We start from the raw sequence: 57,671 nt of genomic DNA on the forward strand, positions 1-57,671 counted from the left end.
GCGATATCGAAGACCGCCTGCGCCGGCAGAACCGTCGCCTGGACCGTCAGGGCGCGATGAGCTCGGCGATGTTGAACATGTCCGCCAGCGTGGCCGGTATCGCTTCGCAGAACCGCATCGGTGCCGGCGTCGGTTTCCAGAACGGCGAGTCGGCGTTGTCGGTGGGCTATCAGCGTGCGATCAGCCCGCGCGCCACCGTCACCGTGGGCGGCGCACTCAGCGGCGACGACCGGTCGGTTGGGTTGGGCGCCGGTTTCGGCTGGTAGCCGCAGCACGACCACGCGGTTGCATGCATTCCCGCCGCCCATTGCCGGGCGGCGCGCTTTCTTCGTCATGCCCTTTCGCACTCACCTCGAAGGAATCCCATCGTGATCCAGAGCTCTTCTACGCAGGTCCTTGTGCTTGCCTGCTGTGTCCTGGCTGCGTCGTGCAGTACAGCGTTCGCCGCCAACGCCAACGCCGACGCCAACGCCGATGCGGCAGCGGCAGCGGCCAGTGCCCAACGCCAACAGGCCATGGCCAATGCGCCGGTCGACAGAATCATCGTCCGCTACCGCAGCGGGCAGGTCGGCACCGCGCGCGATATCGGCCGCACTGCCTCGGCGACAGTCGGTGCGGCCGCTTCGCGCGCATCCGTCCGTCTTGCGCCTGCCGCACGCACCGGTGCCACCGCAGCGCCAACCTATCTGCGCACGCTTGCCGCGGGAGGCGAATTGATCAAATTGCCGGCCCAGCTCAGTTGCGCCGATGCCGACCGTCTTGTGCAGGAATTGAGCGCAGACCCGGACGTCGAATCGGCGCAGGTGGATCTGCGCATGTATCCGCTGCAAACCAGCGGCGCATTGCCGAACGATCCGCTGCTGCAAACCAATCAATGGCATCTCATCGACCCGGTGGGTGGCATCGACGTCGCGCAAGCCTGGAAAACAACGCAGGGCGAAGGCGTCGTAGTGGCGGTACTGGATACCGGCATCCTGCCCGATCACCCGGATCTGGCCGGCAATCTGCTCACCGGCTACGACTTCATCACCGATCCGTTCTTCTCGCGTCGCGCCACGGCCGAGCGTGTGCCCGGCGCACTGGACCTCGGCGATTGGATTGCCGAAGACGGCGACTGCGGGCTGTCTCGGTGGCCAGCGACAGCAGCTGGCACGGCACGCACGTGGCCGGCACGGTTGCCGAAGCCACCAACAACGGCATTGGCGGGGCAGGCGTCGCCTACAGGGCGAAAGTGCTGCCGGTGCGCGTGCTCGGGCACTGCGGCGGGCAACTCTCCGACATCTCCGATGCCATCGTCTGGGCGTCCGGCGGTCACGTCGATGGCGTACCGGACAACCGCGATCCGGCCGAAGTGATCAACCTGAGCCTGGGCGGTGGCGGCGCATGCGGTTCGGCGATGCAGGCCGCGATCAATGGTGCAGTGGCGCGCGGCACCACCGTGGTGGTGGTGGCGGGTAATTCAACTGCCGATGTATCGACGACTGCTCCCGCCAACTGCGCCAATGTGATTGCCGTTGCCGCCACGCGCGCCACCGGTGCGCTTGCCGATTACAGCAATTTCGGCCGTCAGATCGATCTGGCCGGCCCGGGTGGCAGTTCGATGTTCTTCGCCACCAACGACGGCCCGATTCGCAGCTTCGTTTGGCAAACCCTCTACACCGGCAAAACCACGCCGACCTCCGGGCAGTTCACCTATGGCGGCAGCGACTTCGCAGGCACCTCGATGGCATCGCCGCATGTGGCCGGCACCGCCGCATTGGTGCAGAGCGCATTGATCGCCGACGGCAAACCGCCGTTGTCGCCGGCCGCAATGGAAAATTTGCTCAAGCGCACTGCGCGCGCATTCCCGGTGTCGATTCCGGTGGCAACGCCGGCCGGCGCCGGCATCGTGGATGCCGGAGCCGCGGTTGCCCGCGCGTTACGTCGCTGCGATCGGGGCGATGTGGGGTGCCAGGTGGATGCGCAGCCACTGCGTAATGGCGTGGTCCAGAGCGGCATCTCCAATCTGTCGGGCGATGCGGGCGTGTTCACGTTCCAAGCGCAGGCGGGTGCGGTGCTGAGTTTCATCAGCTTCGGCGGCAGCGGCCAGGCGGAGTTGTACGTGGCATTCGGACGCGAGCCCACTGCCACCGACAACGACGGCGCGTCCACGCGTCGCGGCACCAGCCAGACGGTGCGCTTCACCGCGCCGCGTGCGGGCACCTACATCCTCAAGCTGGACGGCAGCGGTTTCGACGCGGTGAACCTGCTGGCGCGCCAATGATCCGACACGCAGTCGTCGGTTCGGCAGGATTGTCATTTCCTTGGCGGTGAACGCCTGAAACACGGCTGCTCCGCGCGCCGATGGACGGCGCATGCGGGCTGCGGGGCAAGTTGGCCGCAGATCTGACCCGCCACCTCCTGCATTTTGCGCAACCAAGCCCGCTGGCGTCCTGCCAGCGGGCTTTTTTGTCCTTTCCAGTTCCGCCTATTCAGCTCTGAAATGTCTCGAAGGACATGATCTAGGTCGCTGTTTTCCAAAGATTTATCAAAAATCTAATAAAAGCAAGCATAAGTGTGATCAATCGCGCAGTTCTCTTCGCTTTCTGTCAAAAACTTGACGACTGAAATGACGACTGTTAACACTCCGCTCAGTTCTATGGTTGGGTAGCGTTCACTTTTTGACTATTTAGGAAGCAGGCGCAAGCCGCCCGCCGCAAGGCCCATAGCGCGAACAACTGCGGTGAATTGCAGGCTGGAACGCCTTCCGCCGCTGGGCGTTCGCCAAAAAACCAGTCCAACAACTCAGGAGTCGTGCGTCGATGAATCGGATTTATCGCAAGGTCTGGAACAAATCGCTTGGTGTGTGGGCCGTAGCCTCGGAATTGGCCAGCGGCGACAGCCCCGGAGCGGTTGCCTCAGCCGCGTTCATCGATCGCCGTCAGAGCCTGGCACTCGCGGCCGCCATCGCCCTGGCGCTAGGTGGCGCCGGATTGGCAACGCCGCTTCCTGCCAATGCGCAATCGGTCGAAGTGGGCCGCGGCGCAGCGGCGCCGGCCAGCAGGGCCACCGCCATCGGCGCCAATAGCCACGCCAGCGCCACCGGTGCCGTGGCCACCGGCGCCGACAGCAGCGCCAGTGGCGTCAACAGCAGCGCGATCGGTCGCCAGACCAATGCGATCGGCGTAAACGCCGTGGCCATCGGCTACAACAGTTTCGTGCGCCAAAGCGGCGAAAACGGCGTGGCGCTCGGCGCCAATGCGGGGGTGACCGGCGCAAATTCGGTGGCGCTGGGCGCAGGCTCGCGCACCCACGAAGACGACGTGGTGTCGGTGGGCAGCGGCAATGGCCGCGGTGGCCCGGCCACGCGCCGCATCACCAACGTCACTGCCGGCGTCAATGCCACCGATGCGGTCAACGTGGCGCAGTTGCGCGACGTGGCCGATGTGGCCGAAGACACGGCCACATTCTTCAAGGCGACCCCAGGCGAAGACAGCGTCGGCGCCTATGTCGAAGGCGACAGCGCGCTGGCCGCCGGCGATGCCGCCAATGCCGTGGGCACGGCGACCACCGCGCTGGGAACCGGCGCCAATGCGATGTCCGCCAATGCCACCGCGGTCGGCGCCAATGCGCTGGCCTCGGGCCAGAACAGCGCAGCATTCGGCCACAACGCACAGGCCAATGGTCCGGCGAGCGTGGCCGTGGGCGGCGCTGCAGTGGACGAAGACGGCGAGCCGTTGGTCACCAACGGCGGCGTGCCGGTCACCACCGGCGCCACCAGTGCCGGCGTCGGCGGAACCGCAGTCGGCGCCAGCGCCAATGCCGATGGCTTTGCGGCCTCGTCGTTCGGCGTGGGTGCATACGCCGCAGGCGCGCAGGCATCTGCGTTCGGTGCGGTCGCCAATGCGGGGGGCGATTACGCCACTGCGGTTGGCACCCAGACCAGCGCCAGCGGCACCAGCAGCACTGCAGTCGGCGGCCCGGTGGACCTCATCCCCGGTCTGGGCTTCTTCGTGCAGACCCAGGCCAGTGGCGAAGCCTCCACTGCACTTGGCGCCGGCGCGATTGCGTCGGGCACGTACACCACTGCGGTCGGCACGCTGAGCGAAGCCTCCGGCACCGAAGCCACCGCGGTGGGTTGCTTCGCCTATGCGCCCGGCGAAGGCGCAACGGCCGTGGGCCCGGAATCCTGGGCCAGCGGCGAACTGAGCACGGCGCTGGGGTATTACAGCACTGCCCGCGGCGCCAATTCGGTTGCGTTGGGTGCCAACTCGGTCGCCACGCGCGCCAACACCGTGTCGGTGGGCGCAGCCGGCGATGAGCGTCAGGTCACCAACGTCGCCGCCGGTACCGAAGGCAGCGATGCGGTGAATCTCGACCAGCTCACCGCAGTGTCCGAGGTTGCCTCCACCACCGCGCGCTCGTTCGTCGCCACCGGCGAGGGCGCTGCGCTTGCCCAAGGCGTCGACAGCGTGGCGGCCGGTTCCAATGCATCGGCCTACAGCGACTACAGCACCGCGCTGGGTTCCAGCAGCGCGGCATCTGCGCAGGGTGCAACTGCCGTTGGCAGTGGCGCCAATGCCACCACCGACAACGCCACGGCAGTCGGCTTCAACAGCACCGCGGTCGCGGAAAACACCACGGCGCTTGGCGGCAACAGCAGCGCCTCTGGCGATGGCAGCACCGCGGTCGGCGGCGCAAGCCAGGCCACCGCCAGCGGCGCGACGGCGCTGGGCTACGAGAGCATCGCCAATGGCGCAGACTCCACGGCAGTGGGTGCGGGTAGCGTGGCATTCGGCGACACCAGCACCGCCGTGGGTGGTGCAAGCGTGGCCTTCGGTGCCGATAGCGCGGCCTTCGGCGCCAATGCCGCGGCCGGTGGCACTGCATCCACCGCGATCGGCGCAAACAGCAGTGCCTTCGGCGAGCGCACCGTTGCGCTGGGCGGCGCCAGCAACGCGTCGGGCGATGACAGCATTGCGCTCGGTGCAAGCAGTCAGGCCTCTGCGCTAGGCACCACGGCCGTCGGCAGCAATGCCAACGCCAGCATTGCCAATGCCACTGCGGTCGGTTTCAACAGCAGTGCCGGCGATGACTACGCCACCGCACTCGGCGGCGACAGCAACGCATCGGGATATTTCAGCACCGCCGTGGGCGGCACCAGCATCGCCAATGGGCGTGGTGCAACGGCGATCGGCTACGAAAGCATCGGCAATGGAACTGCATCGACCGCGCTGGGTTTTGCCAGTGTGGCGTGGGGTGACGGTGGCACCGCCATCGGTACCGAAAGTCTTGCCTACGGTGACGACAGCACGGCAGTGGGCGCGAATGCGGCTGCGGCCGATACCGGCTCAATTGCGGTGGGCACCTACGCAAATGCATTTGGTCCGCGTGCCATTTCGCTCGGCGGCCAATCCAGGGCGACCGGCGATGAAAGCATCGCACTGGGTTGGGAAGCCAGCGCATTCGGTACGCAGAGCGTCAGCCTGGGCGGCGGTGCGGTGGCATCTGCCGACAACAGTGTCGCGCTGGGTGCAGGTTCGATCGCCGATCGCGCCAACACGGTGTCGGTGGGTGCAGCCGGCACCGAGCGGCAGATTGCCAATGTTGCTGCGGGCACGGAGGGCACCGATGCGGTGAACCTGGACCAGCTCAACGCCGTGGCTGGCGCCGCTGAAAACACCGCGCGCCTGTTCGCCGGCACCGGCACCGGCACAGCCGATGCGCAGGGCGAAGACGCGACCGCCGCTGGCTCCAATGCCACGGCCGATGGCGATTACAGCGGCGCGTTCGGGTCCAGTAGCCAGGCCACCGCCATCGGTGCGGTGGCGATCGGCAGCGGCGCCAGCGCCACCGCGCAATACGCCAATGCGGCCGGTTACAACGCAGCGGCCAGCGGCTTTGGCAGCGTGTCCAATGGCGCCTTCAGCCAGGCCAGCGGCGACTATGCCGTGGCCGTGGGTGGCGAAAGCGAAGCGGCCGGTGCGCAGAGCACCGCGCTTGGTGCCGCCGCCGGTGCGTATGGCGATGGCTCGCTGGCGGTCGGTGCGCTGAGCCAAGCGCAGGGCAGCGAATCCACTGCCATGGGCTATTTCGCCAGCGCCAGCGGCGAATCGGCCACCGCCGTCGGCGCGGAGAGCGTTGCCAACGGCACCAGCGCCGCGGCGTTCGGCTTCGGTGCCGAGGCGACGTCCAACTACTCCACCGCGTTAGGTGGATATTCCAGCGCCAGCGGTTTCAACAGCACCGCGCTGGGTAACTTCAGCACCGCCAGCGGTTCGAACACGGTGGCCGTGGGTGGTGATGCCGCCGCCACGGGTGCCTACAGCATCGCCGCGGGCCAGGGCAGTGTGGCCAGCGGCTACAACAGCGTGTCGGTTGGTGGTGCCTTGCTCGGCCTGTTGCCGACCGAAGCCTCCGGCGATTACTCCACCGCAGTGGGCGGCGCGGCATGGGCACCGGGTCTCAACAGCACGGCGCTGGGCAATTTCGCCGAGTCCACCGGCGAAAGCAGCGTGGCCTTGGGCGCCAACTCGGTGGCCGATCGCGACTTCGCGGTGTCGGTGGGCAGTGCCGGCAACGAGCGTCAGATCACCAACGTGGCGGCCGGCACGCAGGGCACCGATGCGGTGAACCTGGATCAGCTCAACGCCGTTGCCGAAGCCGGTGCAGCCACGAGCAAATACTTCCAGGCCAGCGGCAGCGCCGATAGCGATGCAGGTGCCTACGTCGAGGGCGAAAACGCGCTGGCGGCAGGCGAGGGTGCCAATGCCACCGGTACCGGCACCACCGCATTGGGTGCGGGCGCGCAGGCAGTGGTGGACAACGCCACAGCCGTAGGCGTGGGCGCATTGGCTGGCGGCACCGGCGCGGCAGCGCTGGGTAACAATGCCCAGGCGGTGGGCGAAAACAGCAGTGCGGTCGGCAGTAACGCGTTGGCCAGCGAGATCGGCGCCACGGCGAATGGTGCCGGCGCGCAGGCGATTTCGACCTACACCACTGCACTGGGCAGCGAAGCGGTGGCGTCCGACAATCAGGCCATCGCTGCGGGTTTCCGCAGTACCGCGTCCAATGTCGGTAGCGCTGCCTTCGGTGGCTACAGCGAATCGACCGGCCGCCTGTCGTCTGCACTGGGCTATGGCGCGGTCGCGTCGAGCGATTACAGCACTGCCGTCGGTGCCGTTGCGTTGGCCTCCGGTGCCAGCGCGGTCGCCGTTGGCGAATTCAGCGAAGCCACTGGCGATGAGAGCGTGGCCGTCGGCGGCAGCACGTTCTTCGGGTTCATCCCGGCACGGGCCTCCGGCACGGGCGCAGCGGCATTCGGTGCCGGTGCCTGGGCCACGGCGGACTACACCACCGCCATTGGCTGGAATTCCTATGCCGACGGCGTCAATGCCAGCGCCTTGGGCCAGAGCGCAGCGGCGCTTGCCGACAACACCCTGGCGTTGGGTGGCGGCAGCCGCGCTGATGCAGTCGGTGCCAGTGTGGTCGGTGTGGATGCCTCGGCCACCGGCATCAACAGCACCGGCGTCGGTCGTCAGGTGAATGCCATCGGCGAAAATGCGGTGTCGGTGGGCTACAACTCGTTCGTGCGCCAGAGTGCGGTCAACGGCGTGGCACTGGGTGCCAATGCTGGTGCGACCGGTGCCGATTCGGTGGCATTGGGGTCTGGCTCGCGCACCTACGAAGCCGACACGGTGTCGATCGGTAGCGGCAATGGCCGCGGCGGTCCGGCCACGCGCCGCATCGTCAACGTCAGCGACGGCCAGGCGGCCACCGACGCGGTCAACAAGGGGCAACTCGATGCCCTGGCGGCCGATGTGCAGACCACCAGCGGCATGCTGAAAACCACCGGCGACGGCGTGGCCTCGGCCACCGGCGATCGCGCCACGGCGGCAGGTGCCGGCGCCACCGCCAGCGGTGCACGCAGCGTGGCGGTTGCCTCCGGCAGCCGTGCCTCGGCCACCGGCGCCAGCGCGATGGGTGTGGACAGCAGCGCCAGCGGCGTGAACAGCACCGCGATGGGCCGGCAGACCAATTCCATCGGCGAAAACGGCGTTGCGCTGGGCTACAACGCGTTCGTGCGCGAAAGCGGCAGCAATGCCGTGGCATTGGGTGCGAATGCCGGTGCCAGCGGTGCCGATTCGGTGGCCCTGGGCTCGGGCTCGCGCACCTACGATGCCAATACGGTGTCGGTGGGCAGCGGCAACGGTCGCGGCGGCCCGGCCACGCGCCGTATCGTCAACGTAGGCGCTGGCACGATTGCCAGTGCCAGCACGGATGCGATCAATGGCGGCCAGTTGTTCCAGTCGCTGAGCAATGCGGCCAGCTTCCTTGGCGGCGGTGCGGCGATCGGTGCGCAAGGCGTGTTCGTGGCGCCGACCTATGTGATCCAGGGCGCCAGCTACAACAACGTCGGTGCGGCACTGACGGCGTTGGACAGCAAGGTCAGCGAGCTGGATGCACGCAGTGGCGGCACTGCCGCCGGCACCGCCGCACGCACCGCATCGCTGCGCACCGCAACGGTGCCGGCAGTGGCGGCAACTGCGGTCAGCGATGTGTCCAGCAATGTCGCAAGCACTGCGAGCGATGTAACGGCCTCTGTGCAGGGCACGCCCACCGCCGCAATGGACGGCAGCATCACGCCGGCGGCCACGTCCACGGCAGTCGGTACGGCAGCAGTGGCCAACCACATCACCGGCACGGCGATTGGCGGCAGCGCGTATGCGCATGGCCCCAACGACACCGCCATCGGCAGCAATGCGCGCGTCAATGCCGATGGCAGTACGGCGGTGGGCGCCAACACGCAGATCGCGGCGGTGGCGACCAATGCCGTGGCGATGGGTGAGGGCGCGCAGGTGACGGCCGCGTCCGGCACCGCGATCGGCCAGGGCGCACGTGCCACGGCACAAGGCGCGGTGGCACTGGGTCAGGGCGCGGTTGCCGATCGTGCCAACACGGTGTCGGTGGGCAGCGTGGGCGGTGAGCGTCAGGTGGCCAACGTGGCTGCCGGTACGCGTGCCACCGATGCGGTCAACAAGGGCCAGTTGGACAGCGGCGTTGCCGCCGCCAACAGCTACACCGACAGCCGCTACAACGCGATGGCCGACAGCTTCGAAAGCTACCAGGGCGATATCGAAGACCGCCTGCGCCGGCAGAACCGTCGCCTGGACCGTCAGGGCGCGATGAGCTCGGCGATGTTGAACATGTCCGCCAGCGTGGCCGGTATCGCTTCGCAGAACCGCATCGGTGCCGGTGTCGGTTTCCAGAACGGCGAGTCGGCGTTGTCGGTGGGCTACCAGCGTGCGATCAGCCCGCGCGCCACCGTCACCGTGGGCGGCGCGCTCAGCGGCGACGACAGCTCGATCGGCGTGGGTGCCGGTTTCGGCTGGTAAGGCGTTATCGCATCAAGCGCGGCGGCGCCAGGTGCGCCGTCGCGATCTGCAAGGCCCGAGGGGGCGGGCAAGGACCGTGGCTTGGCCGGCCAACGGATTCGCATGGAGTGATGGCCGTACCAGGGGTAGCCGGCAAGGACGCAGCGCACCGCACCGCGGCTACGCAGCGATTGCGCCGGCTGCGCCAAGCCTGATTCACGAAAAATACGAAGAGGACTTCACCGTGATCGACAAGAATTTCCGTCTCAACCCGCTGACCGGCGCCATCCTGATGATGGCCCTCGGTGCGTCTGGCACGTTGGCTGCCGCCCCCAAACTGCTGGTCAAGGAACCGACCCAGGCAGCCCCGGCCGGCGCAGCGTTCGGTAGCCGGTTGATCGTGCGCTACAAGGACAGCACCGCCGCTGCGACCGATCGCAGCAGCAAGCTGAGCGCCGTGCAGGCCGCGGTGGGCCGCGTTGGCGTCGGTACTGGCGCGCGCAGCAGCGCTGCCGCCGCCAAGGCCACGTATGTGCGCAAGCTGGGCATCGGCTCGGACCTGATCAAGCTGTCGAGCACGCTGACCGCCGCGCAGGTGGACAAGGTGGTGGTCGAGCTCAAGAACGACCCATCCGTGGCCGACGTGCAGATCGACCGCATGCTGCGCCCGATCGACATCAGCAAGAGCGTTCCTGCCACCGACGTGAGCCCGCAGCTGGTTCCCAACGACCCGCTGTACGCCCAGTACCAGTGGCACCTGAGCAACCCCAATGGCGGCATCAATGCACCGGCTGCATGGGATCTGTCGCAGGGCGCAGGCGTGGTGGTCGCGGTACTGGATACCGGCATCCTGCCGGGCCATCCGGATTTCGCCGGCAACATCCTGCAGGGCTACGACTTCATCACCGACGCCGAAGTCTCGCGTCGTCCCACCGATGCGCGCGTGCCGGGCGCACTCGATTATGGCGACTGGGAAGAGGCCGACAACGTCTGCTACGCGGGCTCACAGGCGCAGGAAAGTTCCTGGCACGGCACCCATGTCTCGGGCACCGTGGCCGAGGCGACCAATAACGGCGTGGGCATGGCAGGCGTCGCGCCGAAGGCGACCATCCTGCCGGTGCGCGTGCTCGGTCGTTGCGGCGGCTACACCTCCGATATCGCCGATGCGATCGTGTGGGCCTCCGGCGGCAGCGTCGACGGCGTGCCGGCCAACAGCAATCCGGCCGAAGTGATCAACATGAGCCTCGGTGGCGGCGAACCCTGCGATTCGGCCACCCAGCTGGCGATCAACAGCGCGGTGTCGCGCGGCACCACCGTGGTGGTTGCAGCCGGCAACAGCAGCGAAGATGCAGCCAACCATTCGCCGGCCAGCTGCAACAACACCATCACCGTTGGCGCCACGCGCATCACCGGCGGCATCGCCTACTACTCCAACTACGGCAGCAAGGTCGACCTCTCTGGACCGGGCGGCGGCGGTAGCGTGGACGGCAACCCGGGCGGTTACATCTGGCAGGCCGGCTATACCGGTGCGACCACGCCGACCTCGGGTAGCTATACCTATATGGGGCTAGGCGGCACCTCGATGGCCTCGCCGCACGTGGCTGGCGTCGTGGCGCTGGTGCAGAGCGCAGCCATCGGGCTGGGCGATGGCCCGCTGACCCCGGCCGCGGTCGAAGCCCTGCTCAAGCAGACCAGCCGCCGCTTCCCGGCGACCCCGCCGGCCAGCACCCCGATCGGCAGCGGCATCGTCGACGCCAAGGCCGCGCTGGAAGCCGTGCTTGAGGAGCCGTGCGACCCGGCCACCGAGAGCTGCGCGCCGAGCGCCATCGAGCTCACCAACAAGGCACCTGTTGCTGGCTTGAGCGGTGCCGCCGGCGGCTCCACGCTATACAGCTTCGAGGCCAAGGCCGGCGCCGTGCTCAGCTTCATGACCTACGGCGGCACCGGCGATGTGTCGATGTACGTCAGCTTTGAGGCCGAGCCCAGCGCAAGCAGCTACGACGCCAAGTCGACCCGTCCGGGCAACAGCGAAACCGTGCGTTTCACTGCCCCCAAGGCCGGCACCTACTACATCAAGTTGGTCGGCGCGGCGAGCTACGCGAAGCTGACGCTCGTTGCACGACAGTGAGTAGCGAAATAGTGTGACCGATGCCCCCGGCCAATCGCCGGGGGCATTGTTTTTCAGGGCGATTCAGATGCGTGCGGTTGATCGTCGCGGCAAACTGCTACAGTCGGCGCCGGACCAGTGGAGACGAGTGTGAACGCGGTTGCCGTCGATCCAATCGAGCATCGAAGTGCGGAGACGCGCATCGTCGATGCGCTGCTTGAACGCCGTCGTCTGAAAGACACCGATCTGCTGCGCGCGCGCCAATTACAGGCCGAATCCGGCATGGGGTTGCTCGCCTTGCTCGGCCGTTTGGGTCTGGTGTCCGAACGCGATCATGCAGAAACCTGCGCCGACGTCCTTGGCTTGCCGTTGGTGGACGCACGCCAGCTCGGCGATACGCCGCCGGAAATGCTGCCCGAAGTGCAGGGGTTGTCGCTGCGTTTTCTCAAACAATTTCATCTGTGTCCGGTCGGCGAGCGCGATGGCCGGCTGGAGCTGTGGATCGCCGATCCTTACGACGATTACGCCATCGATGCAGTGCGTCTTGCCACCGGCTGCATGTTGCTGTTGCAGGTGGGCCTGCGTTCGGAAATCGATGACCTGATCGAGCGCTGGTACGGCCAGGGCCGCAGTGCGATGGGCGCCATCGTCGAAACCGCCGATGGCGATGCCAACAGCAGCGACGACATCGAAGCGCTGCGCGATCTGGCCTCCGAAGCGCCGGTGATCCGGCTGGTGAACCTGGTGATCCAGCACGCGGTGGAACTGCGCGCCTCCGACATCCATATCGAACCGTTCGAAAGCCGCCTCAAGGTGCGTTACCGCGTGGACGGCGTGCTGGTGGAAGGCGAAAGCCCGCCGGCCAAGCTCACTGCTGCGGTCATCAGCCGCATCAAGATCATGGCCAAGCTCAACATCGCCGAGCGCCGCCTGCCGCAGGACGGCCGCATCATGCTGCGCGTGCAGGGCAAGGAGCTGGATCTGCGCGTCAGCACCGTGCCCACTGCGCATGGCGAAAGCGTGGTCATGCGCCTGCTTGATCGCGAGACGGTGGTGTTCGACTTCTACAAGCTCGGCTTCACCGAAGACTTCTTGCCGCAGTTCCGCAAGGTGCTGGAGCAACCGCACGGCATCATGCTGGTGACCGGGCCCACCGGTTCGGGCAAGACCACCACGCTGTACACCGCGTTGAGCCAGCTCAATACCTCGGATGTGAAAATCATCACCGTCGAAGACCCGGTGGAATACCAGATCGAAGGCATCAACCAGATCCAGGCCAAGCCGCAGATCGGGCTGGACTTCGCCAACGCATTGCGCAGCATCGTGCGTCAGGATCCGGACATCATCATGATCGGCGAAATGCGCGATCTGGAAACCGCACGCATCGCGATCCAGTCCGCGCTCACCGGCCACCTGGTGCTGTCCACGCTGCACACCAATAACGCGGCCGGCGGCATCACCCGTCTGCTCGACATGGGCGTGGAGGATTATCTGCTCACCTCCACCATCAACGGCATCCTGGCGCAGCGTCTGGTGCGCAAACTCGACCTGGCCAATGCCGAGCGCTATGCGGCTTCGCCGGAAGAAATCGCCAAGTTCGATCTGCGCCGCCTGCAACCGGAGGGCGACATCTTTCTGCATCGCCCGCGTCCCTCGGCCACCGCACCTACCGGGTATCTTGGACGCACCACCATCGTCGAATTCCTGGTGATGAACGACGAACTGCGCCGTGCGGTGATGCGCCGTGCCGGCATGGGCGAAATCGAACAACTGGCCCGCCAGGCCGGCATGCGCACCATGTACGAGGACGGGCTGTCCAAGGCCCTGCGTGGCGAAACCACCATCGAAGAAGTCCTGCGCGTCACGGAGGATGCGTGATCGGTAAGGCGGCAGAAACACGCCTAGCAGGCACCGGACCAACGAACCGCCAGCACAGCCACCCGCTGGCTCTGCTGTGTGTGGACAGCGATGGGTGCGCGATGTCGCCAATACGCAGCGATGTGCTTTTCCCGATTCCCGATTCCCGATTCCCCAATCCCGGGCTCCCAGCCTGATGCCCCTCTACCGCTACAAAGCGCTCGACGCCCACGGCGAAATGCTCGACGGCCAGATGGAAGCGGCCAGCGATGCCGAGGTGGCGTTGCGTCTGCAGGAACAGGGCCATCTGCCGGTGGAAACGCGCCTGGCCACCGGCGAAAACGATTCGCCGTCGCTGCGCATGCTGCTGCGCAAGAAGCCGTTCGACAATGCGGCGCTGGTGCAATTCACCCAGCAACTGGCGACGTTGATCGGCGCGGGGCAACCGCTGGACCGTGCGCTGTCGATTCTGATGGATCTGCCCGAAGACGAAAAAAGCCGGAGGGTGATCGGCGATGTGCGCGATACCGTGCGCGGCGGTGCGCCGTTGTCGTCCGCACTCGAGCGCCAGCATGGGCTGTTTTCCAAGCTGTACATCAACATGGTGCGCGCGGGCGAAGCCGGCGGCAGCATGCAGGACACGCTGCAGCGGCTGGCCGATTATCTGGAGCGCAGCCGCGCGCTGAGGGGCAAGGTGATCAACGCGCTGATCTACCCGGCGATCCTGCTGGCGGTGGTGGGCTGTGCGTTGCTGTTCCTGCTCGGTTATGTGGTGCCGCAATTTGCGCAGATGTACGAAAGCCTGGATGTGGCGCTGCCGTGGTTTACCCAGGCGGTGTTGAGCGTGGGCCTGCTGGTGCGCGACTGGTGGATCGTGCTGATCGTCGTGCCGGGCGTGCTGGGGCTATGGCTGGATCGCAAGCGTCGCAATGCCGCATTCCGTGCATCGCTGGACCAATGGCTGCTGCGCCAGAAGGTGGTCGGCAGCCTGATCGCCCGGCTGGAAACCGCACGCCTGACGCGCACCTTGGGCACCTTGCTGCGCAATGGCGTGCCGCTGCTGGCGGCGATCGGCATCGCGCGCAACGTGATGTCCAATCTGGCCTTGGTGGAGGATGTTGCCAATGCGGCCGACGACGTCAAGAACGGCCATGGCCTGTCGATGTCGCTGGCACGCGGCAAGCGCTTTCCGCGGCTGGCGCTGCAGATGATCCAGGTGGGCGAAGAGTCCGGCGCACTGGACACGATGCTGCTCAAGACCGCCGACACCTTCGAGCTGGAAACCGCGCAGGCCATCGACCGCGCACTGGCCGCGCTGGTGCCGTTCATCACGCTGGTGCTGGCCTCGGTGGTGGGGCTTGTCATCATTTCGGTCCTCGTCCCGCTGTATGACCTTACCAATGCAATCGGCTGAGAGTGCAGGTCAGTGCAACGGTGCAGGCGTCGGGCGGGAACAGCCTGTGGTCCGAATCGGCGTGGGGCGCTCGTACACTGCACATCCCGCGCGCGTGCGGCGTCCAACGGCCAACCGCGCGCTTGACCGGGTAGCGTATTCACCACAACGTTCCGGTGACCGCACGACACCCAAGCGGGAACCATTGCAATGCCCGCCGTGTCATCTGTTGGCGGCAGCATCCCTCATCGACGTGCAAGGAAATCGTTCATGATCAAGCGTTCCATCACCCGCAGTCCGTCGCGCGCAGGCCAGGCCGGCATGAGCTTGCTGGAAATCATCATCGTCATCGTGCTGATCGGTGCGGTGCTCACGCTGGTCGGCAGTCGCGTGCTTGGCGGTGCCGATCGCGGCAAGGCCAATCTGGCCAAGTCGCAGATCCAGACGCTGGCCGGCAAGATCGAGAATTTCCAGCTCGACACCGGCAAGTTGCCGAGCAAACTCGATGACCTGGTCACCCAGCCCGGCGACAGCAGCGGTTGGCTGGGCCCGTACGCCAAGCCGGCCGAACTCAACGACCCATGGGGCCACGCCATCGAATACCGTGCGCCCGGCGACGGTCAGCCGTTCGATCTGATCAGCCTGGGCAAGGACGGCAAGCCCGGCGGCAGCAGTTACGACGCGGACATCAAGTACCAATAAGCGCTCGCCATGCGCGTTGCGCGTCAGCCGTTGCGTCATCGGCATGGAGTGGTCGGCCCTGGTCGGGCACGCGCGCGTGGCACCTCGTTGCTGGAGATGCTGCTGGTGATCGCGTTGATCGCACTGGCCGGCGTACTTGCCGCTGCCGCATTGAACGGCGGCATCGACGGCATGCGCCTGCGCACTGCCGGCAAGGCGATCGCCTCGCAGCTGCGCTACACGCGCACCCAGGCGATTGCCACCGGCACGCCGCAGCGGTTTCTGATCGACCCGCAGCAGCGGCGCTGGGAAGCACCCGGCGGCCATCATGGCGATCTGCCGCCGTCGCTGGAAGTGCGCTTCACCGGCGCGCGCCAGGTGCAATCGCGGCAGGATCAGGGCGCGATCCAGTTCTTTCCGGATGGCGCTTCTACCGGCGGGCGTATCGATCTGCAGGTCAAGGACGCCAGATGGCGCGTGGACGTGGGTTGGATCACCGGCGAGGTGCGTTCGGGCCCATTGCGGACGCCGGCGCCATGAAGCGTCAGCGCGGTTACACCCTGATCGAAGTGATCGTTGCCTTCGCATTGCTGGCGTTGGCGTTGAGCCTGTTGCTCGGGTCGTTGTCCGGTGCTGCACGCCAGGTGCGCGCGGCCGATGAAAGCACGCGCGCCACCTTGCACGCGCAATCGCTGCTGGCCGTGCAGGGCATCGACAAGCAGCTGGAGCCCGGGCAGCAACACGGCACGTTCGAAAACGGCCACTTTCGCTGGTCGATGGAAGTGCGCCCCTACGACGAACCGCGGCGCAACCCGCAGGCGCCGATGTCGCCCGGCGCGCACCGTCTGCTGCAATTGACCTTGGTGGTACGTTGGGGCGAGCAGCCCAATCAGATGCTGCAATGGCGCACGTTGCGGCTGGTGGCGGCCAACATGCAGGGCAGCGCGCCATGAGCCGTTCGCGCAGCGCAGGCTTCACCTTGATCGAAGTGCTGCTCGCCACGATGTTGCTGGTCGGTGGGTTGGCGTTGGCGTTTGCCACCTTGCGCTCGGCCAGTGCGGTGAGTCAGCGCGGCGAAGCGATCGCACAGCGCAGCGAGCGCGTGCGTGCGGTGGAAGAATTCCTGCGACGGCGCCTGGCCGCAGCATTGCCGATCGCCATGGGCATCGATACGCAAAGTCAGCAGCCGATCCTGTTCATCGGCGAGCCGCAACGCCTGCGCTTTGCTGCAGACGTGCCCGATTACCTGGGCCGCGGCGGGCCGTACCTGCACGACGTGTCGGTGGCCGGCGATGGCGATCGGCGCAACCTGCTGATTGCGTTGACCATGCTGCAGTCCGGCAAGCCGATCGAAGAAAGCAGCCCGCTGCCGCCGGAGACACTCGCTCAAGGCGTGCAGCAGGTGAGTTTTCGGTATCGCGGCATGGATCCGCAAAGCGGGCGCCTGAGCGCGTGGCTGCCGCAGTGGGAATGGCACGACCGTCTACCGCTGATGGTGCGCATCGACATCCGCAGTGACGGCGCCGCATGGCCGCCGATGGTGGTGGCGTTGCCGCAATCCAGCAACCCGGGGGCAGGGCAATGAGTCGCGCGCGCGGTGCCGCGCTGGTGCTGGTGTTGTGGTTGATTGCGTTGCTCACCGCGATGATCGGTGCGTTTGCGCTCACCGCACGTGTTGAAGCGCTGCAGGGCAGCATGCTGCGCAACGGTGCGCAGGCGCAGGAGTACGCGCGCTCTGGCCTGGAATACGCGTTGTTTCGCTTGCAAGATGCCGACACCCAGGCACGCTGGCGCCCGGACGGCCGGCGCTATCGCTGGCAGATGGACGATGCCAGCGTGGAGATTCGTATCACCGATGAAAGCGGCAAGGTGGATCTGAACATGGCCGAGCCCACCTTGCTGGCCGGTCTGGTGCGCGCGGTGGGCGGCGAGCAGGCCAGTGCCGGGCGCATCGCCGGTGCCATCGCCGATTGGCGCGATGGCGATTCATTGAGCCAGCCCGGCGGTGGCGCGGAAGATCGCGACTACGCCGATGCCGGGCTACCGTATGGCGCAAAAGACAGTCCATTCGAAACCCTGGGGGAACTGCGCCTGGTGCTGGGCATCGATGGCGAGCTGTATCGCAAGCTGTTGCCCAACGTCACGCTGTACAGCGGTCGTTCGCGGCCTGAAGCGCGGTTTGCGCCCGCCCCGGTGCTCACCGCGATGGGGCTGGACGCGCAGCAACTGCTGGCCCAGCGTGACGCGCCGCTGGGTTTGCCGGGCAGCGAGGCGACGGTCGGTGGCTCGGGCACTTATAGTATCGAGAGCCGGGCGCGACTGAGTCAGGGACGCGAGGTCGTGTTGCGGGCGGTGGTGTCGACCAGCGCGTCTGCATTACCAGGGTCGGCCTATACCGTGTTGCGTTGGGAAGAGGGAGCAGCAGTGCAATGACCGCATGGCGGGATACCTTGGGGCGTATCGGCGTACGCGCCATGCCGGGAGCCGGAGGCTTCTGGCGTTGGTGGCAACAATCGCTGCTGGCCTGGCTGCCGCAGCGGTGGCAATGGCAGTTGGGCCTGTCGCAGGCACGCCTGCTGTTGCAACAGGATGGCGACACGCTGCAGTTGCTGCGCCAGCGCGATCACAGCTGCGACACCGTCGCCAGCCTGCCGTGGCCGGTGCATCCGCAGGAAGTCAATGGCTTGCTGCCGACAGCGCTTGAAGGCCTGCCGCGGCATTGGCTGTTGCCGGCCGCGCACGCCTTGCGCCGGCCATTGCGCCTGCCCGCAGCGGCAGCGGCGCGCCTGCAGGACGTGGCGCGTTTCGAGATCGATCGACAAACCCCGTTCACTGCCGACCAGGTGTATTTCGATGCGCGCGTGCTCGATGTGCGCGAAGACGGCCAGCTCGATGCCGAACTGGTGGTGGTGCCGCGACGCATGATCGATGGCCCGGCCGGTGTGCCGGACGCATGGAACAGCGCGCTGTCGGGCATCGATGTGACCGACGCCAATGGCCTGCCGTTGGGCGTGAACCTGCTGCCGCCGACGCGACGCCTGCGCCGCAGCGACCCGATGCAGCGCTGGAACCTGTTGCTGGCCGCCTCTGCGCTGGTGCTGCTGGCCGTTGCCGGCTGGCTGCTGCTCGACAACCGCCGTCAGGCCGCCGACGATCTGCGCGCCAAGGTGCAGGCCAACGCCGCGCGCGCGCGCAAGGTCGCTGCCGAACGGCAGCAATTGATGGACCTGGTCGAAGGCGCGCGGTTCTTCCAGCAGCAACGCGCCACCCGCCCGACCTCGGTCGAAATCTGGGACGAACTGAGCCGGCGCCTGCCCGGTGGCACGTATCTAGAAAAATTTTCGGTCGAAGGCGGGCAACTGCAGTTGATCGGATTGAGCAACGAAGCCTCTTCGCTGGTGCGTCGTCTGGAAGGCTCGCCGTTGTGGCGTACGCCGTCGTTGACCGGCGTGCTGCAGAGCGATGCCGGCCGGAATGTCGACCGTTTCACCATCACCGCCGAGCTTGCCGGCCCCGATGCGAAGGAGGCGGCCGATGCCACGCAGCGTTAAGCGCGATCGCTGGATCGCTTTGGGCCTGCTGTTGCTGGTGATCGGCGTGGCCTACCTGGTGCTGGTGCACCCATGGTTCACCCAACCGATGATCGCGGTGCAGGACGACCTGCAGGCGCTGCGCGAACGCGAGCTGCGCGTGCGCGTGCAATTGCAGCAGGCGCCGGAAGTCAGCAAGCGGCTGCAGCAGGCGCGGCAGACGCTGGAAAGCCGCCCGGCCTTCCTGCCGGAAACCTCGGCCGAACTCGCCTCCGCCGGGCTGGTGCAGCGGCTGGAACGCGCGGTGGTGGAGGCCAGTCCTGGCAACCGCAGCTGCGCCATCAGCAATCGCTCGCCGTTGCAGCCGGAGAGCAAGAACCGCTTCACCCGCGTGGCGGTGCAGGTGCGTCTGCGCTGCGGCACGCCGGAACTGGCCTCGGTGCTGTACAGCCTGGAAAACGGCACGCCGCGCTTGTTCGTGGACAACCTCAACGTGATGGCGCAGCGCTACCAGCTCTCGCCCAACGAAAGCGGCAACGGCCTGGATATCGCCTTCGAGCTGGCCGGCTATCTGCGCCCGGGCGCCAGCGCCGCACCGCTGAACAACGAGGCCGCACCTGCTGCCCCCAACGCGGCGGAGGCCAGCAATGCGCCTTGACATGATCGGCCTGCGCACCTGGCTGCTGGCCACCGTGGTCGGTTGGGCGCTGTTGGTGTGCGTGCTGGCCGTCGCCGGCCTGGGCAAGCGCGTCGAGCTGCTGCCCGACGACCCGGCGCTGGTGCAGCGTCTGCCCACGTTGCCGGCACCGGCGCCGGAGCGCCTGGGCCCATTCGAGAAATATTCGGAAATCGCCGCGCACCCGGCGTTTGCCGAAGACCGCCTGCCGCATCCGTTCTTCCTGTCCGGCAACGATGGCAGCAGCGCCGCTTCGACAGTACGCCTGACCGGCGTGCTGCTGACGGACAACTTCAAGATGGCGACGTTGACCCTGGACCCGCAGGATTCGGTGCGCGTGCAGCTGGGCGGCGAAGCGGTGAAAGGCTGGCGCCTGCTCGCCCTGCAGCCGCGTAGCGCAACCATCGAAGGCCCCAGCGGCACGCAAACCCTGGAATTGCATGTGTTCAACGGCCAGGGCGGGCAGCCGCCCTCCGCCAATGCCGCCGCACGGGGTGCCGCCACTGCCACCCCGCCGGTACCGTCCCCCGACGCTGCCGCACTTGCCCCGCCGCAGCCGCCGCAACCGCAACCGGTCGCGCCGGTGCAACAGCAGCAGCCAGGCGGGCAGACACCGCCAACCGTGCCGCCGCAGCGCAGCGATGGCGCGCAGGAAGCCCCACGCCCCTCCGACGATCAGATGCGTGCCATCCGCGAACGCATCGAAGCCCGACGCCGCCAGCTGCAACAGCAGCGCCAGAGCGGCTCTACCCCCGGTCAGACCCAATGAGTGAACGCATGACGCCGCGCCTGTTTCCCGTGTCCCTGCTGATTGGCCTGCTGGCCGGTTGCGCCACCACTCCGCCGCCGGACGTGCGCCGCAACGCGCGCCTGGATCCGCAAGTCGGTGCTGCCGGCGCCACCCAGACCGCCGCCGAGCAGGCTGCCGATGGCAACGCCAACGCCAGTGCCAAGCCCAGTCCGGTGATCCGGCGCGGCAGCGGCACCATGATCAACCAGGGCGCCGCGTCCGCGCCGGCGCCCACGCTGGGCATGGCCAGCAGCGGCAGTGCCACCTTCAATTTCGAAGGCGAATCGGTGCAGGCGGTGGTCAAGGCGATCCTGGGCGACATGCTCGGCCAGAACTACGTCATCGCGCCCGGCGTGCAGGGCACCGTGACCTTGGCCACGCCCAATCCGGTGTCGCCCGCGCAGGCGCTGAACCTGCTGGAGATGGTGCTGGGCTGGAACAACGCCCGCATGGTATTCAGCGGTGGCCGCTACAACATCGTGCCGGCCGACCAGGCGTTGGCCGGCACCGTGGCGCCCAGCACCGCATCGCCCTCTGCCGCACGCGGTTTCGAGGTGCGCGTGGTGCCGCTGAAGTTCATTTCCGCCAGCGAAATGAAAAAGGTGCTGGAGCCGTACGCGCGCCCGAACGCCATCGTCGGCACCGACCCGGCGCGCAATGTGATCACCCTGGGCGGCACTCGCGCGGAGCTGGAAAACTACCTGCGCACCGTGCAGATCTTCGACGTGGACTGGTTGTCGGGCATGTCGGTGGGCGTGTTTCCGATCCAGTCCGGCAAGGCCGAAAAGGTCAGCGCGGATCTGGAAAAGGTGTTCGGCGAGCAGAGCAAGACCCCCAGCGCCGGCATGTTCCGTTTCATGCCGCTGGAAAACGCCAACGCGGTGCTGGTGATCACCCCGCAGCCGCGTTATCTGGATCAGATCCAGCAATGGCTGGACCGTATCGACAGTGCCGGTGGCGGCGTGCGGCTGTTCTCCTACGAGCTGAAGTACATCAAGGCCAAGGACCTGGCCGATCGGCTTTCGGAAGTGTTCGGTGGCCGTGGCAATGGCGGTAGTAGCGGTCCTTCTTTGGTGCCGGGTGGTGTTGTGAGTATGTTGGGAAATAACAGTGGCGCGACCAATCGGGATGAAAGTCTTGGAAGTAGCAGTGGCACCACTGGTGGAGAGATCGGTGGCACGAGTAATGGTTCGAGTCAGTCGGATACGGTTGGGAGCTTCGGCGGAAGCAGTGGAAATGGCAGTGGCATGCTCCAGCTACAGCCCAGCACTAACCAAAACGGTAGCGTAACTCTTGAAGTTGAAGGCGGCAAAGTCGGCGTTTCGGCAGTTGCTGAAACTAATACGCTGCTGGTACGTGCAAGTGCTCAAGCATGGGGCTCTATTCGTGATGTGATTGAAAGGCTCGATGTGATGCCTATGCAGGTGCACATCGAGGCACAGATCGCTGAAGTGACTTTGACTGGCCAGCTGGAATACGGTGTTAACTGGTATTTCGAGAATGCAGTGAACGCACCAGTAAACGCAGATGGTACGGGTGGTGCTGGTCTGCCATCAGCTGCGGGCAGAAGTATATGGGGGGACATATCCGGTAGTGTTACAAATAATGGTGTTGCCTGGACTTTTCTGGGGAAAAACGCTGCCGCAATAATTAGTGCATTAGACCGTGTCACAAATTTACGTCTCCTCCAGACTCCTTCAGTTTTTGTGCGGAATAATGCAGAGGCTACACTCAATGTAGGTTCTCGAATTCCTATTAATTCGACGTCGATAAATACGGGGCTAGGTAGCGATAGTAGTTTTTCTTCAGTTCAATACATCGATACCGGCGTTATTTTGAAGGTTCGCCCGCGCGTTACTAAAGATGGGATGGTTTTTCTTGATATTGTCCAAGAGGTTAGTACGCCTGGTGCTCGCCCCGCAGCTTGCACGTCAGCTTCAACGACTACTGTCAATAGCGCTGCATGTAATGTTGATATCAATACTCGTAGGGTAAAAACCGAAGCTGCTGTCCAGAATGGAGACACGATAATGCTGGCCGGTTTGATCGATGACTCGACCTCCGATGGTAGCGATGGGCTTCCAATCTTGAGCAAATTGCCGGTTGTTGGTGCGCTTTTTGGACGTAAGACACAAAATAAGAATCGCAGGGAAGTTATTGTGCTGATTACTCCATCTATTGTGAGAAATCCTCAGGAGGCGAGAAAATTGACGGATGAATATGGTCAGAAGTTCAATGCAATGAAGCCAATAAAAAAATGACAATTTTCGTTTTTATATTTTTCACTTAGCTAAAACAGTAGGAGCTGACCAGTATGGAAATTCTTAAGAGAAATCGGATTATCTGTTATCCGCTTACGATTTTTTTCTCGCTCTTATTTTTCTCGGCAAATGTGCAAGCTGTGCCATTCAGCCTACTTTATAGTGCACAAGCTAGCCATCCGGTCTATGAAACTGCTCGGGTTAATGCGCTCAATACCGCGCGTACATATGCGTACTTTGACGGGTGGCTTGGTGCTACTAATCCTGCAGTTTCAGATAAGGTTTGTCCTATGACAAACATCACGTGGTATCAGCCTAACGGTGCCGCAGGAGGCTATGTTGTAATAGTAACTATTACATGCACTAAGCAGATACCTGGGTAGTTAGAGAATTTATTTAAAAAAACCGGAAATGGTGCGCGCCTTTGTTTGGAGCTGTTGATGGTTCAGGATCTACCCATCATTTTGGTTGAGGTTGGATTCGATGAGTTCCGGTTGGACGCTGGCCTAGGAGCGTTGGAATCGGCCACGCCCGCCGGCACGCGGGTGTGGCTGGCCGATGATGCGCCGGCCGGCCCGCGTGGGCGCGCAGTGATCGACCATTGGCTGGCACGCACGCCATTGCAGGCGCATTACACCCGCCGCCAGCGCATGCTGGGCGAGGTGGCGCATCTGGACGAAATGCTCAGCGCCTGCGGCGATGCCGACGTGGTGGTGCTGGGGTTGGATGCTTGCCCGTTGCCGGGGTGGTTGCGGCAGCTGACCGCGTGTTTTGCACGCGACGCCGCGATCGCCACCGCCACGCCATGGAGCAATGTGGGCGAGGCCTGCAGCTGGCCGCGGCTGGGCGAACTCAACCCGATGCCGGATTCATCCGAGCGGCTTGCGGCTGCCTGTGCCGCGATGCCGCCGCTGCACCCGGAACTGCCGTCGGCGATCGGGCATGCGGTGCTGTTGCGCGGAACGGCGCGGCGCAAGGCCGGTGGCCTGGACGCCAGCAGTTACGGCTCCTGGTACGCGGCGCTGGTGGATCTGAGCCTGCGCATGGGTGGGCTGGGCTGGCGTAACGTGCTGTGCGACACCGCCTTCGTTGCCTCCCCGCACGAGGGCCGCCCGGCCGAAGGCGACATGGACGCGCTGGCTACCCGCTGGCCGGCCTGGCATGCGCGCCTGGCCAATTTCCTCATGCACGACCCGTTGCGCGCGCAGCGCGACCAGCTGACGCAACTCCTGGCCCACCTCCCGCCACCGGACCTGCAACGCGCGTTGTTCGACGCCTAGCGTCGCCGCCGGAACGACCTGCCCACCGCCAGGCACGGTGATCGTCCGCAATCTACATGGATCACGCAGGCACGACGACGTTCGTCATCCGATCATGCGCACATGGCAACTGCAGGTTCCACTCCGCTGCCGCACTCGCTGCTCTCGCGATCGCAGGTGTCGCGTGACCGGATCGATGTCGTGACACCTGCATCAAGCGAAAGGCGGAACCACCGCTCAATCAGCAGCCGTGCCCCGTCGATGCCGCCGGCACGTCACCGATGCGTTCTGGCCGAAAACGTCATCCGGCCCATCAAGCAGTTTCGAATCCGCTGTTGATGATGCCGGGGCGGCAGCAAAGCCGCGCCCACCACCAACGCAGCAATGCGGCACGCTCCTCAACGATTCCCGATTCCCGATTCCCGATTCCCAGCCCTAAAAAGCAGACCGCGTCGGCGCCTCGGTCCGCACCACCACATCCAATGCGTCGTGGCGCCAGGATTCGATATCCAGTTCCACCGCGCGTCCGTCTTCGGCAAAGCTGATCCGCTGCAGCCGAAAACACGGCGTGCCGGGCGTGGACTGCAGCAGCATCGCTTGTGTCGCGTCCAATCCGGCCGGATGCATCGACAGCTGCGCGCGGCTCAGGAACAGTCCCAGCCGCTGGTTGAACACGCTGGACAGCGACCCTGCCAGATCGTGTTCGAGCAGGCCCGGCGCCCAGTCCGCAAGCACCACATTGGTTTCCAGCAGCACTGCGCGGCGGTCGATCCAGCGCCGACGTTGCAGGACGAACACCTCGTCGTACGGGCTGTCCAGTCGCAACGCCGCGGCGTAAGCCGCGCCCGCGACCTGCCGGGTGGCGCTCAATAATTCAGTGCGCGGCTTGCGTCCTTGCGCCGCCACGTACTGCATGAAGCCGGCGATGCTGGTGGGGTCGTAGCGCACGCGCGGCGCGCTGACGAACCAGCCGCGGCGGTTTTCGCGATAGATGCGGCCTTCGGCTTCAAGCTGCTGCAGCGCTTCGCGCAGCGTGATGCGGGTGCAGGAAAATCGCTCGGCCAACGCGCGTTCCACCGGCAGGCGCTGATCCGGTCCCCATTCGCCGGCTGAGATTTGTGCGGAGATCGCTTCGGTGATGGTGTGTTGGCGCGACACGCTCATGCGGCGAACCGCAGGCGGAAGACGCAGGGCGTGAGCAAGGCAATGAGGTGGCAGACGTGCATGTTGCGATGGTAAAGAAGAACGCGCGCGCAAACCGCGACCGGCTTAGCGTGCGACAGCCAGGTTCTGGTTCTGTTGGGTTTTCCAGCTATGCCAGCCGTACACCGCAAGCGCCACGAAGCCTGCGTAGAGCATGGCAGTAGGGTACAGCCCCTTGCTGATGAAGACGCCGACGTAGACGCAGTCGAGCACGATCCACAATACCCAGTTGGCGATGCGCTTGCGTGCTGCCCACACGCTGGCCACCAGGCTGAAACTGGCCAGCGCCGCGTCCAGCCACGGCAGCACCGCATCGGTGCGGTAATGCATATAGGCGCCGAGCGCCGCAGCGAACGCCGCGCCGATGCCCAGCGAAAGCCAGCGTTCGGCGGACGGCATCGGCAGCGGGCGTATCCGCGTGTCTGCGGCGTTGCCGGGTTGCCAGTGCCACCATCCGTAGAGCTGGGTCAGCACGTAGACCCCTTGCAGCAGCATGTCCGAGTACAGCTTCCACTGGTAGAACAGCCACGCATACAACGCCACCGCCACGATGCCCACCGGCCAGCACCAGCGAATGCGCCGCGCGGTGAGCCACACGCCCAGCAGGTTGATCACGACAGCGATGGATTCGAGCAGCGACATGCGGTACCTGGTGCGTGATAGTCAACGTGTTGCGGCGTAGGAGGCGTTGGGACGACGGTGCATACAGTTCAGCCCTGGAACACGGCACCTCGTCGTCCACGAGCACAATCCGCAGGCGAGCTGGCAGCGCTGGTGACCGGCTTTCGACGCTGCCCGACAGCGCATTCCCCCTCATTCCTGTGCATGCACGGCAGGGCGCGCAATGTGTGCCTACAGTGCAGGTTAGAAATCCACTTGCACCGTCAGCCGTGCGGTGCGCGGCGCACCGGGGAACAGATACGCATCGCCCTGATATTCGCCGGAATCGCGCCAATAGCGCTTGTCGAACACGTTGTCCACGTTCACGCGCCAGGTGGTCGCCAGCCCGCCCAGCGCCGTGGCGTAGCGGGCACCCAGGTTGGCCAGGGTGTAGGCCGGCACGCTGGCGTTGCCGAGGCGGTCGGCAAACTTGCGCCCGCTGTATTGCACACCGCCCAGCAGGGCCAGACCATCGATACCGGGCACGCTGTAATCGGCCTGCACGCTGGCGCGCAGCTTGGGCACGTTGATCGCCTGATGGCCTTCGTACTCGGCAATGTGGGTGTCCTCTGCACGCGCGCGGATTGCCGCGACGCTGGCGAACAGACGCAGCTGCCGGGTCGCTGCACCGTCGGCAGATAGCTCCAGGCCGCGGTTGTGCAGGCGGCCCTGCTGCACATAGAGCAGACCGCCATCGGCCTGCGGTTGGGTGAACTGATAGGCCTGGCGGATGTCGAACAGTGCCGCGCCCAGACGCAGGCCCTGCAGGTCGATCTTTGCGCCGGTTTCCAGTTGGTACGCATTGGTGGGCGGCAGGATCTGGTCGGCGTTGTCGGCAAACCACGGCGCCGTGCCGCCGGCCGCCAGGCTCTTGGCGTAGCTGGCATACAGCGACATGTTCTGCTGCGGTTTGAACAGCAGGGCCGCCTGCGGCAGTACCGTGTCTTTGCGCGTGCGTCGCTCCAGCAGGCCGTCGCGATCGAAGCTGCGTTCGTCCAGCTGCACGTAGCGCGCGCCAAGCGACAGTTCCCACTGCGCGCCCAGGCCGATCCGGTCGGCCATGACCAGCGCGCGTTGGCGGCTGTCCAGACGGCGCTGCTTGGGGTCCAGCGCAACATCCGTCTGCGCAAAGACCTCCGGGTCGCGATCGATGCTGCTGCTGCCGACGAATTCGTTGACCGAACCAAAACGGTCGATGGTGCGGCGCAGCCACTCGCCGCCGATGCTCAGGTGTTGCTCCAGCGCGCCGGTCGCGACATGGCCTTCGAGCGTGGCACGCAGCTGATCGTGCATGCGGGTGTCGTCGGGGCTGCGGTAATCGTAGATGTCGTATTCGCCCTGCGCGCTGAAGAAGTTCGGCGTGGCGATGTCGGCGCAACTTGCCGCGCCATAACAGCCCCAGGCGAATGCAGAGAAATCGTTGATCTTCGAGCGACTGCGCGATGCTTCGGCGGTGGCGCGCCAGTCGTCGTTGAACTGGTAGGCGTAACGCAGCTGCGCGTTGAGCGCATCCATTTCTACCGGCTGCGCCCACGGCTGGTAGCCGAGCAGGCGGTGCACATCGATATCGCGCGGTACCTGCGTGCCGCCCAGCAGTTGATAGCCGGGCACCGAGCGCTGTTGCCGGTGCTGATACTCCACGTCCAGCTGCAGCAGCGCCTGCGGGGTGATCTTCCAGTCGCCGGCCAGCGACAGGAAATTGCGGTAGCCGTCGGCATGATCGACATAGCTGTCGATGTCTTCGCGTGCGGCGTTGACGCGTAAGCCCAGCGTGCGTTCGGCACCGAACCAGTCGCCCAGATCGGCGGCGACATAGCGCGAGCCCTGTTCGTCGGTGCCCAGGGTGACGCTGCGCACGTGCTCGGGTCGCTTGGTGCGGTAGTCGATCAGTCCGGCCGGTTCGTTGACGCCCGATTGCAGCCCGGCCAGGCCCTTGAGCAGTTGCACCTGCTGTTTGTTTTCCAGTGCGATCGATTGTTCGCCCACCGCGCTCATGCCGTTGATGCGGTAACTGTTGGCGGCATTGAGCGAATAGCCGCGCACCACGAAGTTTTCGTAATAGCCGATCGGCGCATACGCATCGCCGGCAGAGGCATCGGCGCGCAAGACCTCGCTGAGTACGCGTGCCTGGCGATCGAGCAATTGCGCACGATCGATGACCGCGATCGAGGCGGGGGCGTCCAGCAGCCGGGTGGCGCCAAATCCGCTCAATGCCGTGCTGGTCTGCGCGCGCTCGCCACGCACGTTGACCGTGTCCAGTTCGACCGCATCGGCGCCGGGTTGTTGCTGCGCCAGTGCGGGGGCGCAGCACAATGCCAGTGCAAGCGCGAGCGGGCAGCGGGACAGCAGGGGGAAGGCAACGGACATTGGGCAGGACTCGACAGAGAAAGGAAGGTGCTCACGGCAGCCGGCGCGCACGTGCGTGCAGATGCGCGAGCAGGTGCTGGCCATCGGCGCTGGCGAACCAGTCCGCGTGGCCGAGCAGATAGCGGTGATAGGCGATATCGACATTGGCGGGCGAACGCGTGATGCCGGCGAAATATTCCATTTCGCTCAAGGCGAAGTCGGCATGCACGATCGGCAGCAGCGCAGCCAGGCGGTGCAAGTGGTTTGCGTCCAGTGGGCGATGCTGCGCGTAGCCCTCCAGCAGCGCGTCGAGCTGGTCGAGCTCGGCCTGCGCGCGTGCGCCGGTGTCCAGCCGCAACCAGGGGATGAGGTTGCGTTCGATCGCGGTGGCCAGATCGAATAGCGCGCTGCTGCAATCGCTCAATCCGAAATCGAAGATGGCGCTGACGCGGGTGGGTCCGTCGGTGGTGTCCCACAGCAGGTTGGACGCATGCCAATCGCCGTGGGTCCACAGCGGCGGTAGCGCGCCTGGCGCAGACAGCAGCGGCCACGCCTGCGCATGCCAGGACAGCAGGTGGGTGGCCAGATCGTCTGGCCAGGGGCGGTCCTGCAGGGCTGCTGCAAGGTGCGGCCGCGTTGGCAAGGCATCGTGCAACGCCTGCAGGGGGTCTGCCTGGGCAAACAATCGCAGATTGGCGACCAGCACGCTGGTGGAGCGTGCCGGCGCATCGAAGCCCTGGGCCGCGCAATGCAGTTGCGCCAACGCAGCGCCGGCCGCCCGCGCATGCGCAACATCGGAGAACGGCGTCCATGACAATGCATCGCGGTAGAGGTCGTGCCCCGCACCCACCCGCTGCACTTCGTACACCCAATCGGCGTGCGCCAGCGCAGTGCGGCCCCGGGCGTCGTGCAGCACCTCCACCACCGGCGCACCGGCCCAGCGCAGATGGGCCATGAAGCTGTGTTCCTCGCGCAGCGCGGCTACGCTGCGCACACTGCAGTGGTGGCGTTTGACGATGACCGGGCCGCTTGCAGTGTCCACGCAGGCCGCTGCCGAGAACGGGCGCGCGCTATGCCAGCGCACCGCAGTGAGGCGGCCCACCGCCGCAAACCGCTGCAGCACGCGATGGATTTCATCGGTGGTCAGTACTGGCCAGTCCGGCAATGCCAGTTCCAGGCTCATGCCATGCACCTGATGCGGCACGTTCATGGCCTGACTCCCGACGGGCGCGGCAACCGTACTGCGCCGGTGAGTGGTATAGGCCAGGTTATCGGGAATAAGGCGGCGGACGCGGCGCGCGCGCCGGCAAGAACAAGAACGGCGCTGCCGGGCCGTTGTCGCATCGCATCCGCCATCAGGTCGCGGCGATGCAAGCAATGAAAAGGCAGCGCGAAACCGCAAGGTCGCTAACCGTCATCTCAACAATCAGGTGTGGGAGTGCACCAAAAGCAACCTGCAACCCGGCTGGCGATCAGGTGCAGCGGGCGACGCGCTCTGACGCAGATGTACCCCTGGTACATGCATCGCGTGCTGCCCGCGCTTGCCTGGCTGCGCAGTCGGTTTGCCGGTTGCACAAAAGTGTGGCAACGGAAACCGCGTGCGGCTCCGGGCGCGCAGTATGCGCCTTGCGGCGGTGGGTCGCCATGCTGCAAGGCGCGTTCGCGCCCGGTCACTGCGTGCAAGCGGAAGCGTGGCGCCGTTCCAATCGCGTCCGGACGTCGGCGCGATGCGGCCGCGGCAGCGCCTGTCGCGCAGCGAGCATCGGCCAACCCAAGATGGCGCTGCGCCGCTCCGGCACCGGATAATGGCCGGATGACTCCCGTCCAGATCGCCGCCGTCGTCGTCACTTATGAAAGCAGCAGCACCATCGATGCGTGCCTGTCGCGATTGCGCGCGGCCGAGGGCATCAGCGAGATCCGCGTGGTCGACAACGCTTCCAGCGACGACACCCTGGAAGTGGTGCAGCGTCATGCCCTGGCCGATGCGCGGCTGCATTTCATCGCCAATCCCGACAACCCTGGTTTTGCGACTGCCTGCAACCAGGGCGCGCGCGATTCGCAAGCACCCTGGCTGGTCTTCATCAACCCGGACCTGATGGTCGCGCGCGATACCTTGCTACAGCTGTACGACCGGGCAGCGGGACATCCGGCGGTGTTGCTGGGGGTGGAGCAGGTGGATGAGCAGGGGCGCCCGGATGCGGCCGTGCGCCGCCGCGACCCTGACTTCGCCGCGATGCTGCGCGCGCCGCGCGCCGCCGCCAATCTGGCGGTGCCGGCCGATCCGTCGCGCGCCTTGCAGCCGGTGGATGCCATTTCCGGGGCGTTGATGCTGATGCAGCGCAGCCTGTTCGACCGGCTGGGCGGCTGGGACGGCAATTACCGGCTGCATGCTGAAGACCTGGATCTGTGCCGGCGCGCCCGCCAGGCAGGTGCTCTGGTGGCGGTGGCCAACGATCTGCAGGTGCTCCACGTACGCGGGGTCTCCAGCCGCGCGCGGCCGTTCTTTGTGGAGTGGCACAAACATCGTGGATTGTGGCGCTATTTTCGTAAATTCGAGGCCGATCGACGCGGGCTGCCGACGCGACTTGGCGTGTGGCTTGCGATCTGGATCCACGCAGTGGCCCAGGTGCCGCGTTTGTTGCAAAACAAATGAGTTGGATTGCGTTAAATTTGTGATAAGTCGGTGATGGGGCGCCGGCCGCAACTGTGATACGTTTCGCCCCGAAGTGTGATCAACCCTAGCTTCCTGTCCCTTCCGGGTCCCCCACCAGGAATCGTGCAATGTCTTTACAGAACGACCCGCAAAGGCGGGTACGTCGGTCGTGCGCTACCCCGCTGCAGTCCAGTTCGATTGCCTCGCCGTGTCATCCCAATCCAACCCAACCGCGTGCGCTGTCGGTCCTGGCATCGGCGCTTGCACTGAGCTGTGTGCTGGCCGCATTGCCGGGCACCGCATTGGCCGGTGCGTGGACCCAGCCGCAGGGCGATACCCTGGTGATCGTCAAGGCGCTGCATAGCGATGGCCGCGGGTGGTTCGACGACAGCCACCACCGCACGACCTTCGGCGACGGCCAGCAGTTCGATGGCAATGGCCGCAGCCGTCAGGACCAGCTCAACGTCTACGTCGAGCATGGTCTGACCGAAAAGCTCAGCTTCATCGGCAACTTCTATTTCAACGACGTGGGTTTCAGCAACCACGATGCCGTCAACGGCCGTCAGCAAACCACGACGACCGGTTTTGCCGATCAGGAAATCGGCTTGCGCTATGCGTTGCCGAGCGCGCAGAACGATGTCTGGCGCAGTGCCGTGCAGGCCCTGGTGAGCATCCCCGCGTATGGGCGCAGCAAGACCTACCACCCGAACAATCCTTCTGCCAATTCCGACCCTGCGCTTGGCCTGGGCGACTATGGCCTTGAGCTGCGCTACAGCCGCGGCCGTGGCTACACGCTGGGCGGCCGCAACGGCTATGTCGATCTGGGGGGTGCGGTCCGCCTGCGCGGAAGCGCGGCGTCCGACGAACTGCGGGTAGACGCGTCCACAGGTCTGAGTCTGACCCCGAGTTGGCTGCTGTTGGGCGAACTCAATGTGATCCAGGGGTTGGGCAACGGGCGTGGCAACTTCGATGTTGCCGGTAGCGGTGGCGGCGTGGGCTTCGTCGCCACCGGCACCAACTACGATCTCACCAAGTTGCAGTTGTCCACGCTGTACACGGCGCCGGGTGGCAGCCAATGGCAGGTGGGGTATCAGCAGCCGGTGATGGGGCGCAACACCGGTGCCGCGGGCGGGCCATTCGTGGCCGCCTGGTGGCGTTTCTGAGGGGCCGCACATGACGGTCACCTGCGAAACGGACGCGCTGGGACGAGCACCGGACATCGGCCGCGAACGCGGTCTGCTGGGTCGTGCGCTGGTGTCTGCAGGCGTCATCACCGATGAACAGCTGCGCTCGGCGCTGGCCTTGCAGCAACGCTGGAATTCGCGCCTTGGCGATGTGATCCTGGCCCAGCGCGGCGTGCCGGCGCAGCGGTTCTACGCCATCGTTGCCGCGCACTTCGGGCTGCAATTCATCGATCTGGTGCAGCAGCCGCCGGATCCTGCGCTGCTCACCCCCGGCGATCTGGATAGCTACGCGCAGCGCCTGGTGTTGCCGTGGCGGCGCGAGGACGGTGTGCTGGTGCTGGCGGTAGCCGATCCGGATCCGGCCTTGTTCGCCTGGGCACGTGCCCATTACGGCGAAGACGTGCGCTTTGTCGGTACCGCCAAGTTCGACATCATCTGGAGCCTGCAGCGCTATGCCGACGAGCAGCTCACCGACAACGCGCTGAACCTGCTTGCGGCGCATGCGCCGACGTATTCGGCACGCCAGGTCATCACGCGCGGGCAGAAGTTCGCGTTGTGGGCGTTGGCGGCGGTGATGCTGGCGACGTTGGTGCTGTTCCCGGTGCCGGCCCTGATTGCCGTCAACGTGCTGGTGGCGCTGGGCTTTCTGGCCACCTTCGGGTTGAAGTTGCTGCTGGTGTGGTTCGGCTCGCGCCATCGCATCGACATCAAGGTCACCGAAGACGAGGTGGCCGCGCTGCGCGACGACGACCTGCCGGTCTATACCGTGCTGGTGCCGATGTACAAGGAGCCGGAAGTCCTGCCGATCCTGGCCAACGCGCTGCGCAAGCTGGATTACCCGATCAGCAAGCTGGACGTCAAGCTGGTGCTGGAAGCGGACGACCTGGACACCATCGAAGCGGCCAAGAAACTCGGCCTGGAAGCGTTCTTCGAAATCATCCGGGTGCCGCCGTCGCAGCCCAAGACCAAGCCCAAGGCCTGCAACTACGCACTGCATTTTGCGCGTGGGCAGCTGCTTACCATCTACGACGCCGAAGACAAGCCCGAGCCGGACCAGCTCAAGCGCGTGGTGGCGGCATTCCGCAAGGCCGAAAAGGATGTGGTGTGCATCCAGGCGCGGCTGAACTACTACAACGCCGACGAAAACTGGCTGACGCGGATGTTCACGCTGGAGTACACGCTCTGGTTCGACTTCTACCTGCCGGCGCTGGAATACCTGCGCATTCCGATTCCGTTGGGTGGCACCTCCAATCACTTCCGTCTGGACGTATTGCGCCAGGTGCGCGCGTGGGATCCGTACAACGTCACCGAAGACGCCGATCTGGGCGTGCGGCTGATCCAGAACGGATACCGCGTCAACGTGGTCAATTCCACCACCTTCGAAGAAGCCAACGTCAGCATTCCCAACTGGATCCGGCAGCGGTCGCGCTGGCTCAAGGGCTATATGCAGACCTGGCTGGTGCACATGCGCGACCCGGTGCATCTGTATCGCAGCACCGGCTTCAAGGGATTTTGGGGGTTCCAGTTCTTCATCGGCGGCGGTTTTTTCACCGCATTGGGCGTGCCGGTGCTGTGGGCGTTGTACGCGGCGTGGGCGCTGACCGGCACCTCGATGTTCGAGCGCTTCTTCCCGCCGTGGCTGGCGGCGGTCTCGCTGGTCAATCTGCTGCTGGCCAATGCGTTCTTCATCTACATCACGCTGGTTGCAGCGTTCAAACGCGACTACTTCAAGCTGGCGCCGTACGCACTGACGGTGCCGTTCTACTGGGCGTTGCAGTCGATCGCCGCCTACAAGGGTCTCTGGCAGCTGATCCACAATCCGTTCTATTGGGAGAAGACCACGCATGGCATCAGCAAGCATTCGGAAAACGAGCGCCGCGCCGCACTCGAAGAGTGAGTCGGTTGCGCAGCGTCGCGAGAGCGGGCTGCCGGCGTTCCTCATCGCCGTGGTGGCGCTGTCGCTGCTGAGCCAGCCGTTGCTGGTGCAGTCGGTGGCCACGGTGCCCGCGCTTGTGCCGGACATCGGCGTGCCGGCGACCGGCTTGTTGGCGTGGGCGGTCGATCTCACCCTGCACCGCTGGAATCTGCCGTTCCAGGTCTGGCCATGCGTTGCGGTGGCTGCCAACGCGCTGTTCCTGTCGCTGCTGTGGCGCGATCTGGCTGGCGTGTTCGGGCGCGGCTGGGCCAGCGCTCTGACGCTGCTGGTGGGCTGCAACCCGCTGTTCCTGCTGCCGATCGCCGCTGGCGGCAGCCAGGCAGTGGGGTTGCTGGCCTTCTACGGTTTGTGCCGCACCTTGCGCCGCTTGCAGGCGCCGGTGGAAGCCTTCACCTATCTGCGCATTGCCGGTTGGTTGTGCATTTTGCTGTGCCTGGATCTGCAGACGCTGGCGCTGTCGACAATGGTCGCGCCGTGGCTGCTGCTGGTCATGCCGCCGCAGATGCTGCGCAAGGCACCGGGCTCGTTCTACCTAGTGTGCTATCTGCCGTTCGCGTTCCTGGTCGGCATGTGGGCCTACGTCAATCTGGTCGTGTTCAATGCGCCGTGGTCGACGCTGTCCAGCATCGCCCAGGCGTCGCATCCGTTGCCGCTGCCACTGGCCGGCCATGCCGACGGCTGGTTGCCGGCGGTCCGCTGGGGTGTGGCGGCCGCGGTGTGCTTCCCGGTGCTTGCGCTGGTGGCGCGTGCGCGCAGCGGTGCGTTGGCGCGTGGCGTGGTGGCCAGTGCCGGCACCGTGATCTGCGCGGCTGCGTTGTCGTTCGCGTTCGGCTGGGCTGGCTTCGATGCCCTGCTGTTGTTGTGGGTGCCGGCGGCGCTGTTGCTGCGTGCGCTGCACGCCGACCAACGCGGCCAGGCGGCCGGATTGCTGGTGCTGGGCCTGGTGGGTGCGATCTGGGCACAGCCGCAGGGTTGGGGCAGCTGGATGCGTGCCGCAGCGCCCGACGAACAGGCCTTGATGCAGGGCGAGGCCGTTGTCATGACGACGCCGGTATCGTTGCCGCTGCGTGCATCGGACGCTCCCGCGACGCAGGATGTTGATGTAGGGCAGTCGGCGATGGCCGAGAGCGCTGCGGTGGCCCCGGCTGCAACGGCAACTGACCACACTGCCGAGCCGGCCAACCCGTCGGCGGCCACGGTGGCGCCGCAGGACAAGAACAATGCATCGTTGCGTGCGACGGCGTGCTCCCGGCACGCGGCGCCGCCGAATGCCGAGGTGTCTGCTGCATGTTCAAGCGCGTTCTAAGCGTCGCAATGTTGATCGGCGTGTGTCTGCTGGCAAACGGCTGCAATGCGGCCGCGCCGACCTGGATGGGCGCCAATGTCAAGGTCTCCGCCAACGCCCCGTGGGAAAGCCAGGCTGCAGCGCAGTCGTTGGACGCATTGGCCAAGACAGGTGCAAGCAAGGCGTTGCTGGTGGCGTTCGTGTGGCAGGCCAGCCCGCAGTCCAACGATCCGGTGCTGGGCAGCGACAGCAGTGTCGACGCCATGCGCGCTGCATTGCGGCAAAGCCTGCAGGCTGGATTGCAGCCGACGCTCAAGGTGCATGTCTGGATTCCGGGGCACTGGGCCGGCGATGCCGCACCCACCGACCCGGCGGCCTGGTTTGCGGCCTACCAGAATGCGTTGCTGCCGTTGGCCAGGTTGGCCCAGGACGAACACGCCGAAGCGCTGGTGATCGGCACCGAGTTGCGCAAGTTGCAGGACGCGCCGCAATGGCCGGCGTTGGTCGCGGCGGTGCGCAAGGTCTATCACGGAAAACTGCTGTATGTGGCAGACGGCATGGAGCATGCCGAGAGCTTCCGTTACTGGTCGTTGTTCGATGCGGTGGGCACCAGCCTGTATCCGCGCCTGTCCGAAGCTGCCGATGCGCGCAGCGCTGAAATGACCGCTGCGGCGCAACGCCTGCAGCAGTTGGGTCAGCGGGTGGGCAAGCCGATATGGGTGGCCGAGCTGGGATTGCGTTCGGCGCGCGGTAGTCTGGCAGCGCCGTGGGAAAGCCCCGAGCAGCGCACGGCCGCCGTCGATACCCGCTTGCAGCTGCAGGTGTTGCAGCAGTGGCGCAAGGTGCTGCAGGCGCATGGTGTGGAAGGCATCGCGCTGTGGTGCTGGTATACCGACCCCAAGGCCGGCGGCCCGGGCGACAGCGACTTCACCGTGCAGGGCAAGCCGGCGCAGCAGGTGCTGGCGCGCTGAGGGCGACTCGCCAAACGGCTGCGCTTGCCGCAAGGCGGGCGCGGTCAGTGTGCGGGATCGCCAGATACCGCTCGCATGCTTGGGCTTCAGGCGCCGGCTACGCCACGTGATAGGGGCTCGCTTTGGTGGTCAGTCGCGCTAAATCGCGGCTGCACAGGCATGGTATGCACCTGTGATGCGCCTCAGGCGGGCGCGGCTGCGCGCGCTGGCGTTATTTTGCCTGCCTTCTGCCTTCTGCCTTCTGCCTTCTGCCTTCTGCCTTCTGCCAGCAGCTGCGCTGCGCAGGACTGGTTGAAACTCGCTGGCCGAACCTGGCAATCGCCGGTCCGCGCCTGACGACACAGGTGCGCTGCGCCGTCACGCGGGGCGTGCGCAGTGCACGCGCTGCCATCGCCGCTAAGGGCATAATCCGGCGGCATGATTATCCATTCGCTGCTCGACACCGATCTGTACAAATTCACCATGATGCAGGCGGTGCTGCACCAGCACCCGGCAGCGCAGGTGGATTACCGCTTCAAATGCCGCACTCCCGGCGTGGACCTGGCGCAGTTCATCGATGAGATCTCGCGCGAGATCGATGCGCTGTGCCGGTTGCGGCTGCGCGAGGACGAAGTGGATTACCTGCGCAGCCTGCGCTTCATCAAGCCGGACTTCGCCGACTTCCTGGCGCTGTTCCATCTGGATCGCAAGTATCTGAGCCTGACCGCATCGGCCACCCATCCGGGCGAGATCGAGCTGACCATCCGCGGGCCGTGGTTGCACACCATCCTGTTCGAGGTGCCGCTGCTGGCGATCATCAACGAGGTCTGGTTCCGCAATACCTCCGAGCCGGATTTCGAAGAGGGCCGCAGCCGCCTGCGCGAAAAGGTAGCCAGCCTGCGCAGCATGCCGGCCGGCTGCAAAATCGCCGATTACGGCACCCGGCGGCGCTACTCGCGGCAATGGCATGGCGAGTTGCTGCCGCTGCTGCGCGATGGCCTGGGCGAGCAGTTGGTCGGCACCAGCAACGTGTACTTCGCCAAGCAGTACGGGCTGACCCCGCTGGGAACCATGGCGCACGAGTATCTGCAGGCGTTCCAGGCGTTGGGGCCGCGGCTGCGCGATTCGCAGGTGGCGGCGCTGGAATCGTGGGCGCGCGAATACCGTGGCGATCTGGGTATCGCGTTGTCGGACGTGGTCGGGCTGGATGCGTTCCTGCGCGATTTCGATCTGTATTTCTGCAAGTTGTTCGATGGCATGCGCCACGATTCGGGCGACCCGTTCGAATGGGGCGAGCGCGTCATCGCGCATCTGGAAGCGCACCGCGTCGATCCCCGGACCAAGGTGCTGGTATTCAGCGACGGCCTCAATATCGACAAGGTGATGCGGCTGTACCAGCACTTCCACACGCGCTGCCGGCTGGCCTTCGGGGTGGGCACCAGCCTCACCAACGATCTGGGGCCGACGCCGCTGCAGATCGTGATCAAGATGGTCCGCTGCAATGGCCAGCCGGTGGCCAAGCTCAGCGACTCGCCCGGCAAGAGCATGTGCGAGGACATCGGGTATCTGCGCTATCTGCGCGACGTGTTCGGGTTGCCGCCGATGGCAGAGACATGATCGATCGGGGCGACACCGCAGAAGAGTGACTGCAGGGTGACCACCCGCTCAGTAAATTCCCTACACACTGTCGGGGAATGCCGGAAAAAGTGAGACGCATCTCTCGATTCGGGGGTGGCGGCCGTTAACATCATCACACGTGCATCACATCGGGTGCATGCGTCGCATGTGACGGCCCTTTTCCTTGCGAAGTCTGTTGAATGAGCGCACTCGACCCGCTGCCGCTATACCGCACGCGCAGTTGCTCCCGGCAATGGCTGGGGTTTGTGCGCGCGATGGCCGAGGAGTTCGGCGCCGAATTGTCCGAGGACGATCTGGCCCTGTTGATGGCGCGAATCGGCCGCCGTTTCGCACGCGAACAGCGGCTGGCGCCTTGCGCCACGCTGGATGACGCGCAGCACGCGGCCAATGCGGTGTGGGGCCGCTGCGATTGGGGCCAGTGCGCGTTGGAGGAGTACACCGACCATGTGCAGATCCGGCACGCGGGGGCGCCGTTGAGCGTCGCGCTGAATGGCGCCGCGTGGAGCGATGGGTTCCTGCAGGGGGTGTACGAGGGGTGGTTTCAGCAACTGGGGATGCTGGCAGGCCTGGCGGTGCAGAGCGTGCCGAGCGACACCGTCGATCTGCGCCGCCTGGTGTTGGCGCGCACGGCATGAGCATGTCTGATCGGGCAAGGAGAGTGTGATGACAGCGAAGAAGGGCAAGGACGCAATCCAACATGACGATGTGTCGGGCCTGTTCGCGCGTCTGGGGACGCCGGCGAGCCAGGGGTACCACGATTTCGCCTACACCCAGCTGTCGCCGCGCACCTGCGGCCTGACGCAGGCCCATGCGCCGGCAGCGGTCGAACCGATCACCGTTGCGCCCGATGCCGTGCAGCCGCCGGTGGGGGGGGCAGCGCCGACGCCGAGCTTGGGCATGCCGGCCACCGTCCCGGTGCCAGAGCATGCCTTGCAACCCGTCGTGACCGCAGCAGATCAGGTGCCGGATGCGCTCGCCCCGCTGCGCAAGTTGCGTCAGCTCGACGAACCGGCGCCGCGCGGCGTGCAGCCGGCCGATCGGCCCGCGCAGATGCCATTGGAGCGCTTGTTCCAGCGCCTGTTGCAGGCCGATGCGCGCAGCTGCGCGCAAAGCCCGCTCAAGCGCCTGCGTTCGCGTTGACCTGTTGCCCATTGTTCCCCGCCGCAGGCGCCCCATGCGCTTGCCGCTTGTTGTGCCGCACGCCGCCATGCCTGAAGGACGATTGATGACCGCTGCCAGCCGCCGTTCCGCATCACCTTTGCCCACGCTGGCGACCTGGGCGCTGTGGTTGCTGGGTGCGTTGCTGCTGGTGTTCGTGGTGGCCGTGCCGATGGATGTGACGCAGCAGCTGGTGTTTTCCGGCGTGTTGTTCGCGGTGGCATTGGCGGTGCGCAACCGCGGCGGGCGGGTGGTCATCCTGATGATGATGGGGATGTCGCTGGCGGTGTCGTGCCGCTACATCTGGTGGCGCATGACCCAGACCATGGGCGTGGGCAGCGCGGTGGATTTCATCCTCGGCCTGGGCCTGCTTGGCGCCGAGCTGTATGCCTTCGTGATCCTGGTGCTGGGCTATTTCCAGGTGCTGTGGCCGCTCAACCGCAAGCCGGTGCCGCTGCCGGCCGACCAGCGCCTGTGGCCCAGCGTGGACGTGTTCATCCCGACCTACAACGAGCCGCTGTCGGTGGTGCGCACCACCGTGCTGGCGGCCAGCGTGATCGATTGGCCGGCCGGCAAGATCACCATCCATTTGCTGGACGACGGCCGTCGCGACGAGTTTCGCGCGTTCTGCGCCGAGGTCGGCATCAACTACGTCACCCGCACCAATAACGCGCATGCCAAGGCCGGCAACATCAATGCCGCGTTGAAGAAGTGCAGCGGCGATTATGTGGCCATCTTCGATTGCGACCACATTCCCACCCGCAGTTTTCTGCAGGTGGCGATGGGCTGGTTCCTGCACGACACCAAGCTGGCACTGGTGCAGATGCCGCACTATTTCTTTTCGCCGGACCCGTTCGAACGCAACCTGGACACGCATGGCAAGGTGCCCAACGAAGGCGAGTTGTTCTACGGCCTGCTGCAGGATGGCAACGACCAGTGGAATGCCACGTTCTTCTGTGGTTCGTGTGCGGTCATCAAGCGCACCGCGCTGGAAGAAGTGGGCGGCGTGGCGGTGGAAACGGTCACCGAAGATGCGCACACCGCGCTCAAGCTGCAGCGCCGCGGTTACCGCACCGCCTACCTGGCCGTGCCGCAGGCCGCGGGCCTGGCCACCGAAAGCCTGTCCGGCCACGTGGCGCAGCGCATCCGCTGGGCGCGCGGCATGGCGCAGATCGCACGCATCGACAACCCCTTGCTGGGTCGCGGGCTCAAACTGTCGCAGCGGCTGTGCTACCTCAACGCGATGCTGCACTTCTTCTACGGCGTGCCGCGCATCATCTATCTCACTGCGCCGCTGGCCTATCTGTTCTTCGGCGCGCACGTGATCCAGGCGTCGGCGTTGATGATCCTGGCCTACGCCTTGCCGCATATTTTGCAGGCCAACCTGACCAACCTGCGCGTGCAGAGCCGCTTCCGCCATCTGCTGTGGAACGAGGTCTACGAAACCACGCTGGCCTGGTACATCTTCCGTCCCACGCTGGTGGCCTTGCTCAATCCCAAACTCGGCAAGTTCAACGTCACGCCCAAGGGGGGGCTGGTGGCGCGCAGCTATTTCGACGCGCAGATCGCCAAACCCTATCTGTTCCTGTTGTTGCTCAACGTGGTGGGCGTGGTGGCCGGTGTGCTGCGGCTGATCTATGTGGGTGGCAGCGGCGAGCAGCAGACCATCTGGTTCAACCTGGCCTGGACGCTCTACAACATGGTGCTGCTGGGCGCCACGATTGCCACCGCCAGCGAAACGCGCCAGGTGCGCAGCGCCCACCGTGTGCCGCTGGATGTGCCGGTCACCCTGTATCTGCCCGATGGCGATGTGCTGCCGAGTCGCTCGGTGAATTTTTCCACGGGCGGCATGGCGATCATGCTCGCGCAGCCGCAGCCGATCGAGCCTGGCTTGCCGGTGCAGATCGGCCTGAGCCATCGCGGCGTGGAGCAGACCTTGCCGGCGGTGGTGCGCCAGGATCGCGATGGACAGGTCAGCATCCAGTTCACGCAGATGTCGATGGAACAGGAGCGCTGGCTGGTGGCGTCGACCTTCGCGCGCGCCGACATCTGGCTGTCGCAGTGGGGCCAGCACGACCGCGATGCGTTCTGGCGCTCGATGGGGCAGGTGTTGGAAGCCAGTGCACGCGGATTCGGGCGACTGGGCGGGCATATCGTGGACAGCGCGCGGCAGGGCTTTCGTCCGAGGCGCGCGGTGGATCTGGAGTCGTGAGTGTGATGCGTGGTGTTTCTGTTTGCTTTACCGGGACGCAGCTGATGCGGATGTTCCCGGCTGTGTTGAGCTGTGCGTTGACCTTGCTGGCAGGCCTGGCGCATGCGCAACAGCCCATGCCTGCAACGCCATCTGCGCAGGCAGGCAGCCAGATGCAGGCAGCCACGCCATCGCAGGTGCCCGTCGCCTTCGCAGCGGCGCCGTTGCCAGGCGGCAGCACGCGTGCGGCAACGCTGCGCGAACTGGGTATCGACTACGAAATCACCTTGCGCGGGGTGCAGGGCAGCGCCGGCCTGCCCTTCAGCGTGCGCAGCGACGAGATCGTCACCGCGGCCACGTTGAATCTCAAATACAGCTACTCGCCCTCGCTGTTGCCCGACCTGTCGCATCTCAAGGTCACCATCAACGGCGTCACCGTGGCCACGCTGCCCACCGACAAGGCCAACGCCGGCAAGTTGCTCTCGGCCGATCTGCCGATCGATCCGCGCCTGGTCACCGATTACAACCAGCTCAATCTGCAGTTGATCGGCCACTACACGCGCGATTGCGAAGACCCCGACCACAGCAGTCTGTGGGCGAATGTGGATGCGGCCACCAGCCTGTCGCTGACCACCACGCCGCTGGCCTTGGCCAACAACCTGGCGTTGCTGCCGGTGCCGTTCTTCGATGTGCGCGACACGCGCCGGCTGGAATTGCCGTTCTATTTCCCGCAGCGCCCGGACACCGCCACGTTGCAGGCGGCCGGCACGGTGGCCTCGTGGTTCGGTAGCCTGGCCGGCTACCGGGGCGCGGTGTTCCCGGCATCCACCGAGGCCTTGCCGGCGTCCGGGAACGCGGTCGTCTTCGCGACGCCCGGCACCTTGCCAGCGCAATTTGCGACCGCCGACAGCGGCGTGGCCGACATCCGCGGCCCCACCGTGGCCGTGCTGCCCAACCCCAACGATCGCAACGGCAAGCTGCTGCTGGTGCTCGGCCGCAACAGCGGAGACCTGCAGCGTGCCGCCACCGCGCTGGCCTTGCGTGCGCCGTTGACCGGCGCAGTGGCCCGCATCGGCGACATCAGCGCGCCTGCGCCGCGGCGGCCTTACGACGCGCCCAACTGGGTGTCGAGCGAGCGTCCGGTACGCTTCGGCGATCTGGTCACCCAGCCCAGCCAGCTCAACGTCACCGGCTATCATCCCGACCTGATCCGGATAGGCCTGCAGCTGCCGCCGGACCTGTTCGTGTGGAAACGCGACGGCATCCCGGTTGCGTTGAACTACCGCTACACGCTGCCGGAGCAGGAAAACAAATCCGCGCTCAACGTCAGCATCAACGAATCGTTCGTGACCACGCTGCCGCTGACCGGTCGCCCGTTCGCTCAATCCACGCCGATGCGCTGGTGGAACAGCCTGGGGACGCGCGGCAGCATGCCGGTGCATCAGGACCTGACACTGCCGGTGGGCGCGTTTTCGGCCAACAGCCAGCTGCGCTTCCATTTCTTCTTCGATCGCCCGCAAGGCGAAGCGTGCAAGAACACCTTCCCGGATGTGTCGGGTGCCATCGATGCCGATTCCACCATCGACCTGAGCGGCTTCCACCACTACATGGCGATGCCCAACCTGGCGGCGTTCGCCAATGCCGGCTATCCGTTCACGCGCCTGGCGGACCTGTCCGAATCCACCATCGTGCTGCCCGACAATCCCGGCGATCAGGACCTGAGCAACGTGCTGACCCTGCTCGGGCATTTCGGTGCTTCCACCGGTTACCCGGCGCTGCATGCGCAGATCATTGGCGCCGGCGCGGTGCAGCAGCATGCCGGCCGCGATCTGTTGCTGCTCGGTAGCGCCGAATCGCAACCGTTGTTCAAGCAATGGCGCGCGCATCTGCCGATCGGTCAGGACGGACAGGCGACCCGCTTTGCGCTGACCGACTGGCTGTTCGAACGACTGCCGCGATTTTTATCCTTCGATGCGCGCCGCACCGACCTGCCCACCACCGCCGAGATCGCCCTGGAGCCGCAGCCGGACGACGTACTGCTGATGGGCTTCGAATCGCCGCTGAAATCCGGCCGCAGCGTGGTCGCCTTCCAGACCGAAGACCCGGCCAACATGAGCCGCCTGTTCGATGCCTGGTTCGATCCGACCCTGCTCAAGGATTTCCAGGGCAGCGTGGTGTTGCTGCAGCAGAACAACGTCACCAGCCTGGTCGGCAACCAGACCTATTACGTGGGGCACCTGCCGCTGCCGACCTGGCTGCGCTGGTATTTCTCGCACCACCCGGTGTGGCTGGCCTTCACCGTGGTGCTGCTGGCGCTGTTGCTGGCCTTGGCTGCACGCGTGCTGCTGCGCAGGCACACCGCCGAGCGGCTCAACGACGGTGGCGGCGCATGAGCGCGCACGCACATACCGGTGGCATGACGCGCCGTCGCCTGCTGCATGCAGGCGCATTGGCGGGCGTGGCCACGCTGCTGCCGGCAGCAGCGCTGGCGGCGCCCAGCCAGTGCGGGCCGTGGCCGCTGTGGAGCGCCTTCGTCGACAAGCACATCCAGCCCGATGGGCGGGTGGTGGATTTTCTCAATCCCGATCAACGCTCCACCTCGGAAGGGCAGTCGTATGCGCTGTTCTTCGCCCTGGTCAACAACGACCAGGTGCTGTTCGACAAGGTGCTGAGCTGGACCCGCCACAACCTGTGCGGCGGCCGCCCGGATCTCAACCTGCCGGCATGGCTGTGGGGCCGCGATGGCAGCGGCGCCTGGCGCGTGCTGGACGCCAACACCGCCAGCGATGGCGAGTTGTGGATTGCCTATGCGCTGCTGGAAGCCGGCAGGTTGTGGAGCCGCCCGGGCTTTCTCAAGGCCGGCCAGCAGATGCTGCAGCTGATCCGCACGCAGGAAGTGGCCACGCTGCCCGGGCTGGGCCCGATGCTGCTGCCGGGCCGCACCGGCTTCGTCGACAACGGGCGCTGGACGCTCAATCCCAGCTATCTACCCATCCAGGTGCTGCGTCGTTGCGCCAACGCCGACCCCAAGGGCCCATGGGCCGCCATCGCCGCCAACAGCGCGCGCGTGCTGCGCGACAGTGCGCCGGTGGGGTTTGCCCCGGATTGGACGGTGTGGGACGGCAAGACCTTCAATGCCGATCCCAAGCGCGGCAATGTGGGCAGTTACGACGCCATCCGCGTGTACCTGTGGGCCGGCATGCTGGACGCTGGCGAGCCGCTGCGCGCGCGGTTGCTGCAGGACCTGTCCGGACCGGCCGACCTGCTCGCCGCGCAGCAGACGCCGGCCGAAAAGATCGACACCGCGCGCGGTGTGGGCACCGGCGCGCTGCCGGTGGGATTTTCTGCGGCGTTGTTGCCGTACCTGAGCGCGCTGGGCAAGCCCACGCTGCTCAAGGCGCAGGCGCAGCGGGTGCCCGCCGCCACGCAGCCGGCCGCCGCTGCCTTGCCGTATTTCGAACGCACGCTGGCCCTGTTCGGACAGGGATGGCTTGAGAACCGCTACCGCTTCGCCGCAGACGGGCGCCTGTTGCCCGCCTGGAGAACCCCTGCATGCGCCGCAACGACCTGAAGCCGTTCTACCTCGCCGGCATGCTGGAGCTGTGCCTGCTCGCCGCACCGGCAGCGCATGCGCAGACCATCGCCACCCGGCAGCTGGTGGAACAGGGCAACTACTGGCACGACCAGGGTCGCGACGATCTGGCCGCCGATACCTGGAAGAAGCTGCTCGGTATCGACCCGGACCAACCCGACGCATTGCTCGGCCTGGCGCAGATCGATCTGGCGCAGGGGCGCCAGTCCGAGGCGCGCAAGCGCCTGCAGCAACTGGAAGGCGCGCATCCGCAGTCGCCGCAGGCGCAGCGCCTGCGCGTGGCGATCGGCGCGCGCGGTAGCAGCAGTGCGGGCGAAGATTCCAATCTGCGCAATGCACGTCGTGCTGCCTCTGCCGGGCGCTATGTGGAAGCGGCGCGCAGTTACGAAGCCGCCTTCGCCGGCAAGCCGCCGCCGCCGAACCTGGCGCTGGAGTATTACCAATCGCTGGCCGGCACGCCCACCGGTTGGGAGCGCGCCCGCGATGGCCTGCGACGCCTGCAATCCAGCGACCCGGACAATCCGTCCGTGCAGCTGGCGCTGGCGCAGGTGCTCAGTTACCGCGAACCTACCCGCCGCGATGGCATCGCGCAATTGCGCACGCTTGCCCAGCGCGCGGACGTGGGTGGGCCGGCACGCAGCAGCTGGCGCCAGGCGCTGCTGTGGCTCAACGCCGGCATGGCCGATGCGCCGCTGTACCAAGCGTTTCTTGCCGGTACCCCGAACGATGCCGAAGTGACCGCCAAACTTGGCCAGCTGCGCGCGCAACGCACGACGGCCACCACGCCGGCCGATCCCAACGGCGTGTTGCTGGGCGAAGGCTTCCGCGCGTTGAGCGCCAACAATCTGAGTGCAGCCGAACAACGCTTCACCCAGGTCTTGCGTGCACGTGCGCGCGACCCCGAAGCGCTCGGCGGCCTGGGCTCGGTACGTTTGCGTCAGCAGCGTTTTGCCGAGGCGCAGGAACTGCTGCGACCGGCCGCGGCCGGCAACGGCAAATGGAAAAACGCACTGGAGAGCGCCCGCTACTGGCAGCAACTGCAGCAGGCCGAAGCGGCGCGCGCGCGCGGCGATCTGGCGCAGGCGCGCCAGCTGATAGAGCAGGCGGTGCAGCTGCTGCCCAACGAGCCGGCCGGACACGTGGCGCTGGGTGACCTGCAGGCTGCCGGCGACCCGGTCGCGGCCGAAGCCAGCTATCGCAAAGCCTTGGCGCGCGATGCCGACAATGCCGGCGCGTTGCAGGGCCTGGTCGGGCTGTACAGCCGCCAGGGCCGCCTGCAGGAAGCCAGCGCCTTGTTCGACCGGCTGCCGGCGGCCGAGCGCGCCAAATCCGGTGGCCAAGCCTTGCTGCGCTCCAACGTGCAGCGCGCCCGTGCGCGTCAGTTTCTGGACGCCGGCGATGCGGTCAGCGCGCAGACCGAGCTGGAAGCGGCCATGGTCGAGCGTCCGGGTGATGCCTGGATCCGTCTCGATCTGGCGCGCCTGTACCAGCAGGCTGGCCGCCCGGATCAGGCGCGCAGCGTGATGGACGGCCTGCTCGCGGTCCACGGCGACCAACCCGAGGCGTTGCACGCCAATGCGCTGCTGGCGCAGGAAAGCGGCGACTGGCAGGGCGCCTACGACAGTCTGGATCGCATTCCAGCCGCGGCACGCACGCCGGCGATGACCCAGCTGCGCGCCACCGCATGGATCGAATTGCAGGCGCGTCAGGCGCGGCAGCTGGTCGCGCAGGGCAGGGTGGGCGAGGCGCAGCAGTTGCTGGCGCGTACCGAAACGGCGCTGGGCAATCAGCTCGACGATCCGCAACTGCTGGCCGCCCTGGCTGGCGCGCATGCCGACGCCGGCAACACCCAGCGCGCGCTGGTGCTGGCACAGCGGCTGGTCGCCGGCGCCAGCCCGCGCATCGAAGACCGCCTGCAATACGCCAGCGTGCTGCTGCGCGCGCATCAGGACGCCGAGCTTTCGGCGGTGTTGCGACAGCTGCAGGCCACCACCATGACCCCGGAGCAGCTGCGCCGCTACCAAGGCCTGCGCAGCGCCTACACGCTGCGGCAGGTGGATGCATTGCGCGAGCTTGGCAATCTGGAAGGCGCCTACGACGCGTTGTCGCCGGTGCTGGCGCAGCAGCCGGACAACCGCGATGCGCAGGCCGCGCTCGCGCGGTTGTACGCGGCCGCCGGCGAGCACCGCCAGGCGCTGGCGATCTACCAGCAGATCCTGCAACGTCAGCCCAGCGATCTGGACACGCTCACCGCCGCCGCCAATAGCGCCGCCGTGCAATCGGACCTGCGCGATGCAGAGCGCTATCTGCAACGCGCGTTGGCGCAGGCACCGGAGTCGCCGGACGTGCTCGCGGCCGCCGGTCGCGTCTATCGCAGTGCCGGCAAGAACCGCAAGGCCGAGCAGTATTTCCGTGCAGCGCTGGCGGCGCAGCAGCGTCAGGCCGGGCAGCTCGACAATGGCCTGGCTTCTGCACGTGGCCTAGCTACCGTTGCCGCATCCGGTCGGCCGCTCAACCCATTCTCCGGCATGACCGGCGCCATGCCGCGTTCGCCGGCGATGCTGTCCGAACGCATGGACGCCGGCAGCGCCTACAACGACGTCGCAACCGCACCTGTCGCATACATCGCGCCGCTCGCCATGCAGCCCGGCGCCGCACGTGTCGCGACTGCCGCACCCGTCAATGCCGCCGCCGATCTCAGCAGCGACGCGTTGCCGCAACCGGTGCGCGCCAGCACCGTGCCTTCCACGTTGCCTGCGCCCAGCAGCCGCTTGCGCGCTTCCACGCATGGCGCGCTGCCGGCCGTGTCGGGCAGCGATCTGCAGCCGCGCAACATCGCCGCGCAAGCACTGTCCGCGCGCAGCAGCGGCAATAGCGTGCTCGACGAATTGCGCGCCGTGCAGGCGGAAAACAGCGACGGCCTTGCCGGCGGCGCGCTGTATCGCGCGCGCGACGGCGAAGACGGCCTGGGCCGTCTGGACGACATCGAAATGCCGGTGCAGGCCGAATTCGCAGTCGGCGAGGGCAAGCTCGGCGTCACGCTGACACCGACCGTGGTGGATGCCGGCACGCTCGGCACCGACTACGCCACCGCCAGCCGCTTCGGCACCGGCCCGCAGAGCGCCATCGGCGATGCGCTGGCCGCCAACCGTGGCCCGATCGACACGCTGGTCGATTCGCCGGTGTATCAGTTGCTCGCCACCGAAGGCGATACCGCCGCCACGCGCGAACGCCTGCGCCGCTACGCCTTGAATACCGGCCTGTTCAATGCACTGCTGGTGGAGAACAACAACAGCACTGCCGCTGCGCTGGCTGCATTGGCCAACGAGCCGCTGCCGGCCTACCTGCTCAGCATCAACGCCTCCAACACGCCGATTGGGCAGCTGGCACGCGACATCCTGGGCAATGCCGCGCTCAGCGAACAGCTGGGTGCAGGCGATGCGGCCGCATTGCGCGCGCTGGCCGGCAGCACGGCCGCCGCGCAGCAGACGCCGACCGGCCTGGCCGACACGCTCAATGCGATGGCCGCCAGCGGCAACGGCAGCCGCCGGCTCAGCCAGGACGACACCGGCGTGGGCGTCGGCGTGCGGTATCGCAATGGCGGTTTCAGTGCCGAACTGGGCAGCACCCCGATCGGGTTCCAGGAGCAGAACCTCATCGGTGGCGTGGGCTATCGCGGCGAGCTCGGCGACACCGTCAGCTGGTCGGCCGAGGCCTCGCGGCGTGCGGTGACCGATAGCGTGCTGTCGTTTGCCGGTGCGCAGGACGCACGCAGCGGGCGCCAATGGGGCGGTGTGACCAGCACCGGGCTGTCGCTGTCGGCCACTGCCGACAACGGCCTGCTCGGCGGCTACGCCAACCTTGCCGCGCACCGCCTGCAGGGCAACAACGTGGCCGACAACGACCATCGCCAGGTCGACCTGGGCTTCTACGTGCACGCGCTGGAGACCGAGCATCAATCGCTCACCGCCGGCGTCAATCTGACCACCATGCAGTACGACAAGAATCTCAGCGGTTTCACTTACGGCCACGGTGGCTACTTCAGCCCGCAGGACTATGTGGACCTGGGGTTCCCGGTGCATTGGAGCGGGCGCACGGCCGGGCAGACGGTGAACTGGAAGGTCGACGCCAGCGTCGGTGTGCAGCACTTCAGCACCGAGGCCTCGCCATATTTCCCCACCGACCCGACCCTGCAACAGGCGGCCTACGACGCCGCATCGCTGGCCGCGCTGCTTGGCCTGGTCGATCGCTACACCGACCCGGTGTATGCGAGCGAAAGCCGCACCGGCGTGTCCTACAACCTCAGTGGCGCGGCCGAATGGCAGGTGGCGCCGCAGCTGTTTCTGGGCGGGCGGCTGACCTTCAACAATGCACGCGACTACAACCAGTTCAGCAGCAACCTCTACCTGCGTTTCGTGATGGATCGCCTGGGCGCTGCGCTGGGGCGTGCGCCGCAGGTGCTGACCTCGCCATATGCGGCGGAGCATTGATGCGCCGGCAAGCCTGGCGCCTCGCTCCGAAGACGCGCAGCAGGGTTTGTAGCCAATGCACGCAGGCGGCGTGATGCCGCGCGTGCATGGGGTCCGCATCCTCGCCTGCGCCGTGGTGTGCATCGTCGCCACGCTGCATGGACCGCGTGGCCTGCACGCAACAACGCGGCAGCAGACAAACGAACGGCGCCTTCCGGCGCCGTTCGCATCGCTTCACATCACGCGTTCGGTGCTTATGGGCGCACCTTGGTGGCGCAGACGAAGACCGCTGCCTGTTGCACGCGGCTGATCACGCCCTGGCTCTGCAGCTCGCGCGCGTGTTCGTCCATGCAGGTCAGGTAACCCAGGCGGTTGCCGACGTTCTGCGTCTTGCACAGGCTGCTTTCGGCAGACACGTTCGCGCCCGGAATCAGGCCGCCGGTCTCCAGCGTCGGGACCGAGGTGTTGCAGGTGCCCAACTTGGCCGGCCCGGTGTTCAAGGTCCAACCGATGTCGGCAAACAGCGCCGGGGTCAGGTCGATGTTGACGTGCGCCTGCACTTCCGGCGTGTCGAACGGTTCCATCAAGGCATTGGGCTGCAGATCGGTATCGAAGTGCGAGAACGTCGAACCGCCGGCCACCACGCTGGGCGAGTACAGCCGCGTGCGGCCTGCGCTGTCGGTGCCCTGCAGCAGCTGCGGATCTTCGTACAGCGCCGCGACCACCGCAGTGCTGCCCTTCAGGCGCGCGCCATCGGCCTGCGAGACCATGATGGCGGGGATGGTAATGTCGGTGATCGGCGGTGATGCGTTGCCCATCGTCTGCACACCGGCCGCGTTGTTGGCGACGATGACGCCCACCGCGCCGTTGAGCTGCGCGTTCTTCACCTTGATCGCGAACGCGCAGGTGCCGCGGTCGATCAGCGCCACCTTGCCGGCCACATCGGCCGCATTGACGAACGGGGTTTCGCAGCCATCGCTGGCCGATGCGGCCGCCACGCCGTCGTTGACCGTCACCACCGAACGCGCCGGGAAATTGGCCGCGGTGGCCAGCGGACCGAAGCTGGCAAAACCCACTTCGAACTTGCCCGCAGCGCTGGCCGGTGCGGTGACGCGCAGCAGCGTACGCGGATCCAGGATCAACGCCGCCTCGCGATTCACGCGCGTCCCGGCCCATACCGTACGGCCGGGCGTGCGCATCGCTTCGGCGCGCAGGGCGTTGGTCATGGTCGGGTCGTCGAAGCGCTTGTTCTGGACGTTGTCGTAGGCCTGCGAGGTGTAGACGTCGGTCAGGCCGCTGCCCGAACCCAGCACGCCGGTGGTCTTGTTGAGGAAGCCGGCCGCGCCCAGGCCGTGGCCGATCTCATGCATCACCACGTTGAGGAAGTTGATCTGGCCTTCGGGCGTCTTGCCGTCCAGACCCAGATACCAGCCGGAACCGGCCAGGCAATCGTCCTTGCCCAGGTCGCCGTTGAACTGCGAAAACACGTCGGCCGGATCGGACGGATCCGGCACCAGGTCCTGCCCGGCGATCGCATCGCCCAGCGCGGACGGATACAGCGTATTGGCCTTGGCACCGGGGAAGTTGTTGACGATCCAGTTCGGGCCGGCCTGGCCCAGCGTGCCGCCGGTGGCGGTACAGGTCAGCCGCGCGAACGAGGCATACACCTTGATCTCGACGTTGCTCTGCAGCACCGCGCCCCACAGGTCCATGGCGTACTGGTATGCGATGCGGCGTTGCTCGCCGATCGTGCGGCCCGGGTTGCCGCCCAGCGGTGCGGCAGCGGTCGGGTCGTTCAAACCGACCACGGTGCCGGCATCGCCATTGATCAGCGTGACATTGGCGGCCCGAGCATGCAGCGGTGCCAGGGCGGCCGCCACGGCCAGGGACAACAGCAACAAGGGCTTATTCATGCGGCAGCGCTCCGTGCTCGGCGTGGGTGGGTTGGGTGGTGCCGGCCCCGTCGCTGTGTTCGATGACGATGCGTCCATCGGCCTGACGGGTTGCCGTCAACGAACTCATCTGGGTGGCCGGCAACTTGCGCGCCACGGTGCCATTGGGCAGGCGCCGCTCGGTCGCGCGTGCGGCCGCTTCGGTCTGCGGAACCGAGCTACGTGCGGCGCTGCTACGTGCTGCGGAGGCGGCTGCAGCCGCCTGCTGATCCAGCGCCGCGCTCTCGGCGTCGGTCAGCGGGCGCAATTTGCCGGTGGTGGGGTCGATACCGACCTTGGAACTGCCAGTAGCTGCTTCCTGCGCTGCAGCGATCGCCGGCAGGCATGCGACACACAACACACCGGACAGCATCCATCCGGGCTTGCGAAAGCTCATCATCGTTGGGGTTTCCTTGGGTCCAACAGGGGAAAAAACGCCGTGCTGACACCGGCGCTCGGGAGAATCCTTCCGTTTCAGTCTGCTCATGACTGAATCATGAATCCGTGATTTGTGTCAATCTTTTGACACATTCGCCGTCGAATGCGAAGCGGCAACCTGAAAAAGTCATCGGCAGGGTTTGCAGTCTGGGAATTCATTTCTCCCGGCACCGCCATCAAGGCGCCAGCGCACGCCGTGGCCGGCGCTCGGCATCCCCGGACGCCACTCGTACACTGGCCGGTCTGGTCGTCGTTCGGACATCCGTTGCCGGCGCCGCCTTCCATCAGCCAACCCAGCGCCAGGCCACCATGCACGCCGTCATCTACCACAATCCCCGTTGCGGGACCTCACGCAACACCCTTGCCCTGATCCGCCACACCGGCGTCGAACCGCAGATCGTCGACTACCTGCAGCATCCGCCGAGCCGCCAGACGCTGCAGTCGCTCATCGCCGCTGCCGGCATCACGGTCCGCGAGGCCATCCGCCAGAAAGGCACGCCCTATCTGGAACTGGGACTGGACGATCCGACCCTGGACGATGCGACACTGTTGAGCGCAATGCTCGCCCATCCGATCCTGATCAACCGCCCATTCGTCCAGACCGCGCGCGGCACGCGCCTGTGCCGCCCCTCCGAATTGGTACTGGACCTGTTGCCGCCAGCCACGCACGGCTTCATCAAGGAAGACGGCGAACGCGTGCTGGACGAGGCCGGTCAACGCATTGGCCGCTGACATGTTCGAGCCGGTTCAACCGGTGCGAAGCGGGTGTTGCACCTTCACGCTGGCCGCAGCGCTGACGATAGGCGCAGTACGCTTATTCACAGGGCGATGAACAAGCCTGTTACACGCCCGCTTGCGCATGCACTACACCTGCTGAGTGCGGCAAGACAAGGCGACTGTCGGCACCGTGCGCTGGCGCGAGCGGCGCCCGGAGCCGGGCATGCACAACCCGCGGCAACTACCATCCGTTCACTGCAGCGTCTGCGTGCCGTTGCACCGCCTGCACCTGTTCGCTACCGGTCGTCAGCCGCTCTAGAATCCACGCCACGATCGTCAGGAGCACCCGCATGATTCGCGAAATTATCCGCATGGGCGACAAGCGCCTGCTACGCGTGGCACCGCCGGTCACCAACCTGGGAAGCGCCGAGTTGCACACGCTGGTTGCCGATATGTTCGAAACCATGGACGCGGCGCGTGGCGTCGGTCTGGCAGCACCGCAGATCGCGGTGGATCTGCAATTGATGGTGTTCGGTTTCGACGCCAGCGAGCGCTATCCGGAAGCGCCCGCAGTGCCGCGCACGGCCCTGGCCAATGCGCAGATCGAACCGCTGTCGGAAGACATGGAAAACGGCTGGGAAGGCTGTCTGTCGATTCCCGGCCTGCGCGCAGTGATTCCGCGCTATCGCTTCATTCGCTACCGCGGCTTCGCACCCGACGGCAGCCCGATCGAGCGCGACGCCGAAGGCTTCCACGCACGCGTGGTGCAGCACGAATACGATCATCTGGTCGGTCGCCTGTATCCCTCGCGCATCGAGAATTTCGACACGTTCGGTTTCGAAGACGTGCTGTCCTACGATCTCTAGCAGGTCGTTCGCTGTGTCCATGGCGGCAGCCATCTGGGCTGGATTTCGCCTCATTCAAGACGGCCATCAGCAAGCTGCCTGGCGCGGTGCCCTCGTCGCTAGCGTCAGCGTTGGCGGCATGAACGCAGCGGCGACTCGCGGTGGATTGACGGCGTGTCTGGCGAGCGGCGAGGGTAGCGCACCCCCGGCCATGCCTCAGGCCGAAAACGCGTGTGGCTCGGCGGCAAATCCGACCGCCAAGGCGCCCTTGCCGACGTTGACCATGCCGGTCAGGCTCATCACGCTTTCCAGGAGTTCCACGCCGTGGGTTTGGCAGGCGCCCTGCAGTGCGGCGTAGCCGGGCAGGGCATGCAGCTCGGCCAGCTCGCCGCCGTAGCCCACGCACACCGTTGGCGTCATCAGACCGTCGCGAATCTTGCGCACGGTAAAGCCGAACAGCTTTTCGGCCGAAGGTCCGAAACCCTTCAGCTTGGCCACCGGCTCGGTGACGCCGCGGTAGGCGCGCAGCACCGGTTTGATGTCCAGCGCGCTGCCGAGCGCGGCGCCGATCAGGCCGACGCTGCGATCGCCCTTGGTGCGTGCACGTGCGCGCAGGTAATAGAGATCGCGTGGAATCATGTAGCCATAGGTGTGCTCGGCCAGCTGTTCCAGACGGGTACGGATGACCGCCACGCTCTGGCCCTGGTCGCGCAGGCGGGCCGCCTCCACGGCGGTGATGCCCTGGCCGGCGAACAGGTTGAGCGTGTCGATCACCCGTAGCGCGAACGGCGAGGTGTGGCCTGCGGCCTGCCGAATCGGCTTGTAGTCGTTGAGGATCGCGAAGCTGGCCTGCATCGCGTTGTCGAAGATCTGGCTGCGGAGTTTGGAAATGGTCAGGCAGAACACATGGTCGTAGTCGATGACCAGTTGTTGCAGGAACAGATCGCGGATCTGGTTGACCGAAAACGGCGTGGTTTCCGCTTCGTGCCCGCGCTCGGCCACGTGCGCCTGCAGAAAGCTCAGCGTGGCTTCCTCGTCGCGGTGATCGGCCAGCACCGCCTCGCCGATGCGCACGCTGATCGGCAATACAACGATGTTGTGACGTTGGATGAAGTCCTGCGGCAGATCGCACGCGCTGTCCACCACGATTCCGATACGCATCGTCGCCCCCTCCGGCTGTTGCGTTGTCTGTCGTGCGAACGCTATCGCAAAACGGCGCCGCCGCGTAGGCCTGAGGTGGAGCTTGTTCCGGGCACCGATCGCCCGGATGGCGGCCGGACTGATCCAGACCGTTGGCAGCGACGCCGCACTGCGTTGAAAGACATTGCACGAGCAAGCGACGCCGCCTGGCACGTGGGGAGACGGACGATGGCTATGTGGCTATGCACCATTCGCCGCCCCCACGCCCGGGCGTATTCGCGCGAAACCTGCCGCTGCGCCCTCGTCCTGTGACCTAAGTGCTAGCCAGCGCACGCTCCAAGTGCAAGGTGGCACCCGCTCGCGCTTGGCCGGGTGGCGCCGCCGGAATCGTTATAGCTCCCCGCGCGGTGCCGCTGCTAGGGTCCAACCCCGACTGCCGCACGGCAGGTCCCGACAGCGCTGCACCAGCGCCGCCGCGTTGAATCATACGGAGAGTCACTATGCACAACTGCCCATCCAGCTCCCTTGTCCAGACGTGCGCCCAGGCGCCGACCCCGCGGCGGCGCGCCGCGCGCTGGTGGACCGCGGCGCTCGCCTTCGGTCTGGTCGCGCTCACCCCGGTGGCGCTCGCCGGCCCGTACAAGATCTTTGGCAACCACTATGCGTGGGTGAACAATTTCAACGATCCCAACAACATCATCCAGGGCACGTTCGGCACCGGCAGTACGCCGGAGTTGACGGTCACCTTCAACTTCGCCGACTACAACCTCTACGGCTATCCCGCGATCGTGCGCGGCTGGCATTACGACTGGAATCCGACCACCGACACGCTGTTCCCAAGCAGATCTCCTCGATCAGCTCGCTGCCATTCAAATTCAATTACAGCGCAGGCGGCACCAATTTGGCCGGTGATTTCGCCTACGACATCTTCTTTCGCTGGGACACCGCAAAGGGCCAATCCGCAGCTGGAAGTGATGATCTGGGGCGACCACAATTCCTGGCCGGTCGGCACCGTGACCGCGACCAAGGTCATCACCGCGGGCGGGCGTACCTTCGACCTGTGGGAAGGCTTCAATTCCGGCGCCGGCTATTACGTCTACACCTTCATCCCGACCGGGACCGCCGGCCAGCCGACGCTGAAGACCAGCGGCAGCCTCAACGTGGATGCCAAGCCGTTTCTGACCTGGCTGCAGAACAACCGCTCCAAGGATGGCCGCTACAGCAACAGCATGTATCTGCATGCGGCCGAAGCGGGCTTTGAAGTGGTACGCGGCAATGGATGGGCCAAGGTCAGCGCGACCTTGGATGCGAAGTAAGCGCAGCCGCAGCGGTGTTGTGCGTGTCGGCGGTACCGGTCGGCACGCACACGGTTTTTGTCAAAGTTGGACAAGTCGCCGCCTGTGCGTTGTTCGCTAGCGACTATCGGCGCAGCTCGTTGCGCACATGACAGCGACGTGGCGTGTGTGGCGCATGTCGCTTCGGTATCGGATTTCGAATGAGCTCACGGTGAGCGATGTGCATGGATGACTGCATCTGCGCGGCATGTGGTCGCGTACGTGCTGGTGCGCAGATCTGGAGCGGCTAACACTGTGCCGCTAAACGGGCGGTGCGGGTGTCAAGAACATCGGAACGGCTGAGCGCTGCATGCCGACGCCACGCACCAGCCGCGCATGCCTGGCAGCTGCGCGGATCGTGTGTTCGGACGCTGCTATAACGCCACCAGCTGGATGCTGTCGAACACGATTGCCGGGCTGAGGTAACCGTTGTCCGGGAGCCGGAGGCAATGCCGATCTCGATGCGGTTGTTGCCGGCCTGCAAGGCAGAGGCGGGGATGTCCACTTCGTACAGGGTGTTGTTGCCACGCGCAGTGCCGCGCGTGATGCCGCGTGTCTTTGGTTACGTGGGCGCGGCAGGCACCGGGCCGTTCCAGCGTGCATCCACGCTGATCTGCGGACGTGCGCTGCCCTGTGCCAACGGCACGAAGATACGCAGGCGATAGCCGCGCACCTCGTTGGCGGGCAGGGTGAAGTCGATCCGGCTCAGGGTGTTGATGCCGCGCCACTGCATCGCCGGAAAGCTGCTCAGGCTGCTCGATCCCACGGTGTAGGTCACCGCAGACCAGTGCATGCGCGCATCGGAAGGGTGCGCCCGCGGTAACAGGTCCGCATATCTGAACCCTGCCGGCGTGCCATCGGGAATGCCGATCTGCCACTTCACCATGCCCGGCAAAACGACTGCCTGCAGTGCGGCGTGCGCAGTGGCGCCGGCGGAAACCTCGATGTTGCGTTGTGCGACGTCCAGTTCGTTCTGGTAGAGCGTCATGCGATAGCTGCCCGGGCGAACACCCGTCACCTGGTAGTCCCCACTGCCGTCGGCGGTGGCCCAGTACTGCGCTTGCGCATTGCGCAGACCGATGACGGCCGGCTGGCCCGGCAACACGCCGCCGACGTGCCCGCTCACTGCGCCGCGCCCGCTTGCCGGCAAATAACCGCTCAGGCCCAGCGTGGCATCAATGAAGGCGGTGTCCAGTTGCGCACTCGACGGCGAGCTCCCATCGGTGAACAGCAGCCCGTACACACCGTGCAGGCCGCCGCGAAACGCTTCGGTCTGGGTGTGATCGGAATACATGTAGTGATAGAGCTCATGCGTCACGCTGGTCTTCTGTGTCGCGATGTCCTTGAAGAACGGGCCGCCCGCGCTGCGCTCGCGGTTGCCCATCAGCATGAACACGGCAACGCCAGAGCCGCTGACGCCATGAACCTGGTCGTCATCATTCGACTGGCGGAATAGAACTTGGAACTGCTGCGCCCATCCGGCAATAGAAAGACATCGTTGCTTTCGATCGCTTTGCCGACATTGGAATCGGGCTCCTGCTGCGCATTCGGCAACGTGGACACGTTCAAGCGGGCGACGAAGCGCAATTCGCACACCGGCATCAAGCTTGGCGCATCGGTGGCCATGTAGATCGCGTTGCGGCCCTTGCGCGCGATGTAGTACTGGACCAAGTCGCCGGCCTTGGCCGACACCACGATCGTCTCGCCAACGATGCGTGCATCTACACTGGCACTGCCCAGCCCCGAAGCGATGTGCGAGCCCTTCGATTCGGTGGTCTGCAGTTCGTTGTCGCGATAGCGCATCGAGACGATGTCGCAATTCCGGGCATCGACCGCAAACACCAGCTCGGCGCCGCTGTCGACGATCACGCGGTCGCCGCTGCGGCTGATCCCGAAGTCGGCCAGCGCAGGTGCGCTGACGCCGGCATAGAGCAGCAGCGCACAGGCGAAGGTATGTGGACGATTGCGAGGCACGCGGGTGAGTGTCCGGAAGCAAGGCATGGTCGCGATGCGTGCGCGCGATGCCAGGCGAGTGCTGAAGACGGAGACTGTGCGCACTGCTCGAAATTCCAGCGATCAAGGGTGGAGTCGTTG

General features: G+C 65.9%; 36 protein-coding genes and 3 pseudogenes. 31 read left to right on the forward strand and 8 right to left on the reverse strand.

Annotation, left to right across the window (positions count from 1 at the left end):
* The 16 genes and pseudogenes from F7R02_RS12635 to F7R02_RS12715 all read left to right on the forward strand — a co-directional run.
* The coding region (locus F7R02_RS12635) for a YadA-like family protein (RefSeq protein ID WP_151210102.1) at positions 1-266 on the forward strand (266 nt) is incomplete at its 5' end.
* A 102-nt stretch (positions 267-368) separates the two neighbouring features.
* Positions 369-2,263 (forward strand): annotated as a pseudogene (locus F7R02_RS12640) (S8 family peptidase).
* Positions 2,264-2,801: 538 nt separating this feature from the next.
* On the forward strand, positions 2,802-9,374 hold the full coding sequence (locus tag F7R02_RS12645; protein ID WP_151210104.1) for an ESPR-type extended signal peptide-containing protein: 6,573 nt from the start codon (positions 2,802-2,804) through the stop codon (positions 9,372-9,374).
* A gap of 223 nt (positions 9,375-9,597) precedes the next feature.
* Positions 9,598-11,481 (forward strand): diffusible signal factor-regulated S8 family serine peptidase, encoded by a 1,884-nt coding sequence (locus tag F7R02_RS12650; RefSeq protein WP_078589308.1) that lies wholly within the window; start codon positions 9,598-9,600, stop codon positions 11,479-11,481.
* Between the two features lie 129 nt (positions 11,482-11,610).
* Positions 11,611-13,338 carry a type II secretion system ATPase GspE gene (gene gspE / locus F7R02_RS12655; protein WP_167521025.1) on the forward strand — a complete coding sequence of 576 codons (1,728 nt, stop codon included), beginning with the start codon at positions 11,611-11,613 and terminating at the stop codon, positions 13,336-13,338.
* A gap of 175 nt (positions 13,339-13,513) precedes the next feature.
* Entirely contained in the window at positions 13,514-14,731 is a 1,218-nt protein-coding gene (gene xpsF, locus F7R02_RS12665) for a type II secretion system protein XpsF (protein WP_003490504.1), read from the forward strand.
* A gap of 249 nt (positions 14,732-14,980) precedes the next feature.
* Positions 14,981-15,412: a type II secretion system major pseudopilin GspG gene (gene gspG / locus F7R02_RS12670; RefSeq protein WP_003490502.1), complete on the forward strand. Its 432-nt coding sequence runs from the start codon at positions 14,981-14,983 to the stop codon at positions 15,410-15,412.
* 9 nt (positions 15,413-15,421) lie between these two features.
* Entirely contained in the window at positions 15,422-15,931 is a 510-nt protein-coding gene (xpsH, locus tag F7R02_RS12675) for a type II secretion system protein XpsH (protein WP_005920744.1), read from the forward strand.
* Entirely contained in the window at positions 15,928-16,344 is a 417-nt protein-coding gene (gene xpsI, locus F7R02_RS12680; protein WP_003490498.1) for a type II secretion system protein XpsI, read from the forward strand. The genes xpsH and xpsI overlap by 4 nt, the downstream gene beginning before the upstream one ends.
* Positions 16,341-16,976: a type II secretion system protein J gene (locus F7R02_RS12685; RefSeq protein ID WP_033485109.1), complete on the forward strand. Its 636-nt coding sequence runs from the start codon at positions 16,341-16,343 to the stop codon at positions 16,974-16,976. The genes xpsI and F7R02_RS12685 overlap by 4 nt, the downstream gene beginning before the upstream one ends.
* Positions 16,973-17,824 carry a type II secretion system minor pseudopilin gene (locus tag F7R02_RS12690; protein WP_078589271.1) on the forward strand — a complete coding sequence of 284 codons (852 nt, stop codon included), beginning with the start codon at positions 16,973-16,975 and terminating at the stop codon, positions 17,822-17,824. Before F7R02_RS12685 ends, F7R02_RS12690 begins: the two co-directional genes overlap by 4 nt.
* A complete protein-coding gene (locus F7R02_RS12695) occupies positions 17,821-18,942 on the forward strand; it encodes a PilN domain-containing protein (protein WP_005913509.1) in 1,122 nt (373 codons plus the stop codon). Before F7R02_RS12690 ends, F7R02_RS12695 begins: the two co-directional genes overlap by 4 nt.
* A complete protein-coding gene (gene gspM / locus F7R02_RS12700) occupies positions 18,926-19,579 on the forward strand; it encodes a type II secretion system protein GspM (RefSeq protein ID WP_078589273.1) in 654 nt (217 codons plus the stop codon). Before F7R02_RS12695 ends, gspM begins: the two co-directional genes overlap by 17 nt.
* On the forward strand, positions 19,569-20,366 hold the full coding sequence (gene xpsN, locus F7R02_RS12705; protein WP_078589275.1) for a type II secretion system protein XpsN: 798 nt from the start codon (positions 19,569-19,571) through the stop codon (positions 20,364-20,366). The genes gspM and xpsN overlap by 11 nt, the downstream gene beginning before the upstream one ends.
* Positions 20,363-22,648, forward strand: a complete 2,286-nt coding sequence (gspD, locus tag F7R02_RS12710) for a type II secretion system secretin GspD (protein WP_065627749.1) — start codon at positions 20,363-20,365, stop codon at positions 22,646-22,648. Before xpsN ends, gspD begins: the two co-directional genes overlap by 4 nt.
* A 440-nt stretch (positions 22,649-23,088) precedes the next feature.
* On the forward strand, positions 23,089-23,928 hold the full coding sequence (locus F7R02_RS12715) for a glycosyltransferase (RefSeq protein ID WP_078589310.1): 840 nt from the start codon (positions 23,089-23,091) through the stop codon (positions 23,926-23,928).
* Between the two features lie 414 nt (positions 23,929-24,342).
* On the opposite strand, the gene F7R02_RS12720 is transcribed toward F7R02_RS12715, so the two are convergent.
* From F7R02_RS12720 to F7R02_RS12735, 4 genes are all read right to left on the reverse strand, one after another.
* Positions 24,343-25,071 (reverse strand): UTRA domain-containing protein, encoded by a 729-nt coding sequence (locus tag F7R02_RS12720; protein WP_008573738.1) that lies wholly within the window; start codon positions 25,069-25,071, stop codon positions 24,343-24,345.
* Positions 25,072-25,176: 105 nt separating this feature from the next.
* Positions 25,177-25,752: a nicotinamide riboside transporter PnuC gene (gene pnuC / locus F7R02_RS12725; RefSeq protein WP_011348575.1), complete on the reverse strand. Its 576-nt coding sequence runs from the start codon at positions 25,750-25,752 to the stop codon at positions 25,177-25,179.
* Between the two features lie 222 nt (positions 25,753-25,974).
* On the reverse strand, positions 25,975-28,137 hold the full coding sequence (locus tag F7R02_RS12730) for a TonB-dependent receptor (RefSeq protein WP_078589277.1): 2,163 nt from the start codon (positions 28,135-28,137) through the stop codon (positions 25,975-25,977).
* Positions 28,138-28,168: 31 nt separating this feature from the next.
* On the reverse strand, positions 28,169-29,326 hold the full coding sequence (locus tag F7R02_RS12735) for a phosphotransferase enzyme family protein (RefSeq protein ID WP_078589279.1): 1,158 nt from the start codon (positions 29,324-29,326) through the stop codon (positions 28,169-28,171).
* Between the two features lie 603 nt (positions 29,327-29,929).
* Here F7R02_RS12735 and F7R02_RS12740 point away from each other — a divergent pair.
* From F7R02_RS12740 to F7R02_RS12800, 12 genes are all read left to right on the forward strand, one after another.
* Positions 29,930-30,769 (forward strand): glycosyltransferase family 2 protein, encoded by an 840-nt coding sequence (locus F7R02_RS12740; RefSeq protein ID WP_011348572.1) that lies wholly within the window; start codon positions 29,930-29,932, stop codon positions 30,767-30,769.
* A gap of 128 nt (positions 30,770-30,897) precedes the next feature.
* On the forward strand, positions 30,898-31,932 hold the full coding sequence (locus tag F7R02_RS12745; RefSeq protein WP_033478778.1) for a hypothetical protein: 1,035 nt from the start codon (positions 30,898-30,900) through the stop codon (positions 31,930-31,932).
* 10 nt (positions 31,933-31,942) lie between these two features.
* A complete protein-coding gene (locus tag F7R02_RS12750; RefSeq protein ID WP_078589281.1) occupies positions 31,943-33,850 on the forward strand; it encodes a glycosyltransferase family 2 protein in 1,908 nt (635 codons plus the stop codon).
* Positions 33,851-33,899: 49 nt separating this feature from the next.
* Positions 33,900-35,195, forward strand: a complete 1,296-nt coding sequence (locus F7R02_RS12755; RefSeq protein WP_167521026.1) for a hypothetical protein — start codon at positions 33,900-33,902, stop codon at positions 35,193-35,195.
* Positions 35,177-36,145, forward strand: a complete 969-nt coding sequence (locus F7R02_RS12760; protein ID WP_003490750.1) for a glycoside hydrolase family 113 — start codon at positions 35,177-35,179, stop codon at positions 36,143-36,145. The genes F7R02_RS12755 and F7R02_RS12760 overlap by 19 nt, the downstream gene beginning before the upstream one ends.
* Positions 36,146-36,562: 417 nt before the next feature.
* Positions 36,563-37,741 carry a nicotinate phosphoribosyltransferase gene (gene pncB, locus F7R02_RS12770; RefSeq protein ID WP_078589285.1) on the forward strand — a complete coding sequence of 393 codons (1,179 nt, stop codon included), beginning with the start codon at positions 36,563-36,565 and terminating at the stop codon, positions 37,739-37,741.
* A 200-nt stretch (positions 37,742-37,941) separates the two neighbouring features.
* Positions 37,942-38,397: a cellulose biosynthesis protein BcsD gene (gene bcsD, locus F7R02_RS12775; protein WP_005913533.1), complete on the forward strand. Its 456-nt coding sequence runs from the start codon at positions 37,942-37,944 to the stop codon at positions 38,395-38,397.
* 28 nt (positions 38,398-38,425) lie between these two features.
* Complete coding sequence (locus F7R02_RS12780) at positions 38,426-38,902, forward strand: hypothetical protein (protein WP_078589287.1); 477 nt, start codon at positions 38,426-38,428, stop codon at positions 38,900-38,902.
* A gap of 85 nt (positions 38,903-38,987) precedes the next feature.
* Positions 38,988-41,132, forward strand: coding sequence for a UDP-forming cellulose synthase catalytic subunit (bcsA, locus tag F7R02_RS12785; protein ID WP_005920715.1), 2,145 nt, complete (start codon positions 38,988-38,990; stop codon positions 41,130-41,132).
* Between the two features lie 44 nt (positions 41,133-41,176).
* The gene (bcsB, locus tag F7R02_RS12790) at positions 41,177-43,504 is read left to right on the forward strand and encodes a cellulose biosynthesis cyclic di-GMP-binding regulatory protein BcsB (RefSeq protein WP_235857279.1); all 2,328 of its coding nucleotides are present in this window, start codon (positions 41,177-41,179) and stop codon (positions 43,502-43,504) included.
* The gene (gene bcsZ / locus F7R02_RS12795; RefSeq protein ID WP_078589289.1) at positions 43,501-44,682 is read left to right on the forward strand and encodes a cellulose synthase complex periplasmic endoglucanase BcsZ; all 1,182 of its coding nucleotides are present in this window, start codon (positions 43,501-43,503) and stop codon (positions 44,680-44,682) included. The genes bcsB and bcsZ overlap by 4 nt, the downstream gene beginning before the upstream one ends.
* Positions 44,664-49,193, forward strand: a complete 4,530-nt coding sequence (locus tag F7R02_RS12800) for a cellulose biosynthesis protein BcsC (protein WP_078589291.1) — start codon at positions 44,664-44,666, stop codon at positions 49,191-49,193. Before bcsZ ends, F7R02_RS12800 begins: the two co-directional genes overlap by 19 nt.
* 233 nt (positions 49,194-49,426) lie before the next feature.
* Here the strand turns inward: F7R02_RS12800 and F7R02_RS12810 are convergent, their stop codons facing one another.
* Positions 49,427-51,085: a PA domain-containing protein gene (locus F7R02_RS12810; protein WP_016848855.1), complete on the reverse strand. Its 1,659-nt coding sequence runs from the start codon at positions 51,083-51,085 to the stop codon at positions 49,427-49,429.
* A complete protein-coding gene (locus F7R02_RS12815) occupies positions 51,078-51,503 on the reverse strand; it encodes a post-PEP-CTERM-1 domain-containing protein (RefSeq protein ID WP_139370880.1) in 426 nt (141 codons plus the stop codon). The genes F7R02_RS12810 and F7R02_RS12815 overlap by 8 nt, the downstream gene beginning before the upstream one ends.
* 347 nt (positions 51,504-51,850) lie before the next feature.
* Between F7R02_RS12815 and arsC the strand changes: the two genes are divergently transcribed.
* Entirely contained in the window at positions 51,851-52,273 is a 423-nt protein-coding gene (arsC, locus tag F7R02_RS12820) for an arsenate reductase (glutaredoxin) (RefSeq protein WP_078589295.1), read from the forward strand.
* A gap of 335 nt (positions 52,274-52,608) precedes the next feature.
* A complete protein-coding gene (def, locus tag F7R02_RS12830) occupies positions 52,609-53,124 on the forward strand; it encodes a peptide deformylase (RefSeq protein ID WP_003483472.1) in 516 nt (171 codons plus the stop codon).
* 195 nt (positions 53,125-53,319) lie between these two features.
* Here the strand turns inward: def and F7R02_RS12835 are convergent, their stop codons facing one another.
* Positions 53,320-54,264: a DegV family protein gene (locus F7R02_RS12835; RefSeq protein WP_033485091.1), complete on the reverse strand. Its 945-nt coding sequence runs from the start codon at positions 54,262-54,264 to the stop codon at positions 53,320-53,322.
* Positions 54,265-54,743: 479 nt separating this feature from the next.
* Between F7R02_RS12835 and F7R02_RS12840 the strand changes: the two are divergent.
* Positions 54,744-55,559 (forward strand): annotated as a pseudogene (locus F7R02_RS12840) (GH12 family glycosyl hydrolase domain-containing protein).
* A gap of 265 nt (positions 55,560-55,824) precedes the next feature.
* Here the strand turns inward: F7R02_RS12840 and F7R02_RS12845 are convergent.
* A pseudogene (locus tag F7R02_RS12845) lies at positions 55,825-57,578 on the reverse strand (rhamnogalacturonan lyase B N-terminal domain-containing protein).
* Positions 57,579-57,671: the final 93 nt, after the last annotated feature.

The organism is Xanthomonas cissicola, assembly GCF_008801575.1.
Classification (GTDB): Bacteria; Pseudomonadota; Gammaproteobacteria; order Xanthomonadales; family Xanthomonadaceae; genus Xanthomonas; species Xanthomonas cissicola.

Coding starts and splice junctions, on each gene's coding strand:
- F7R02_RS12645 (WP_151210104.1), top strand. CDS start 2,802: ATGAATCGGATTTATCGCAAGGTCTGGAACAAATCGCTTGGTGTGTGG.
- xpsF (WP_003490504.1), top strand. CDS start 13,514: ATGCCCCTCTACCGCTACAAAGCGCTCGACGCCCACGGCGAAATGCTC.
- gspG (WP_003490502.1), top strand. CDS start 14,981: ATGATCAAGCGTTCCATCACCCGCAGTCCGTCGCGCGCAGGCCAGGCC.
- xpsH (WP_005920744.1), top strand. CDS start 15,422: ATGCGCGTTGCGCGTCAGCCGTTGCGTCATCGGCATGGAGTGGTCGGC.
- xpsI (WP_003490498.1), top strand. CDS start 15,928: ATGAAGCGTCAGCGCGGTTACACCCTGATCGAAGTGATCGTTGCCTTC.
- F7R02_RS12685 (WP_033485109.1), top strand. CDS start 16,341: ATGAGCCGTTCGCGCAGCGCAGGCTTCACCTTGATCGAAGTGCTGCTC.
- F7R02_RS12690 (WP_078589271.1), top strand. CDS start 16,973: ATGAGTCGCGCGCGCGGTGCCGCGCTGGTGCTGGTGTTGTGGTTGATT.
- F7R02_RS12695 (WP_005913509.1), top strand. CDS start 17,821: ATGACCGCATGGCGGGATACCTTGGGGCGTATCGGCGTACGCGCCATG.
- gspM (WP_078589273.1), top strand. CDS start 18,926: ATGCCACGCAGCGTTAAGCGCGATCGCTGGATCGCTTTGGGCCTGCTG.
- xpsN (WP_078589275.1), top strand. CDS start 19,569: ATGCGCCTTGACATGATCGGCCTGCGCACCTGGCTGCTGGCCACCGTG.
- gspD (WP_065627749.1), top strand. CDS start 20,363: ATGAGTGAACGCATGACGCCGCGCCTGTTTCCCGTGTCCCTGCTGATT.
- F7R02_RS12715 (WP_078589310.1), top strand. CDS start 23,089: ATGGTTCAGGATCTACCCATCATTTTGGTTGAGGTTGGATTCGATGAG.
- F7R02_RS12720 (WP_008573738.1), bottom strand. CDS start 25,071: ATGAGCGTGTCGCGCCAACACACCATCACCGAAGCGATCTCCGCACAA.
- pnuC (WP_011348575.1), bottom strand. CDS start 25,752: ATGTCGCTGCTCGAATCCATCGCTGTCGTGATCAACCTGCTGGGCGTG.
- F7R02_RS12730 (WP_078589277.1), bottom strand. CDS start 28,137: ATGTCCGTTGCCTTCCCCCTGCTGTCCCGCTGCCCGCTCGCGCTTGCA.
- F7R02_RS12735 (WP_078589279.1), bottom strand. CDS start 29,326: ATGAACGTGCCGCATCAGGTGCATGGCATGAGCCTGGAACTGGCATTG.
- F7R02_RS12740 (WP_011348572.1), top strand. CDS start 29,930: ATGACTCCCGTCCAGATCGCCGCCGTCGTCGTCACTTATGAAAGCAGC.
- F7R02_RS12745 (WP_033478778.1), top strand. CDS start 30,898: ATGTCTTTACAGAACGACCCGCAAAGGCGGGTACGTCGGTCGTGCGCT.
- F7R02_RS12750 (WP_078589281.1), top strand. CDS start 31,943: ATGACGGTCACCTGCGAAACGGACGCGCTGGGACGAGCACCGGACATC.
- F7R02_RS12760 (WP_003490750.1), top strand. CDS start 35,177: ATGTTCAAGCGCGTTCTAAGCGTCGCAATGTTGATCGGCGTGTGTCTG.
- pncB (WP_078589285.1), top strand. CDS start 36,563: ATGATTATCCATTCGCTGCTCGACACCGATCTGTACAAATTCACCATG.
- bcsD (WP_005913533.1), top strand. CDS start 37,942: ATGAGCGCACTCGACCCGCTGCCGCTATACCGCACGCGCAGTTGCTCC.
- F7R02_RS12780 (WP_078589287.1), top strand. CDS start 38,426: ATGACAGCGAAGAAGGGCAAGGACGCAATCCAACATGACGATGTGTCG.
- bcsA (WP_005920715.1), top strand. CDS start 38,988: ATGACCGCTGCCAGCCGCCGTTCCGCATCACCTTTGCCCACGCTGGCG.
- bcsB (WP_235857279.1), top strand. CDS start 41,177: ATGCGGATGTTCCCGGCTGTGTTGAGCTGTGCGTTGACCTTGCTGGCA.
- bcsZ (WP_078589289.1), top strand. CDS start 43,501: ATGAGCGCGCACGCACATACCGGTGGCATGACGCGCCGTCGCCTGCTG.
- F7R02_RS12800 (WP_078589291.1), top strand. CDS start 44,664: ATGCGCCGCAACGACCTGAAGCCGTTCTACCTCGCCGGCATGCTGGAG.
- F7R02_RS12810 (WP_016848855.1), bottom strand. CDS start 51,085: ATGAATAAGCCCTTGTTGCTGTTGTCCCTGGCCGTGGCGGCCGCCCTG.
- F7R02_RS12815 (WP_139370880.1), bottom strand. CDS start 51,503: ATGATGAGCTTTCGCAAGCCCGGATGGATGCTGTCCGGTGTGTTGTGT.
- arsC (WP_078589295.1), top strand. CDS start 51,851: ATGCACGCCGTCATCTACCACAATCCCCGTTGCGGGACCTCACGCAAC.
- def (WP_003483472.1), top strand. CDS start 52,609: ATGATTCGCGAAATTATCCGCATGGGCGACAAGCGCCTGCTACGCGTG.
- F7R02_RS12835 (WP_033485091.1), bottom strand. CDS start 54,264: ATGCGTATCGGAATCGTGGTGGACAGCGCGTGCGATCTGCCGCAGGAC.